Source organism: Herbaspirillum sp. VT-16-41 (assembly GCF_001994935.1).
GTDB lineage: Bacteria > Pseudomonadota > Gammaproteobacteria > Burkholderiales > Burkholderiaceae_D > Herbaspirillum > Herbaspirillum frisingense.
In genome coordinates, this window is sequence record NZ_MUXB01000101.1 from 170,516 (window position 1) to 227,175 (window position 56,660).

General features: G+C 64.0%; 53 protein-coding genes and 2 tRNA genes (2 of these 55 running past the window's edge). 40 read left to right on the forward strand and 15 right to left on the reverse strand.

Going from position 1 to position 56,660, the window contains the following annotated elements:
* The 9 genes from BTM36_RS11695 to BTM36_RS11735 form a co-directional block, all read left to right on the forward strand.
* Positions 1-791 carry the 3' end of a heavy metal translocating P-type ATPase gene (locus BTM36_RS11695; protein ID WP_077236402.1) on the forward strand. Its footprint begins 1,750 nt before the window's first position, so 791 of the gene's 2,541 nt are visible here — the last part of the coding sequence; the start codon falls outside the window, past its left edge; the stop codon is at positions 789-791.
* The gene (gene ccoS, locus BTM36_RS11700; protein WP_006464222.1) at positions 791-964 is read left to right on the forward strand and encodes a cbb3-type cytochrome oxidase assembly protein CcoS; all 174 of its coding nucleotides are present in this window, start codon (positions 791-793) and stop codon (positions 962-964) included. The genes BTM36_RS11695 and ccoS overlap by 1 nt, the downstream gene beginning before the upstream one ends.
* Positions 965-1,139: 175 nt before the next feature.
* A complete protein-coding gene (gene ccoN / locus BTM36_RS11705) occupies positions 1,140-2,567 on the forward strand; it encodes a cytochrome-c oxidase, cbb3-type subunit I (RefSeq protein WP_006464223.1) in 1,428 nt (475 codons plus the stop codon).
* Positions 2,568-2,579: 12 nt separating this feature from the next.
* Complete coding sequence (ccoO, locus tag BTM36_RS11710) at positions 2,580-3,194, forward strand: cytochrome-c oxidase, cbb3-type subunit II (protein ID WP_006464224.1); 615 nt, start codon at positions 2,580-2,582, stop codon at positions 3,192-3,194.
* A 4-nt stretch (positions 3,195-3,198) separates the two neighbouring features.
* Positions 3,199-3,393 (forward strand): cbb3-type cytochrome c oxidase subunit 3, encoded by a 195-nt coding sequence (locus BTM36_RS11715; RefSeq protein WP_006464225.1) that lies wholly within the window; start codon positions 3,199-3,201, stop codon positions 3,391-3,393.
* Complete coding sequence (gene ccoP, locus BTM36_RS11720; RefSeq protein WP_006464226.1) at positions 3,386-4,318, forward strand: cytochrome-c oxidase, cbb3-type subunit III; 933 nt, start codon at positions 3,386-3,388, stop codon at positions 4,316-4,318. Before BTM36_RS11715 ends, ccoP begins: the two co-directional genes overlap by 8 nt.
* A 138-nt stretch (positions 4,319-4,456) precedes the next feature.
* Complete coding sequence (gene ccoG, locus BTM36_RS11725) at positions 4,457-5,938, forward strand: cytochrome c oxidase accessory protein CcoG (RefSeq protein ID WP_077236403.1); 1,482 nt, start codon at positions 4,457-4,459, stop codon at positions 5,936-5,938.
* A 42-nt stretch (positions 5,939-5,980) separates the two neighbouring features.
* Positions 5,981-6,526 (forward strand): FixH family protein, encoded by a 546-nt coding sequence (locus BTM36_RS11730; RefSeq protein ID WP_077236404.1) that lies wholly within the window; start codon positions 5,981-5,983, stop codon positions 6,524-6,526.
* Positions 6,527-6,597: 71 nt separating this feature from the next.
* Positions 6,598-6,855 carry a hypothetical protein gene (locus tag BTM36_RS11735; protein WP_077236405.1) on the forward strand — a complete coding sequence of 86 codons (258 nt, stop codon included), beginning with the start codon at positions 6,598-6,600 and terminating at the stop codon, positions 6,853-6,855.
* A gap of 29 nt (positions 6,856-6,884) precedes the next feature.
* Here the strand turns inward: BTM36_RS11735 and fnr are convergent, their stop codons facing one another.
* The 4 genes from fnr to BTM36_RS11755 form a co-directional block, all read right to left on the reverse strand.
* Entirely contained in the window at positions 6,885-7,730 is an 846-nt protein-coding gene (gene fnr, locus BTM36_RS11740; protein ID WP_077236406.1) for a fumarate/nitrate reduction transcriptional regulator Fnr, read from the reverse strand.
* 638 nt (positions 7,731-8,368) lie between these two features.
* Positions 8,369-9,439, reverse strand: coding sequence for a fatty acid desaturase (locus tag BTM36_RS11745; RefSeq protein ID WP_077236407.1), 1,071 nt, complete (start codon positions 9,437-9,439; stop codon positions 8,369-8,371).
* Between the two features lie 260 nt (positions 9,440-9,699).
* Positions 9,700-10,323, reverse strand: a complete 624-nt coding sequence (locus BTM36_RS11750) for an OmpW family protein (RefSeq protein WP_006464232.1) — start codon at positions 10,321-10,323, stop codon at positions 9,700-9,702.
* Positions 10,324-10,579: 256 nt separating this feature from the next.
* Complete coding sequence (locus tag BTM36_RS11755; protein ID WP_217349579.1) at positions 10,580-11,644, reverse strand: 1-aminocyclopropane-1-carboxylate deaminase; 1,065 nt, start codon at positions 11,642-11,644, stop codon at positions 10,580-10,582.
* 192 nt (positions 11,645-11,836) lie between these two features.
* On the opposite strand from BTM36_RS11755, the gene BTM36_RS11760 reads away from it, so the two are divergent.
* Complete coding sequence (locus tag BTM36_RS11760; RefSeq protein WP_039875916.1) at positions 11,837-12,298, forward strand: Lrp/AsnC family transcriptional regulator; 462 nt, start codon at positions 11,837-11,839, stop codon at positions 12,296-12,298.
* A 97-nt stretch (positions 12,299-12,395) separates the two neighbouring features.
* Positions 12,396-13,373: a prolyl aminopeptidase gene (gene pip, locus BTM36_RS11765; RefSeq protein ID WP_077236409.1), complete on the forward strand. Its 978-nt coding sequence runs from the start codon at positions 12,396-12,398 to the stop codon at positions 13,371-13,373.
* Positions 13,374-13,447: 74 nt separating this feature from the next.
* Here pip and BTM36_RS11770 read toward each other — a convergent pair whose 3' ends face one another.
* On the reverse strand, positions 13,448-13,969 hold the full coding sequence (locus tag BTM36_RS11770; RefSeq protein ID WP_077236410.1) for a MarR family winged helix-turn-helix transcriptional regulator: 522 nt from the start codon (positions 13,967-13,969) through the stop codon (positions 13,448-13,450).
* Between the two features lie 166 nt (positions 13,970-14,135).
* Here BTM36_RS11770 and BTM36_RS11775 point away from each other — a divergent pair, with 166 nt between their 5' ends.
* From BTM36_RS11775 to BTM36_RS28990, 5 genes are all read left to right on the forward strand, one after another.
* Positions 14,136-15,371 (forward strand): HlyD family secretion protein, encoded by a 1,236-nt coding sequence (locus BTM36_RS11775; protein WP_077236411.1) that lies wholly within the window; start codon positions 14,136-14,138, stop codon positions 15,369-15,371.
* 23 nt (positions 15,372-15,394) lie between these two features.
* A complete protein-coding gene (locus tag BTM36_RS11780) occupies positions 15,395-16,948 on the forward strand; it encodes an MDR family MFS transporter (protein ID WP_139347137.1) in 1,554 nt (517 codons plus the stop codon).
* Positions 16,948-18,423 (forward strand): efflux transporter outer membrane subunit, encoded by a 1,476-nt coding sequence (locus BTM36_RS11785; RefSeq protein WP_077236413.1) that lies wholly within the window; start codon positions 16,948-16,950, stop codon positions 18,421-18,423. Before BTM36_RS11780 ends, BTM36_RS11785 begins: the two co-directional genes overlap by 1 nt.
* A 705-nt stretch (positions 18,424-19,128) precedes the next feature.
* On the forward strand, positions 19,129-21,198 hold the full coding sequence (locus BTM36_RS11790) for a S8 family serine peptidase (RefSeq protein ID WP_254426984.1): 2,070 nt from the start codon (positions 19,129-19,131) through the stop codon (positions 21,196-21,198).
* Between the two features lie 59 nt (positions 21,199-21,257).
* On the forward strand, positions 21,258-22,253 hold the full coding sequence (locus BTM36_RS28990) for an autotransporter domain-containing protein (RefSeq protein WP_254426985.1): 996 nt from the start codon (positions 21,258-21,260) through the stop codon (positions 22,251-22,253).
* A gap of 139 nt (positions 22,254-22,392) precedes the next feature.
* Here the strand turns inward: BTM36_RS28990 and BTM36_RS11800 are convergent, their stop codons facing one another.
* Complete coding sequence (locus BTM36_RS11800; protein ID WP_006464243.1) at positions 22,393-23,304, reverse strand: LysR family transcriptional regulator; 912 nt, start codon at positions 23,302-23,304, stop codon at positions 22,393-22,395.
* A gap of 361 nt (positions 23,305-23,665) precedes the next feature.
* Here BTM36_RS11800 and BTM36_RS11805 point away from each other — a divergent pair, with 361 nt between their 5' ends.
* From BTM36_RS11805 to BTM36_RS11845, 9 genes are all read left to right on the forward strand, one after another.
* Positions 23,666-25,204 carry an ABC transporter substrate-binding protein gene (locus BTM36_RS11805; protein ID WP_077236416.1) on the forward strand — a complete coding sequence of 513 codons (1,539 nt, stop codon included), beginning with the start codon at positions 23,666-23,668 and terminating at the stop codon, positions 25,202-25,204.
* Between the two features lie 123 nt (positions 25,205-25,327).
* Positions 25,328-26,245: an ABC transporter permease gene (locus BTM36_RS11810; protein ID WP_077236417.1), complete on the forward strand. Its 918-nt coding sequence runs from the start codon at positions 25,328-25,330 to the stop codon at positions 26,243-26,245.
* 16 nt (positions 26,246-26,261) lie between these two features.
* Entirely contained in the window at positions 26,262-27,215 is a 954-nt protein-coding gene (locus BTM36_RS11815) for an ABC transporter permease (RefSeq protein ID WP_077236469.1), read from the forward strand.
* A 19-nt stretch (positions 27,216-27,234) separates the two neighbouring features.
* Entirely contained in the window at positions 27,235-28,248 is a 1,014-nt protein-coding gene (locus BTM36_RS11820; RefSeq protein ID WP_077236418.1) for an ABC transporter ATP-binding protein, read from the forward strand.
* Positions 28,245-29,093, forward strand: a complete 849-nt coding sequence (locus tag BTM36_RS11825; RefSeq protein WP_077236419.1) for an ATP-binding cassette domain-containing protein — start codon at positions 28,245-28,247, stop codon at positions 29,091-29,093. The genes BTM36_RS11820 and BTM36_RS11825 overlap by 4 nt, the downstream gene beginning before the upstream one ends.
* A 64-nt stretch (positions 29,094-29,157) precedes the next feature.
* A complete protein-coding gene (locus BTM36_RS11830; protein ID WP_077236420.1) occupies positions 29,158-30,579 on the forward strand; it encodes a M20 family metallopeptidase in 1,422 nt (473 codons plus the stop codon).
* A complete protein-coding gene (locus tag BTM36_RS11835) occupies positions 30,576-31,775 on the forward strand; it encodes a M20 aminoacylase family protein (protein WP_077236421.1) in 1,200 nt (399 codons plus the stop codon). Before BTM36_RS11830 ends, BTM36_RS11835 begins: the two co-directional genes overlap by 4 nt.
* Before the next feature lie 505 nt (positions 31,776-32,280).
* Positions 32,281-32,589 (forward strand): hypothetical protein, encoded by a 309-nt coding sequence (locus BTM36_RS11840; protein ID WP_077236422.1) that lies wholly within the window; start codon positions 32,281-32,283, stop codon positions 32,587-32,589.
* A 471-nt stretch (positions 32,590-33,060) separates the two neighbouring features.
* Entirely contained in the window at positions 33,061-33,729 is a 669-nt protein-coding gene (locus BTM36_RS11845) for a DUF2026 family protein (protein WP_077236423.1), read from the forward strand.
* Between the two features lie 576 nt (positions 33,730-34,305).
* Here BTM36_RS11845 and BTM36_RS27775 read toward each other — a convergent pair.
* The 5 genes from BTM36_RS27775 to BTM36_RS11865 all read right to left on the reverse strand — a co-directional run bounded on the left by BTM36_RS27775 (position 34,306) and on the right by BTM36_RS11865 (position 38,735).
* Positions 34,306-34,569, reverse strand: a complete 264-nt coding sequence (locus BTM36_RS27775; RefSeq protein ID WP_139347132.1) for a hypothetical protein — start codon at positions 34,567-34,569, stop codon at positions 34,306-34,308.
* A 645-nt stretch (positions 34,570-35,214) separates the two neighbouring features.
* Positions 35,215-36,000, reverse strand: coding sequence for a DUF3299 domain-containing protein (locus tag BTM36_RS11850; RefSeq protein WP_077236424.1), 786 nt, complete (start codon positions 35,998-36,000; stop codon positions 35,215-35,217).
* Positions 36,001-36,015: 15 nt separating this feature from the next.
* Complete coding sequence (locus BTM36_RS11855; protein WP_077236425.1) at positions 36,016-37,293, reverse strand: FtsX-like permease family protein; 1,278 nt, start codon at positions 37,291-37,293, stop codon at positions 36,016-36,018.
* Complete coding sequence (locus BTM36_RS11860; RefSeq protein WP_077236426.1) at positions 37,290-38,024, reverse strand: ABC transporter ATP-binding protein; 735 nt, start codon at positions 38,022-38,024, stop codon at positions 37,290-37,292. Before BTM36_RS11860 ends, BTM36_RS11855 begins: the two co-directional genes overlap by 4 nt.
* 126 nt (positions 38,025-38,150) lie before the next feature.
* Entirely contained in the window at positions 38,151-38,735 is a 585-nt protein-coding gene (locus BTM36_RS11865; protein ID WP_077236427.1) for a DUF2796 domain-containing protein, read from the reverse strand.
* A gap of 272 nt (positions 38,736-39,007) precedes the next feature.
* Between BTM36_RS11865 and BTM36_RS29265 the strand changes: the two genes are divergently transcribed.
* The 5 genes from BTM36_RS29265 (at position 39,008) to BTM36_RS11890 (ending at position 42,282) form a co-directional block, all read left to right on the forward strand.
* Positions 39,008-39,139 carry a hypothetical protein gene (locus BTM36_RS29265; RefSeq protein WP_256385243.1) on the forward strand — a complete coding sequence of 44 codons (132 nt, stop codon included), beginning with the start codon at positions 39,008-39,010 and terminating at the stop codon, positions 39,137-39,139.
* A 1-nt stretch (position 39,140) separates the two neighbouring features.
* Positions 39,141-39,992, forward strand: coding sequence for a metal ABC transporter ATP-binding protein (locus BTM36_RS11875; RefSeq protein ID WP_077236429.1), 852 nt, complete (start codon positions 39,141-39,143; stop codon positions 39,990-39,992).
* On the forward strand, positions 39,989-40,873 hold the full coding sequence (locus tag BTM36_RS11880; RefSeq protein WP_077236430.1) for a metal ABC transporter permease: 885 nt from the start codon (positions 39,989-39,991) through the stop codon (positions 40,871-40,873). Before BTM36_RS11875 ends, BTM36_RS11880 begins: the two co-directional genes overlap by 4 nt.
* Positions 40,874-40,904: 31 nt before the next feature.
* Positions 40,905-41,837, forward strand: coding sequence for a metal ABC transporter substrate-binding protein (locus tag BTM36_RS11885; RefSeq protein ID WP_077236431.1), 933 nt, complete (start codon positions 40,905-40,907; stop codon positions 41,835-41,837).
* A 127-nt stretch (positions 41,838-41,964) separates the two neighbouring features.
* Positions 41,965-42,282 (forward strand): putative quinol monooxygenase, encoded by a 318-nt coding sequence (locus BTM36_RS11890; RefSeq protein ID WP_077236432.1) that lies wholly within the window; start codon positions 41,965-41,967, stop codon positions 42,280-42,282.
* 23 nt (positions 42,283-42,305) lie between these two features.
* Here the strand turns inward: BTM36_RS11890 and BTM36_RS11895 are convergent, their stop codons facing one another.
* A complete protein-coding gene (locus tag BTM36_RS11895; RefSeq protein WP_077236433.1) occupies positions 42,306-43,244 on the reverse strand; it encodes a LysR substrate-binding domain-containing protein in 939 nt (312 codons plus the stop codon).
* A gap of 103 nt (positions 43,245-43,347) precedes the next feature.
* Between BTM36_RS11895 and BTM36_RS11900 the strand changes: the two genes are divergently transcribed.
* Positions 43,348-43,602: a hypothetical protein gene (locus tag BTM36_RS11900; RefSeq protein WP_077236434.1), complete on the forward strand. Its 255-nt coding sequence runs from the start codon at positions 43,348-43,350 to the stop codon at positions 43,600-43,602.
* 287 nt (positions 43,603-43,889) lie between these two features.
* Here the strand turns inward: BTM36_RS11900 and BTM36_RS11905 are convergent, their stop codons facing one another.
* Positions 43,890-44,708: a uracil-DNA glycosylase gene (locus BTM36_RS11905; protein ID WP_077236470.1), complete on the reverse strand. Its 819-nt coding sequence runs from the start codon at positions 44,706-44,708 to the stop codon at positions 43,890-43,892.
* A gap of 100 nt (positions 44,709-44,808) precedes the next feature.
* Positions 44,809-46,890, reverse strand: a complete 2,082-nt coding sequence (gene uvrB, locus BTM36_RS11910) for an excinuclease ABC subunit UvrB (RefSeq protein WP_077236435.1) — start codon at positions 46,888-46,890, stop codon at positions 44,809-44,811.
* Between the two features lie 421 nt (positions 46,891-47,311).
* Between uvrB and BTM36_RS11915 the strand changes: the two genes are divergently transcribed.
* The 7 genes from BTM36_RS11915 (at position 47,312) to mnmH (ending at position 52,318) form a co-directional block, all read left to right on the forward strand.
* Positions 47,312-48,529: an amino acid aminotransferase gene (locus BTM36_RS11915; RefSeq protein ID WP_077236436.1), complete on the forward strand. Its 1,218-nt coding sequence runs from the start codon at positions 47,312-47,314 to the stop codon at positions 48,527-48,529.
* Between the two features lie 125 nt (positions 48,530-48,654).
* Positions 48,655-48,730, forward strand: a tRNA-Asn gene (locus BTM36_RS11920).
* 179 nt (positions 48,731-48,909) lie between these two features.
* Positions 48,910-48,985 (forward strand) — tRNA-Asn (locus BTM36_RS11925).
* 115 nt (positions 48,986-49,100) lie between these two features.
* The gene (locus BTM36_RS11930) at positions 49,101-49,682 is read left to right on the forward strand and encodes a nucleotidyltransferase domain-containing protein (RefSeq protein ID WP_139347133.1); all 582 of its coding nucleotides are present in this window, start codon (positions 49,101-49,103) and stop codon (positions 49,680-49,682) included.
* Positions 49,669-50,070, forward strand: a complete 402-nt coding sequence (locus BTM36_RS11935; RefSeq protein ID WP_077236437.1) for a hypothetical protein — start codon at positions 49,669-49,671, stop codon at positions 50,068-50,070. Before BTM36_RS11930 ends, BTM36_RS11935 begins: the two co-directional genes overlap by 14 nt.
* Before the next feature lie 92 nt (positions 50,071-50,162).
* Positions 50,163-51,197, forward strand: a complete 1,035-nt coding sequence (selD, locus tag BTM36_RS11940; RefSeq protein WP_006712847.1) for a selenide, water dikinase SelD — start codon at positions 50,163-50,165, stop codon at positions 51,195-51,197.
* Positions 51,197-52,318: a tRNA 2-selenouridine(34) synthase MnmH gene (gene mnmH / locus BTM36_RS11945; RefSeq protein WP_077236438.1), complete on the forward strand. Its 1,122-nt coding sequence runs from the start codon at positions 51,197-51,199 to the stop codon at positions 52,316-52,318. Before selD ends, mnmH begins: the two co-directional genes overlap by 1 nt.
* A gap of 7 nt (positions 52,319-52,325) precedes the next feature.
* On the opposite strand, the gene BTM36_RS11950 is transcribed toward mnmH, so the two are convergent.
* Positions 52,326-53,405 (reverse strand): permease, encoded by a 1,080-nt coding sequence (locus BTM36_RS11950; protein WP_039876384.1) that lies wholly within the window; start codon positions 53,403-53,405, stop codon positions 52,326-52,328.
* 399 nt (positions 53,406-53,804) lie between these two features.
* On the opposite strand from BTM36_RS11950, the gene BTM36_RS11955 reads away from it, so the two are divergent.
* A complete protein-coding gene (locus tag BTM36_RS11955) occupies positions 53,805-55,148 on the forward strand; it encodes an MFS transporter (protein WP_077236439.1) in 1,344 nt (447 codons plus the stop codon).
* A gap of 77 nt (positions 55,149-55,225) precedes the next feature.
* Positions 55,226-56,660: the 5' portion of a galactarate dehydratase gene (garD, locus tag BTM36_RS11960; RefSeq protein ID WP_077236440.1), read on the forward strand. It continues 134 nt past the right edge of the window; only the first 1,435 of its 1,569 coding nucleotides appear in the window; its start codon is at positions 55,226-55,228; its stop codon lies beyond the right edge, outside the window.

Consider the following 56,660-nt stretch of genomic DNA (forward strand, 5'->3'; position numbering starts at 1 on the left):
CGGTGACCGGGGCCGGCATGCAGTGTCAGATCGACGGCGTGATCCACCGCATCGGCGCGCGCCGCTTCGTCGCCGACATCGCGGGTGACGCCCTGCCCGTTGCCCTGAACCAGCCGGTGGCAGCCGGTGCCGGCGCGGTGTACCTGGGCAGCAGTGCCGGCTGGCTGGCGCGCTTCGACCTGGCCGATGCACTGCGGCCCGATGCGGTGGCCACCGTGGCCGCGTTCCGCAGGCTCGGGTTGCGCACCATTCTTCTCAGCGGCGACCAGCCCGAGGTGTGTGCCGACGTCGCTGCCGCAACAGGCATCAGCGACGTGGTCGCCGGATGTACGCCGCAAGGCAAGCTGGACTACGTGCGTCAGTTGCAGCAGGGCGGGGCGGTGGTGGCCATCGTCGGCGATGGCATCAACGATGCGGCCATGCTGCGTGCCGGCGATGTCTCCTTTGCCATGGGCAAGGGCGCGGCGCTGGCGCAGATCAGTGCCGATGCCGTGATCATGAGCGACCGCCTGCAGGCCGTGGCCGATTGCGCCGGCATGGCGCAGCGGACCATGCGCATCGTGCGGCAGAACCTGGTGTGGGCCACCCTCTACAATTTCCTGGCCATTCCGGCCGCTGCCTTCGGCCTGCTCGATCCGTGGATGTCGGCGGTGGGCATGTCGCTCAGTTCGCTGCTGGTGGTGGGCAATGCCCTGCGTCTGAGCCGCCGCGCACGCGGCCCCGGGCGCGTTGTCGACGAGGCCTCCAGTGATGTCGCAGCGCCCGCGCCGGCGCTGGCAGGAGGTGTCTGATGGAAGCGCTCTACCTGCTCATTCCCTTGAGCACCCTGCTGGTGTTCGTGGCGATCTGGATCTTCTTCCGCGCCTCCGATAGTGGTCAGTTCGATGACCTGGAAGGTCCGGCCATGCGCATCCTCCATGACGACGATGCCGTCCCCGGCAAGGATGCTCCAGGCGCGCCCTGAGTCCTTCCTTCAAGCCTGTACCTGGGGGCAGATATCGTCTTTTTCCTGCGTTTTTCCTGTTGTTTATCCGTCTTTGTTTTCATGCTTCTCCCCGCTTTGATACACGTCAATGCCCCAGGGGAACTCGCCCCGTAAGCTCGCGTTGATCAGTACTCAACATAGTGGGGAGAGTTTCGTGAGCAAAGAAAATAGCTACAACTACAAGGTTGTGCGCCAGTTCAGCGTGGCGACCATCCTGTGGGGCGTAGTCGGCATGCTGGTCGGCGTGTTCATCGCCGCCCAGCTGGCATGGCCCGAATTGAACATGGGGATTCCCTGGCTGAGCTTCGGCCGGCTACGTCCCTTGCATACCAACGCTGTCATCTTTGCCTTCGGCGGTAGTGCGCTCATGGCAACCTCGTACTACGTCGTGCAGCGTACCTGCCAGGTACGACTGTTCTCCGACTTCCTGGCCGCCTTCACCTTCTGGGGCTGGCAGGTGGTCATCGTCGGCGCGGCGGTCTCGCTGCCGCTGGGCTTCACCCGTGGCAAGGAATACGCCGAACTGGAATGGCCCCTGACCATCCTGATCGCCGTGGTCTGGGTCGCCTACGCCGTCGTGTTCTTCGGCACCATCGTCAAGCGCAAGGTGCAGCACATCTACGTGGCCAACTGGTTCTACGGTGCCTTCATCATCGCCGTGGCCATCCTGCACATCGTCAACGGCATGACCATGCCGGCGACCATGACCAAGTCCTACTCCATGTACAGCGGCGCGCAGGATGCCATGATCCAGTGGTGGTACGGGCACAATGCGGTGGGCTTCTTCCTGACCGCCGGCTTCCTGGGCATGATGTATTACTTCATCCCCAAGCAGGTCAACCGTCCGGTCTATTCCTACCGCCTGTCGATCGTGCACTTCTGGGCGCTGATCTTCACCTACATGTGGGCCGGTCCGCACCATCTGCACTACACCGCACTGCCTGACTGGACCCAGTCGCTGGGCATGGTGTTCTCGCTGATCCTGCTGGCACCGTCCTGGGGCGGCATGATCAACGGCATGATGACCATGTCGGGCGCCTGGAGCCAGCTGCGCACCGATCCCATCCTGAAGTTCCTGGTGGTGTCGCTGTCCTTCTACGGCATGTCGACCTTCGAAGGTCCGATGATGGCCATCAAGACCGTCAATGCCCTGTCCCACTACACCGACTGGACCATCGGCCACGTGCACTCCGGTGCCCTGGGCTGGGTCGGCTTCGTCACCATGGGTGCGATGTACTACCTGATTCCGCGTCTGTCGGGCAAGACCCAGATGTGGAGCAAGGACCTGATCGAGATCCACTTCTGGGTCGCCACCATCGGCATCGTCCTGTACATCGCCGCGATGTGGATCGCCGGTGTCATGCAAGGCCTGATGTGGCGCGCCGTCAACAGCGACGGCACCCTGACCTACACCTTCGTGGAAAGCGTCAAGGCGACCTATCCGTACTACGTCATCCGTCTGATGGGTGGACTGATGTACCTGTCCGGCATGCTGGTGATGGCCTACAACACCTGGCGCACGATGCGCGGCACCGAACTGGCCGTCGCACCGATTCCTGCCGTGACCAACGCTGCGCACTGATTTGGGGGAAATATGAAGTTTTCGCATGAATGGATCGAGAAGAACCCCTGGCTGCTGATCGGCCTGGTGCTGCTGGTGGTGAGCGTCGGCGGCCTGGCCGAGATCGTGCCGCTGTTCTTCCAGAAATCGACCACCGAGCCGATCGCCGGCCTGAAGCCCTACTCGGCGCTGCGCCTGGCGGGCCGCGACGTGTACATCCGCGAGGGTTGCTACAACTGCCACTCGCAGATGATCCGTCCGTTGCGTGCCGAGACCGAGCGCTATGGCCACTATTCCGTGGCGGGCGAATCGGTCTACGACCACCCCTTCCAGTGGGGTTCCAAGCGGACCGGTCCTGACCTGGCCCGCGTCGGCAGCCGCTACAGCGATGAATGGCATCGTGCCCACCTGCACAACCCGCGTGACGTGGTGCCGGAGTCCAACATGCCTGCCTACCCGTGGCTGGAACAGACCAAGCTGGACAACTACGACATCGTCTCGCGCATGAAGGCCTTGAAGCGCATCGGCGACCCGTACACCGAAGAAGACATCAAGAACGCCCCGGCCGAACTGGTCGGCAAGACCGAGCAGGATGCGCTGATCGCCTACCTGCAGGGCCTGGGCATCCTGATCAAGGCGGAGAGATAAGACCATGATTGAAATGATTACCGATCCACGCAGCCTGATCACGCTGATCAGTTTCATCACCTTTGCCGGCATCCTGTGGTGGACCTACGTCGGCCACAAGCCCGCCGATTTCAAGCAAGCCGAGATGATTCCCTTTGCCGATGGCGATATCGGCCAGCCGGCTGCGGAAGGCGTCGACAAGGAGGTGCGCCATGGCTGATTTCACCAATGGTTTCTGGAATATCTGGATCATCGTCCTGACCGTGCTGGGCATCGCCGGTTGTGCGCTGCTGCTCTGGCAGCAGTCCAACTGGAAGGTCAAGAAGGGCGACCAGCCGGTCGCCGGGTCCACCACCGGCCACGTCTGGGACGAAGACCTGAGCGAACTGAACAACCCCCTGCCGCGCTGGTGGATGTGGCTGTTCTACCTGACCATCTTCTTCTCGGTCGGTTACCTGGTCGCCTATCCGGGCCTGGGCAACCTGCCCGGTACCCTGGGCTGGCGCTCGACCGGCGAGCACGATGCCGACGTCAAGGCCGCCGAGGCCAAGTACGGTCCGCTGTTCGAGGGCTTCATGAAGCAGGACCTGAAGGAGGTCGCCGCCAATCCGCAAGCCCATGCCATCGGCGAGCGCCTGTTCCTGACCTACTGCGCGCAGTGCCACGGTTCGGATGCCCGCGGCAACAAGGGCTTCCCCAACCTGACCGACAACGACTGGCTGCATGGCGGCACCCCGGAGATCATCAAGGAAACCATCCTCAAGGGTCGCCATGGCGTGATGCCTCCGATGGGCGCCGCAGTGGGCAGCGACAAGGATGTCGACAACGTGGCCAACTACGTGCTGAGCCTGTCCGACTCGGCCCATGACCCGATCAAGGCTGAACTGGGCAAGTCCAAGTTCGCCGCCTGCATGGCCTGCCACGGTCCCGGCGGCAAGGGCAACCAGGCACTGGGCGCGCCCAACCTGTCGGACAAGATCTGGCTCTATGGCGGCAGCATCGACACCATCAAGGAAACCATCAACAAGGGCCGTGACAACACCATGCCGTCGTTTGGCGAGTTCCTCGGCGAACCCAAGGTGCATGTTCTGGCCGCCTATGTGTGGAGCTTGTCCAACAAGCCCAGCAATGCAGCCGCCAAGTAAGCCGTCTTGACGACGTGACGTCATCCGCCGCCGGGACTGACGCAGACAAAGATCTGCGCGCTCCCGGCGGTTTCGTGAAAGGCGCTTCTCACCACAGTCTGGAAGCGCACAGAGAGTGAAAGCAGATCAGGCAATACCATGGACAAGGCCGTAACGAAACCCGGGCAGGACAAGGAGGGGGACCTGCCACCCCAGAGCGCCGACAGCAAGGACGGCAAGGACGGCAAGGAGGAATACGCCGTCATACGTATGTATGCCGCGCGTGAACCGATCTACCCGCGCGAGATCCAGGGCCGGTTTGCCAGCCTGCGCTGGCTTTGCGTGTTCCTGACGCAGCTGGTGTTCTACGGGCTGCCGTGGATCAACTGGAACGAGCGCCAGGCCGTGCTGTTCGACCTGGCTTCCCGCAAGTTTTACCTGTTCGGGCTGGTGCTCTGGCCGCAGGACTTCATCTGGCTGGCCGCATTACTGATCATCTGTGCGTTCAGCCTGTTCCTGTTTACGGCCGTGGCCGGCCGTGTCTGGTGTGGCTATGCCTGCCCGCAGACGGTCTATACCGAAATCTTCCTGTGGATCGAGCGCCGCATCGAAGGCAATCGCAGCGCCCGCATGCGCCTGGACCGCCAGGGCTGGTCGTTCGACAAGCTGTGGCGCAAGTCGGCCAAGCATCTGGCCTGGGGCGCGCTGGCCCTGTGGACGGGCATCAGCTTTGTCGGCTATTTCTCGCCCATCCGCGACCTGCTGCCGGAGATCGGCAGCCTGGCCCTGGGACCGTGGGAGATGTTCTGGATCGGCTTCTATGGCTTCGCCACCTATGGCAATGCCGGCTGGATGCGCGAGCAGGTCTGCAAGTACATGTGCCCCTATGCACGCTTCCAGAGCGCCATGTTCGACCGCGATTCACTCATCATCACCTACGACGCCGCCCGCGGCGAGCCGCGCATGCCGGCAGCCAGGGCCGCCAAGCTGGAGACTGGCGGCAAGGCGGGCGACTGCATCGATTGCACGATGTGCGTGCAGGTCTGCCCCACCGGCATCGATATCCGGCAGGGCCTGCAGTACATGTGCATCGGTTGCGCCGCCTGCGTCGACGCCTGCGACAGCGTGATGGACAAGATCAAGCGCCCGCGTGGCCTGATCCGCTATTCCACCGAAAACGCCGTCGAGCAGGGCTTCTCGACCTCGGAAATCCGCCGTCGCCTGTTGCGTCCGCGCATCCTGATCTACACCGCCATCCTGGGCGTGGTGATTGCCTTGTTTGCCAGCTCGCTGTGGATACGCACGCCGCTGAAGCTGGATGTGATCCGTGATCGTGGCTCCATGGGGCGTGAGGTGGAAGACGGCATCATCGAGAACGTCTACCGCCTGCAGGTCATCAACACCGATGAGCGCGGCCATCGCTACCGCATCAGCGCCAGCGGCATCGATGGATTGACGGTCGATCCGGCCGAACCCATCGAGATGGCCGCCACCCAGACCTTGATGGTACCGATCCGTGTGCGCGCGCCGCATGGCGCGGGTGAAGTCGGCTCCAACAAGATTCGCATCGCCCTGCAGGCGGAAGACCAGCCGTCAGTGCAGGTCAGCGAGAAGGCCGTGTTCCTGGTGCCACGACGTTGAGCCAAGACCTGTCCCCATCCGTTCAGAGATAGAGAGGAAATCATGCAAACCTTATCCCCCAAGCTGGCCCCCGCCACACCCTGGTATCGTCATCGCTGGCCGTGGCTGTTGATGTCCGGCCCGGCCGTGGTCGTGGTCGCCGGCATCTTCACCGCCTGGCTGGCCATCTCGCGCGCCGATGCGCTGGTGGCCGACGACTATTACAAGCAGGGCAAGGCCATCAACAAGGACCTGCGTCGTGACCATGAGGCGCAGCGCCTGGGTGCGGCCATCGGCATCGGCTACGACCCGGCGGCTGCCGTGCTGCGGGGCCGGCTGCAGATGCGCGAAGTACCGGCGGTCGGCCAGGAAGGGCAGACCCTGATCATCAGCCTGGTGCATCCGACCCAGCCTTCCAAGGACCGGACCCTGATGGTCCGTCCTGCCGCCGACGGAACGTTCTCGGTTCCCCTGGCGGAGCTGGAGCAGGCGCGCTGGCGCCTGGTGGCCGAAGACGGCAGCCATGCCTGGCGGTTGCACGGCAACTGGGTGTGGCCGCAACAGCGCAGCATCGAAATGAATGCAGAGGCCTACGCACCGGCCGAATAATGCGCTAAGCTGCAATCAAACCGGCTGCAAGACCGGTCAGTCTACGGATGAAATAACTGAAGGAGACAGCCATGCGCAAACAGCAACGCAATATCGCCATCGTCCTCTGGGTGGCTTTTCTGATGGCCATCGCGGCCGAAGGCGTGTTCTTTTCCCTGTTCAACCCGGACGAGCTGGCCATGGTCTCAGGCCATGAATGGGAAGCGATGGGCGCCTACACCGTCGGTTTCTTCTGCTTCTGGGGGAGTTTTGCCGTGTGCGGCCTGCTGGCCGTACGGCTGACCCGGGCGCTGCCTCGCGAGCGCCTGCGTCAATTCGTCCAGGGCTGAACGCCCCGGACGAGGTCGGGCCTAGACCCCTAGACCGCTACGCGTGCGGTCGCGGCAGGTGCGGGGGTGGAAGACTCCACTCCGGCCGCCAGGCGCTTCAGGGCCGGCAGATCGATCACTTCCACGTCACGTTGCTCCACGGCCAGCAAGCCCAGCTTGCGGAACTTGGAGATCAGTCGGCTGATGCTTTCGATGGTCAGGCCGAGATAGTTGCCCACGTCCTGGCGTGTCATGCGCAGCTGGAAACGGGTGGATGAATATCCACGGGCTGCATAGCGCGAAGACAGGTTGACCAGGAAGGCGGCAAAGCGTTGTTCGGCACGCATATTACCGAGCAGCATGATGACGTTCTGTTCACTGGTGATCTCGTGGCTCATCATCCGGTGGAAGTGACGCAGCAGGTGCGGGATCTGGCCGAACAGCTGTTCCAGGCGGGCAAACGGGATCTCGCAGACTTCACTGTCCTGCAGCGCCACCGCATCGCATTGATGCGTCTCGGTGCTGATCGCATCCATGCCCAGCAGTTCGCCAGGCATCTGGAAGCCGGTGATCTGGCGATCGCCGTCGAGGTTTTCCTGATAGGTCTTGAAGTGGCCCACGCGTACTGCGTACAAGGCCGTGAACTGGTCGCCGATGCGGTAGAGGAAATCATCGCGGGCCACCTTGCGGCGACCGATGATCTTGTCCAGGCGTTTCATGTCGGATTCGTCCAGGCCCATGGGCAGGCACAGCTGGTGCATGCCGCATGCGGTGCAGCTACGCAGTGCGGAGCTGGCGGCCGCTTCACGTGCAGCCGTCAACGACGAACACTGGGACAGGGGAGCAGCGGCATTGGCCGATGCGGAAAGTGGAGCGGAGTGACAAGACTGGTTCATACGATGTTCCCGGCGGACATGTGGCAATCGAATGACTCGATTTTAAGTGCGCGGAACAAGATAAGCAGCACAGTATTCCCGAATCAGACGGCATTTCTTGTCCCAGATCAAACATGAACAAAGTAGAACTCATTTCATAAATAGGCGCGAGTGCGAGCGAGTCCCGTTTGGGATGAAGTGCAAGGCGCGAATTTGGGTCAAGACTGGGCGTCTTGACCCAGATTCGTAACGCAGCAATTCGCCCAAACGGGCCGCTCCCTCCGGGTTCTGCCCAGAAAGGGCGCTGGCAAGGCGCGCGACGCGTCGTGTGGTGGTGCCACACGCAAGGAGCGCAACGCGCCCAGCGCCCTTTCTGGGCAGAACGCATCTCGCGACTATTTATGAAATGAGTTCTAATCGCCGCATCGGGCTGCAAGGCGGGCATTCCGGGCTGGAACTCCGCTGAAAAGCGACAGTTGTCTGCTTTTGGCGTGAGAAGTGCAAGAAGGGAGGAGCGGCCTTGATGGGGGAAAGTGGGCGGTATCGCGGGGTTACCGGGGACCCGCGAATGCCCTTCCATGCGACCGTCTTGTTATTGAAGCTTCAGCTACATCGTGGCTACCTGAACGGATGGCACAGGCAGTGCCATTGATTGCCGATCACGCCTCTGCCGTGCTCTTGCTCATGTCCGGCAGCGGCAGCGGGGTGCTGGTGGGGCGACCGCGATAGTCGGTCCAGCACAGGCGCTTGAAGTCGTACAGCTTGCAGCGGCGAGCAGTATCGAAGTACCAACGCCACGAGAAGCGCTGGATCACGATCCGGCCCGGCAGCATGGTTTCCAGCTTCTTCTGGGCTTGCTTCAGGCGGTACAGCGGCACGCTCATGTCCACGTGGTGCGCGGTGTGTTCCATGATGTGATGCAGCAGCGCGCCCCAGTAGCGACCGAAGGTCAGGTGCACGGTGGTGGAGACGAAGGGCTGGGCAGCGGCCCAGGTGACCTTGTCTTCATACCAGGCCACCGAGGTATGCGTATGGTGGACATACACCACGAAGCCGATCATGGCCTTCCAGAACAGCAGGGGAATCGCAAAGCCGGTCACCAGCAGCGTCCAGAAGGATTGCTCGGTGGCTTGCGCGGCCCAGGCCAGGCCACCGACCCAGACGGCCGCCACGATGGTCACCAGCACGCCATCCCACATGAATTCGGCGCGACGGGTGGGCATCTGCTTCTTCGAGGGGAAGTACATGCGCTTCCACCACATGTCGATCATGTAGTACAGGCCGGGACCGAAGCCGCTGCGGTAGATGCGCTCCAGGCGCTGGCGCCAGCGCGGCAGGGCGCGGAACTCTTCCAGCGAACGCGGTTGCCAGACGAAATCGAAACCCTTCAGGTTGGTATAGCCGTGGTGCACCACGTTGTGACCGACGGCCCACAGGCTGTAGGGGGTCAGGGAGGGCATGAACAGCAGTCGGCCCAGCCAGGTATTGAGCTTGCGGTTGGGCGTGAAGGCCTGGTGGCAGGCATCGTGGCCGAGGATGAACAGGCGCCCGATGATGAAGCCATTGACCACGCCCAGCACGATCTTGGCCAGCAGCCAGGGGACCCAGATCACGGCCGCCAGGCTGGCGCCGAACAGGCCGAAATCCAGTACCGACAGCGCCAGCGCAATGGCGGTGCTGCGCTGGCTGATCGGGATCACCCACGATCGGATGATCTTGCGATGGGGCATCGGTGCGCCTGGCGCGACCGGTGTGTTGGGGTGCGAAGTCGTCGACATCGAATTTACCTCTTCCTACTTTCAAACGGTGGACGGGGGAGCATGCCGCATGAGACTGCTCCTGCTAACGCTGCAAATGGCGGATGGCGCTTGCAAAGGTGTGGGCGTTCGGCTCGGGACCGATGGCGGGGACGTTAGCGCTGATCCCAAAAAACAACGCGACCGGTCATCAGGGATGACGGATCGCGCCGTTTGGGTGCGGCAAGAATACCTTAGAAACGGTAACCCACGCCAACGCCGATCAGCCACGGGTCGATCTTGACGTTGCTGATCTTGGTGCCGGAGGCGGTCTTCACGTCGCTGGAGATCTGCACCTTCTTGACGTCGAAGTTGAGCACCCAGTTCTTGTCGATCTTGTAGTCCGCGCCCACCTGCAGGGCACCGCCCACGCTGCTGCTGTCCAGACGCAGGCCACCGTCGATATTGACGCTGGAGATGCGGGTGTAGTTGATACCGGCGCCGACGTAGGGGCTGAAGGCTGCTTCAGGCATGAAGTGGTATTGCAGGGTCAGGGTCGGCGGCAGATGCTTGAAGGTACCGATCTTGGTGCCGGACAGGCGCACGTCCTGCTTTTGCGGATAGGTCAGCACCAGCTCGGCGGCGATGTTCGGGGTGAAGAAGTAGCTGATGTCGAATTCGGGGATCACCTTGTTGTTGATGGTGATCAGGTCCGAGGCGCCTTGTCCAAGCACGGGGTCGGACTTGTTTTCCGGACTCAGGTTGACGGCGCGTACGCGCACCAGCCACGGGCTTTGGGCTTCCTGTGCGAAGACGGGGGCGGCAAACGAGGATGCCAGGGCTGCCACGGCGGCAGTGATTGTGACGATTTTTTTCACGGTTTTTACCTGTCGAGTGAGGATGTGCGAAAGGTACGCGTGAAGCGGCTGGCGGGCTTTGATGCCGATCAAGCGGGTCGGCACAAGGTGTGGAAACAGCAGATCTGCGGGCGCAAGAGTGACGAAAGAGTCACGAAAGAGAGACAGAAAGCATGACAGCAAGCATCACAGAAAGCGCAACAGCCCGGCCTGCATACACAGGTCGGGCTGTTGATGGCCATAGGCATAGCGTACGGCCCGCAGGCCGCGCCCGGGCTTACTCCTTGAAGCGGGCTTCGCGGGCCAGCTTGGTCAGGTTTTCCGGATCTTCGAAGGCCTTGTAATAGGCATTCAGTGCCGGTGCGCCACCCAGGTGGGCATACAGCACGCGCTGGCCCTTGAAATGACCCTTCTTGGCCATGTCGATCAGGCCGTCGATGGATTTACCTTCATAGACAGGATCGGTCAGCATTGCTTCCATCTCGGCAGCGGTGCGGATGGCGGCGATGGTCTGCTCGCTCGGCAGGCCATAGGCCGGGCCGCTGTAGTCGGGGATGATCTCGATGTCGGTATCGCGCACCACCACGCGCTGGCCACCCTTGGAGGCGATCAGCTCGCTGGTGTCGTTGGCGATCTTGGTGACGGCGCGGCGGGTCATGGCTTCATCGTCGGCGGTATCGATACCGATCACGCGGCGACGCTTTTCCTGTGCGGCGAAGCCCACCACCATGCCGGCCTGGGTGGAACCGGTGCAGGTGGCCACCACGATGTTGTCGAAGAAGATGCCCAGCTGCTGCTCCTGCATCGCCACTTCGTCGGCGAAGTTGGCATAGCCCAGGCCACCCAGCGGGTGGTCCGAGGCCCCGGCCGGAATTGCGTAGGGCTTGCCACCCTTGGCGCGCACTTCTTCCAGGGCGCGGGCCCAGGTGTCCTTCTCGGTGGTCGAATAGCCGTAACCGCCCATGATGGGGTTGCCGCCCATGATGCGGGTCAGCAGGATGTTGCCGACCTTGTCGTAGACCGGGTCATCCCATTCCAGCCAGGTTTCCTGCACCGTATAGGACTTCATGCCGACTGCGGCCGCTGCCGCACAGACCTGGCGCGTGTGGTTGGACTGGATGTTGCCGATCGAGACCAGGGTGTCGCAACCCTTGGCCAGGGCATCGGCCACCAGCCATTCCAGCTTGCGGATCTTGTTGCCGCCGAAGGCCAGGCCCGAGGACACGTCATCGCGCTTGGCCCAGACTTCCACGCCCAGCATGGCGGAGAGTCGTTCCAGCTTGTGAATGGGGGAGGGGAAGAAGCCCAGCGTCTTGCGCGGGAAGAGTTTGTCGAGTGCCAGCATGGGGTTGCTCCGGTTCAGGTGGATTCAGGAAAAGTGGTCCGATTCACATCGAATCGCCGGGATCAACTTTACGCCGCCTCATTTAAATGGTGTTTCCGAATTTATGGCATGATTCGGTTGAAAGAAGTGACGTAAATTATTTCGTGAAAATATCCATTCGACTTTGCAAGAATAATCGGAATAATCATCATGACGCTAGATCGCATGGACAAGCGCATCCTCAAGGCGCTGCAGAAGGATGGCCGCATCGGCAATGCCGAGCTGGCCAAGAAGCTGGGCATGAGTGCCACGGCCTGCTGGAACCACACCAAACGCCTGATGGACGAGGGTTATGTGAAGGAAGTGCGCGCCATCCTGGACCCCGAAAAACTGGGCCTGCCGGTGCTGGTGACGGTGGGCGTGGTGCTGGACCGCTCCACGCCGGAGAGTTTTGCCGAATTCGAAAAGGCCGTGCGCGACATCGCCGCCGTGCAGGAGTGCCTGCTGCTGGCCGGTGAATTCGATTACTGGATCAAATTGCGGGTCAAGGACCTGCAGGCCTTCAACCGGCTGCACGCCAATACGCTGCTGCGCCTGCCGGGTGTGCGGCAATTGCGTTCCTTCTTCGTCCTCAACGAGGTGAAGAACAATCCGGAACTCGTGGTCGAGTGAAGGATCTCGATTCCAGTCCTATACTTCACCTTTCTTCACCTTTGCGTTTCACGTCTGAACGTTGTTCCCGTCTTGCATTCACCTTCAAGGATTCCCGATGACCTCGACCACTTCCACCTCCAGCACCTCCTTGCGCGGCCTCTATCCCCCGATAGAGCCCCATGATCACGGCCTGCTGGATGTCGGCGACGGTCACCAGATCTATTGGGAAGTGTGCGGCAACCCGGCGGGCAAGCCGGTGGTGTTCCTGCATGGCGGCCCCGGCGGCGGTTGCGGCCCGTCGCACCGGCGTCTGTTCAATCCGGAGAAATACCGCATCGTCCTGTTCGACCAGCGCGGTTGCGGCCGCTCGCAGCCGCACGCCAACCTGGAGGCCAACACCACCTGGGACCTGGTGGCCGATATCGAACGCCTGCGCGAGATGCTGGGCATCGAGCGCTGGCAGGTCTTCGGCGGTTCCTGGGGCAGCACCCTGGCACTGGCCTATGCCCAGACCCATCCGCAGCGCGTGACCGAAATGGTCTTGCGCGGTATCTTCCTGCTGCGCCAGGCCGAGCTGGACTGGTACTACCAGGAGGGCGCATCGTGGATGGTGCCGGACCGCTGGGACGAGTTCCTCGCGCCGATCCCCGCCGCCGAGCGCGGCAATCTGGTGCATGCCTACCGCAAGCGCCTGACCGGCGACGATGAAGCCGCCAAGCTGCAGGCCGCACGTGCCTGGAGCCGCTGGGAAGCCAGCACCATCACGCTGGTGGCCGATGAACGCCTGATCGATTCCTTCAACGATGCCCAGTTCGCACTGGCCTTTGCCCGCATCGAGAACCACTACTTCTTCCACAAGGGCTTCATGGAAGAGGGCCAGTTGCTGGCCAATGTGTCGCGTCTGGAAGGTATCCCCGCCGTGATCGTGCAAGGGCGCTACGACCTCGCCACGCCGGCCAAGTCGGCCTGGGATCTGCACCAGGCCTGGCCCGGCTCGCAGCTGCACCTGATCGACAGCGCCGGCCACGCCTACAACGAACCCGGCATCCTGGACCAGTTGGTTGCCGCCACCGATCGCTTCGCCGGCGGCTGATCGGCGGACCGGCAGGCCCTCCAACCTGCCCGGCGCCAAGCGCTCCCTTTCACGGGGAGCGCTTTTTTTACGCCTCAGTCTTTCCTGCGGCCGCGCTTGCCGGCTGGCTCATCCGTGGCGCCGGCCGCGGTGGCGGCCTGTGCCGAATAACTTTCCTCCAGTTCCGCCAGCCGCCCGTTGAGCTTGCCCAGCACCCGCGTCAGCGTGGCGATTTCCTCTTCCTCCAGCGCCGCGAACAAGCCATCGATAAAGGTTTTCTTGACCGGCTCCGAGGCGCGCAGCACTTCTTTGCCGGCGGCTGTCAAAGCGATGTGCTTGACCCGCCGGTCACTGATGTCGCCGGTTCGTTGCACCAGCCCGTCGCGCTCCAGCGCATCGATGGCCTCGGTGATGGTGCGCGGCGCGAAGCCGAAGGCCGTGGCCAGGTCGGCCGCCCGCACCGGACTGTTGCGCTCGATGTGGCCGAGCATCTTGTTGCGCGCCAGCGAAGCCCCTTCGCCGGCCATGAGCTTGTCCAGCGTGCGGTGCGAGCGGATGTAGAAGTCGCGCAGCGCCTCGGCGGCCCCGCTGTAATCGTTTGAAAAGCCTGTAGACATGATTTTCCTGGATACCATATCATATGGTACCTCATTAATATTTCCGCTCACAAAAAGTGAAGCATAGTGTTGCTGATCAGAAATCTTGATGACGCCACATTGAAGTCCCCGGCAATTCCCCAACGTCACTCCACGCCATCATCGCCCCGATATTAGGATAAAAAAGATGACCGACGCCACATCCAGCAGTCAGCAGTCAAACCAGCAGCCCAGTCAGCAGCAAGCGGAGCCATCCACCTCCGCCCCCGGCGCCAATGCCAATACGAACACCAACGGCGACAAGAAGAACCCACCCAAGAAGCGCATGAGCCCGCGCGCCCGCTTCATCCTGCGCGCCCTCGGGCTGGTGGTGCTGGTCGTGGTCGTGGCCTGGGTGCTGTACTACCAGTTCCGCGGCAAGTACCTGGAAAGCACCAACGATGCCTTCATCCATGCCGATAGCGTGACCGTCTCCTCCAAGGTCACCGGCTACGTGGACCAGGTGCTGGTGGCCGACAACCAGATCGTCAAGGCCGGCCAGCCACTGGTACGCATCGACGCCCGCGACTATTCCGCCCAGGCGGCGCAAGCCAAGGCCCAGATCGACGCCGCCAGCGCCAGCCAGGAAGCCGCCAATGCGCAACTGGCCGAACAGCAGGCCGCCATCGCCCAGGCCAAGGCGCAACTGGCCGCCGCCGAAGAGGATGCGCGCTTTGCCGCCTCCGAAGTGGAGCGCTACACCCCCCTGGCCGCCTCCGGCGCCGAAACCCGCGAACGCCTGACCACCCTGCGCAACCAGCAGGCCCAGGCCCGCACCACGGTGGCGGCGCGTCGTGCCGCCCTGGATGCAGCCCAACTGCGGGTGCGTTCGCTGCAGGCCCAGGTGCGCCAGGCCCAGGCCCAGGGTGAAACCGCCAAGGCCCAGTACGACGCTGCCAGCGTCAACCTCGGCTATACCGAAATCCGCGCCAGCGTCGATGGCCGCATCGGTGACAAGCAGGTGCGCGTCGGCCAGTTCGTCTCGGCCGGCACGCGCATGATGACGGTGGTGCCGACCCGCTTCTACGTCTCCGCCAACTTCAAGGAAACCCAGATCGGCCTGATGCGCATCGGCCAGCCGGCCAGCATCAAGGTCGATGCCTTGCCCGGCGTGGAATTCCACGGTCATGTGGAAAGCCTCTCGCCCGGCACCGGCGCGCAATTCTCGCTGCTGCCGCCGCAAAACGCCACCGGCAACTTCACCAAGATCGTCCAGCGCGTCCCGGTGCGCGTGGCCATCGACGCCACCCCGGAAGAAACCCGCTCCTTCGTGGCCGGCCTGTCGGTGACGGTGGAGGTCAACACCATCGCCGCCAAGGATGAATTGCGCGCGCTGCGCGAGCGCACCAGCGAAGCCAACGCCACCCGCAAGGAGCCGCAGTGAGCAGCGCCGCCTCCACCCCTGCGGTGAAGGCCAATGCGGGCCATGGCGCCAACCCGGAGAAGGCCGACGCCGGCGCCTGGCTGGCCGTGGCCGCCGGCACCCTGGGCGCGCTCATGGCCACGCTGGACATCTCCATCGTCAACTCTTCGCTGCCCACCATCCAGGGCGAGATCGGCGCCTCCGGGACCGAAGGCACCTGGATCGCCACCGCCTACCTGGTGGCCGAGATCGTCATCATCCCCATGTCGGCCTGGCTGGAACGCCTGCTTGGCCTGCGCGTGCTGCTGTTGACGGCGGCCAGTCTCTTCACCCTGTTCTCGGTGCTGTGCGGCCTGTCCACGACGCTACCGATGATGATCGTCGGGCGGGTAGGGCAGGGCTTCACCGGCGGCGCGCTGATCCCCACCGCCATGACCATCATCGCCACCCGCCTGCCACGCTCCCAGCAGCCGGTGGGCAATGCCATGTTCGGCGCCACCGCCATCCTCGGCCCGGTGCTGGGGCCGGTGATGGGCGGCTGGCTGACCGAGAACGTCAGCTGGCACTACGCCTTCTTCATCAACCTGCCGGTGGGCGCGGCGCTGATCACGCTGCTGCTGGTGGCGATTCCCTATGAGCGTCCCCGCTTCGAGCAACTGGCTCAGGCCGACTGGTTCGGCATCGCCGGCCTGGCGTTGGGCCTGGGTGGCCTGACGGTGGTGCTGGAAGAGGGCGAGCGCGAGCAGTGGTTTTCCTCGCCCGACATCCGCTGGCTGGCGGCCACCTCGCTACTGGGCTTCCTCCTGCTGGCCATCGGCCAGATCCGCTCGCGTCACCCGGTGATCCAGTTGCGTCTGCTGCGGGACCGCCAGTTCGGCTCGGTGGTGATGATGGCCATGATCGTCGGCGTGGCGCTCTACGGCACGGCCTATGTGATCCCGCAGTTCCTCTCCGGGATTGCCGGCTACAACTCGCTGCAGTCGGGCTGGATCGTGCTGCTCTCGGGCGTGCCGATGATCCTGATGATGCCCTTCACGCCGCTGCTGATGCGGCTGGTCGATATCCGCATCGCCGTCGGTACCGGCTTCCTGCTGCTGGCGGCGTCGGCCTTCATCGAGACCGATCTCAGCCCGCTGTCCTATGGCGGTTCCTTCGTGGCCTCGCAACTGATGCGCGGTGTCGGTACCGTGCTGGCCATGCTGTTCCTGAACCAGGCGGCGATCCGCTCGGTACCGGCCTCGCAGGCCGGCGACGCTTCCGGTCTCTACAGCGCGGCGCGCAACCTGGGCGGCTCGCTGGCCCTGGCCGCCATCGCGGTGATCCAGGACCAGCGCCTGTGGCTGCACAGCCGCCGCCTGGAAGAAAGCCTTTCTGCCAACTCCGATCTCGTGCAGTCCGGCATCGGCGCGCAGGCCCAGCTGCTGGGCGGCCAGGATGCCGCCATCCAGTTGCTGGGCTCCACCATCCAGGCCCAGGCGCTGACCATGACCTATGCCGACCTGTTCTGGATGCTGGGCGTGGCCATCCTCTGCGTCACGCCGCTGGTGCTGTTCCTGCGCCCCTTGCCCACCCATGCCGCGCCGGTGGCTTCTCATTGATGATGAACATGGACAAGACTCTCCCTCTCTTTACTCCCGTACGCCTGGTCACCCTGGCCGCTGCCGCCCTCCTGGCCGGCTGCGCCCTCGGGCCGGAATACGCCGGCCCACCCGAGGCCGCGCCGCAGGCCCAGCGCAGCGGGCAGTTCGTGCGCGCCGGCGATCTCGCCAATGCCACCGTACCGCTGAACCGCTGGTGGGAAGCGCTCAACGACGCCCAGCTCAACCGGCTCGTGCAGCAAGCCCTGCAAGCCAATCCCAGCCTCGGTAGCGCTCGCGCCCGGCTGCAGCAATCGCGTGCCAATCTCGACCTGGAACAGGCCAACGCCGCCCCCAGCGTCGGCGCCTCCGCACTGGCGGCGCACGCGCGTCTGCCGCCGGCCAACCTGGGTGCGCTGACCGGCGGTTCCAGCTCCGGCGGTTCGTCCGCCTCCAGCGTGAATCTCTACAACCTGGGCGTGGACGCCAGCTGGGAGGCCGACCTCTTCGGCGCCCATCGTCGTGCCATCCAGGCTGCCGGTGCCAGCGCGCAGGCCGCCGAAGCCTCGCTGGCCGATGTCCAGGTCAGCCTCACCGCCGAAGTGGTCAACGCCTACATCAACCTGCGCGACCGCCAGCAGCGCTTGGCCCTGGGCGAACAATCGGTACAGGCCCAGCAGGACATGCTCGCCCTGACCGGCCAGCGCGTGCAGCGCGGCACCGCGTCCTCGCTGGACCAGATCCGCGTGCAGAACCAGCTCGACGCCACCCGCGCCGAGCTCTTGCCGCTGCAGGCCGAACGCGAGGCCTACCTCAACCAGCTGGCCACCTTGCTGGGGCAGGAACCCGGCACGCTGGATGCCGAACTGAACGCGGCCTCACCCTTGCCGCTGCCACCGCAGCAGGTCGCTGTCGGCGATCCGGTCGCGCTGCTGCGGCGGCGTCCCGACGTGCGCGCCGCCGAACGCACCCTGGCCGCGGACACCGCCAAGATCGGCCAGGCCGAGGCCGCGCGCTATCCCAGCCTGAAACTCTTCGGCGTGATCGGCCTGGGCGGTACCCATCCCTCCGATCTGACCCGGCTGGATGATTTCGTGGCCCTGGGCGCGCCGATGCTGAGCTGGAATTTCCTCGACTTCGGCCGTGCCAAGGCACGCGTCACGCAAGCCGAGCAGGTGCGTGACGAAGCCGAGATGAAGTATCGCCAGGCCGTGCTGGAAGCCCTGCGCGACGCCGAGGATTCGCTCTCGCGCTTCCGCTACGGCCGCATCACGGTAGCCACCCTGGCGCGCAGCAAGGCCTCCGCCGACCGCGCGCTGGAGTTGGCCAGGCAGCGCTACCAGGCCGGCACCGGCACCTTGATCGAGGTGCTCGATACCACGCGCCAGCAGATCAGCGCCCAGCAGAACCTGCTGCAGGCCGAGGCCAACCTGACGCGCAGTTTCGTCGGCATCCAGAAAGCCCTGGGACTGGGCTGGGGAGAGGCCGAAAGCTGATCCCGCGCACTGATCCTGCGCGGTAGGGGGACGGGGCGCGGTGGCCTCGTCCCCTTTCCCTCGCAGTCCCTCGCAGTCCCTCGCAGCCCCTCGCAGCCCCTCGCAGCCCCTCGCAGTCCCTCGCAGCCCCTGTCTCCGCTGCATTTCTCCCTCACCGCGCCGCCGTCCTTTCCATTTCTGCAGAACTTCTGCGCACTTCTTCACCTTCCTTCCTTGTGTGCCGGCGGGCATGTGCGTCCGCTGTTCTTCCTCTGCACAACACTTCACTTTTTATTGTTCTGAGCATCGACCCTGGAAATAGACGCGACGTCATGCATGACAGTCGCGGTGTCGCTCTTCGGCAGCTTTTCAGCGCTGGCGCAAGCCCGGCACATCGTCCGCCCTGCACCATCGGACAATATTAAGAATCGGATCACAACCGGACAATCCCCTCCCAAAAAACCATCGGGCCGCTGCATATCGCGTTCCCGGAAAACCAGAAATCAGGACGTCAGGGAGACTCCATGAGAGAGGGATGCGTCCTATCAAAGGCGCCGCGGCATGTCGCCTGGACCGACAGGCCCGATGCCGTCGGCTGCCGGTCGCCGCCGCCTGCTCGCCAGCCACCTGGCCACCTGGCCACCAGACCCATCACATAACAAGGACAGCCGTCGCGGCCTTCTGCGGCGAGTGAGTCTCGATCAAAAAAATACCTCAGGGCAGGGAATGAATATCAAGAAAAACGCGGGCAGAGCCCGTGCGCGTGCAGCCGCGCCCATCTTCCGCAGACATCAACTGTACTGCGCCGTGCTGATGACGCTGGCCCCGGCACTGGTGCTGCCGGCCAGCGCACAGAGCTTCGTCCACTACGACGCAACGCGCAGCAACGACCGCGACGCAGCTGCGGCCAGCTGGGCCGCCGCCGACGAGTTCAAGAGCGACTGGGGCCTGGGCGCCATGAATGCGCAGCAGGCCTATGCAGCGGGCTTGAGTGGCCGTGGCATCAAGCTGGGAGCCGTGGACTCCGGCCTCTCGCTGACCCACCAGGAGTTCGCCAAACGCAATGTCAAGGCCTTGATCGTGAGCGGCATCTACGCCAACGATGGCTTCCAGATGTCCGGTGGACGACAAGCCTGGAGAGCCGGCGATGCCTTCAACACGACCGGTGCCAAGTCGTCGCGCAACGACAATCATGGCAGCCATGTGTCGGGCAGCATTGCCGCCGCCAGGAACGGCGTGGGCATGATGGGCGTGGCCTTCGAGAGCGACTACCACATCACCAACAGCAACGGCACCGATGCCTCCGTGTATGGCATCAACATGGACTACAACTACTTCAGGGCGGCCTACGGCAACCTGGCCGACGCCGGTGTGCGGGTCATCAACAGTAGCTGGGGCAACCCGGATGCACGCGACGACGTCAACACCGTCGCCGGCGTCTATGCCGCCCATCTGCGCGTGATGGGCAGCGACAAGAAATCCTGGTTGCAAGCCGCCGCCGATGTGGCGCGCGAGACCAACGTGCTACATGTCTGGGCGGCCGGTAACAGCGGACGCGACAACGTCAACGTGCGTTCGGCGCTGCCGTACTTCCAGCCGGACCTGGAGCAGAACTGGCTGACGGTCACTGCCTTGACCAAGGAACTGGTGCAGCCCAGCTTCAGCAATCGCTGCGGACTGGCCAAGTACTGGTGCGTGTCGGCCCCGGGGGCGGCAATCAACAGTCTGGGGGCGAAATCCGACACTGCCTACGACAGCGAGAACGGCACCTCGATGGCCGCGCCCCATGTGACCGGCGCGCTCGGCCTGCTGATGGAACGCTATCCCACCCTGGACAACCAGGCCATCCGCACCATCCTGCTCACTACCGCCAAGCACCTGGGCAAGGGAGCAGCGGATGCGCCCAACGAGGTCTTCGGTTGGGGCATCCCCGACCTGGGCAAGGCCCTGAACGGTCCGGCGCAGTTGCTGGGCCGGTTCAATGCGCATCTTCCTGCCGGCGCCGAAGATACCTGGAGCAACAACATCTCAGAAGCGGCGCTGGTGCAACGCAAGAGCGAAGAACGACAGAAGCTGGCGGACTGGCGCGCCATCCCGGTGGCAACGTTGCAGGCAGCCGTGCAGGAGGCCTCGCGCGAACCCCTGAAGCGTATCGGCGAACAGGTGAAGTCATCCTATGACGTCTCCCTGAAGCGGGTGCAGACCTTGCGCCAGCTGGAGGTCAAGGTCAAGGCGGATTCGAGCGATGAGCTTCTGGACGCCTACACGGCCGCCGCCGAGGCCGTCAGTGGTGACACCCTCGCCTCGACCATCATGACCCTCATGAAGACCGGCGAAAACCCGACCACCGACAAGGTCATCGCCACGCTGCTGGCAGCCGAGCCGTCCGTGAAGCTGGCCAGGGGGCCGCTGGATGCCTACGAGGCACAGAGCGCCTATCTCAACCATGTCGCCAAGAAGACCGATGCCGACTATGTGGGTGTGCTGGTCAAGACCGGCGCAGGCAGCCTGACGCTGACGGGAGATAACCGCTATTCCGGCGGCACCCTGTTGCAGGGCGGCACGCTGGGCGTGGGGTCCAACACCGCGCTGGGCAGCGGATCGCTGTCCATGTCGGATGGCACCACGCTGCGCGCTGCTGCCGATGGGCTCGCGCTGGCCAATGCGCTCAGCCTCAGCGGCACAGGCAATATCGACACCCAGGCCTACAACATGACGCTCTCCGGTGCCATCAGCGATGGCGCCAGCGCCGGCAGCCGACGCACAATCTACCCCTCCGGAAACTATCATGCCTGAAACTAAGACGGATGAAGAAAAGGCGGCGGAGGCAAAGGCGGCTGCCGGATGCTGCCAGCGTGCAACGCGCCGCCAGCCAGACCTTGCCCAGCAATGTCGGCTCCGGTGCCATTCGTGGCTCCATGGCGTCGGTGAATCGCGTCATCGCAGCCCGCGCCGAGGTCGGCAGCGTCGGCGGCGCAGGTGTGGGCAGCGGGGTGTCGTCGGGTGAGACTGGCAGTGATCGCCAGGTCTGGCTCATGCCCTTCGAGTCGCGCACCAACCAGGGTGACCGCAACGGTGAATCCGGCTTCAGCGCCAGTACCTGGGGCATGGCGACCGGCGCCGAGATGGCCCTGGGCAACGGACGCATCGGCCTCTCTTACGCCTATGCCAGCACCAAGGCCAACGGCAATACCGCCCTCACCGGTACCGGCAGCCGCAGCCGTCTCGAGTCCAACGTGGTGGCCCTCTACGGTACTGCCCCGCTGGGCGAGCTATCGCTGACCTGGCAGGCGGATCTGGGTCGCAACGGCAACCGGCTGTCGCGCGAGATGCGGTTCGGTAGCCTGCACCGCACCGCCACCAGCCGCTTCCACAGCTGGGATGCGCATCTGGGGACCAGCGCTTCATTCACTCTGCCCTTGACTGAAGTGATGAGTCTGGTGCCTTCCCTGCAGATCGACTACACCCGTCTGCAGAGCCCGTCCTACACCGAGAGGGGAGCCGGGGACCTGAACCTGTCGGTACAGGGCAAGAGCAGCGAAGCGCTGTTGCTCGGCACCGGTGCGCGGCTGAACTACGTGCTGACGCCGTCGTCGCAGATCAGCGGCCACATGGGGGTCAGTTACGATGTCATCAACGGCCGTGACGAACTGGTGGCCACCTATGCGGGTGCACCGGGCCAGGCCTTCACCACGCCAGGACCGTCGCACTCGCCGTGGCTGTTGAAGGCGGGTGTGAGCTATGGCTTCAAGCTGCCGAAGATGACGGACATCGCTTTGCGCTACGATGCCGAAGGCCGCAGCGGCTTTATCAACCAGTCGGCGTCGGTCAAGGCGCGCTGGCGCTTCTGATCCGTCCGTGGATGCGCTGACACGCTGAAACCCTGAAGTCCCTATGCGGCCGCTCTCGTAGCGGCCGCATAGCGTTTACGGGTCTTTGAGCGGCGCCGGGGAGCGGGTCTTCGTTGGCCGGGCTGCAGAGGGCAGGCGCTCACAGATCCTTGCTCAGCTCGGCCACCAGGTAGTCCAGGAAGATTTCCACACTGCGCGGCAGGGTCCGGCCGGCGAGCGTCTGCACCTCGACGAAGCGCCCATCGGCAGGACAGTCGCGGATGGGGCGCATGGTCAGTTCCCCGCGCGCGATGCGGTAGCGCACGGTGACGTCGCCGGTGATGGAGAGCGCATCGTTGTCCAGCACGTAGTTGTGCAGGGCCTGGATGTAGTTGCTGGTCATCACCGGTTCGATGGCCACCTGTTGCCGGCTGCAGGCGATGTCGAAGAGCTGGCGCAGCGTCGTGGTGGGGTCGGGCAGGGCCATCGGGTAAGGCTTCAGCTGCCCCAGCGAGAGATGACGGAAACGCGCCAGTGGATGGTCGTTGCGCATCACCAGGCCGATCGGTCCCGGCTGCCGGTGCACCACCTTGATTTCCGGTTCGGGCAGGCGCGCAAAGGTCAGCCCGATGTCCGCATTGCCTTCGCGCACCTGGCGCGAGACCACGGCCGGCGCGCCCACGAACAACTGGAACACGAAGCCCGGATACTTCTTCTGGAAGGCGTTGATCACGCGCGGCAGGAAGTCGATGGCGAACCCCTCCGAGGCCGACAACCGGACCCGCCCGCTGCGCAAGCCCTTCAGGGCTTGCAGGTCGGCCACCACGCGGTCGGCCTCCAGCGCCATCTTGCGCGCATGCGCGGCCAGCATCTCACCGCCGGCCGAGAGCACCATGCCGCGTGGCCGCCGTTCGAACAGCACCGTGTCCAGGATTTCCTCCAGGCTGCTGATCTGGCGGCTGATGGCCGAGCTGGCCACGTTGAGCCGTTGCGACGCCTCGCTGATGGAGCCGCAGCGAACGACTTCCAGGAAGTAACGCAGGGCGGTGTCTTGCAGATGCTGCGATTTCATCATTGACCTCGTTGGATGCGGTCAGCTCGGATCAATCCCGATTCCTGACCAATGCTGACCTTCTTTTCGCGCCGGCTTGCAGCAAGGGAGACTGCTTTATTTGGTGCGCGCCTCACGCCTTTGGTGCAAGGCCTTCGTCCTTCGTCCGCACGCCGATGCTGCACCTGCGCCAAGGGCCCCGGCCCAGTAGCGATGCGGCTTTGGCAGGGGTGTGTACATTGTGGTGCACAAATTATGCGTTGCTGGTTTGCGAACGCAGGCATAGAAATTTGATGATTGTGGCATCGATAAATCCTAGCCTAGTATGCCCTTCGACGTCGCTGTTTTTTCACAATTCTCTTATTCGAATGAAGGGGCCGGAATGAACGCACTACAGAAATCCATGCTGGGCTGGTCACGATGTGCAGTGTTGGTGGCAGGCGCCATGACGGCCTTTGCGGCCCATGCCAACAAGGCCAACGACACCCTGGTCTATGCCTCCGACAGCGAAGTCGAAAACATCAGCCAGTATCACAACAACATGCGTGAAGGCGTGATCCTGGCCCACCTGATCTGGGACACGCTGGTCTATCGCGATCCCAAGACCAACGAATACAAGCCGCAACTGGCCACCGCCTGGAAGTGGGAGTCGCCCACGGCCCTGGTGCTGGACCTGCGCCAGGGCGTGCAATTCCAGAACGGTGACAAGTTCGGCGCCGATGATGTGGTGTTCACCTTCAACTATGCGGTCTCGCCCGAATCCAAGGCCGTCACGCGCCAGAACACCGACTGGATCAAGAGCGTCGACAAGCTGGGCGACTACAAGGTGCGCATCAACCTGAAGGGACCCTTCCCGGCAGCGCTGGAATACCTGGCCGGCCCGCTGCCGATCTATCCCGGCGCCTATTTCAAGAAGGTCGGCCTGGAAGGCTTTTCCAAGGCGCCCATCGGCACCGGCCCCTACAAGGTCACCAGTGTGACCCCGGGGCAGGGTGTGACCCTGGTCAAGAACACCAATTATTTCAAGGACAGTCCGCAGGGCCAGCCTTCGATCGGCAACATCAAGTTCGTGGTGATCCCCGATCCGGAAACCCGCGCCGCCCAACTGATGACCGGCGCCATCGACTGGATCTGGCGCGTGCCGCCGGACCAGGCCGATTCGCTCAAGACCAATCCCAAGCTGGCGGTGCAGAGCGGTGAGACCATGCGGGTCGGTTTCATCACCCTCGACACCACCGGTACCTCGGCCCCCAATTCGCCGTTCAAGGATGTGCGCGTGCGCCAGGCGGTCAACCATGCGATCAATCGCAAGGGCTATGCCGAGAACCTGATGCGCGGCGGCAGCCAGCCGGTCTATACGGCCTGCTTCCGCACCCAGTTCGGTTGCGACAGCAATGCCGCCATCAAGTTTGACTACAACCCCACCAAGGCCAAGGAACTGCTGGCCGCGGCCGGCTACCCGAACGGCTTCGATACCGACATCTATGCCTATCGCGAACGCGAAGTGGCCGAGGCCATCATCGGTGACCTGCGCAAGGTCGGCATCCGCGCCCGCCTGCACTACATGAAGTTTGCCGCCCTGCAGACCGAATACCGCAGCGGCAAGACGCCAATGAGCTTCTACTCCTGGGGCTCGTTCTCGATGAACGATACCTCGGCCTTCGCCGGTGTCTACTTCAAGGGAGGCGCCGATGACATCACCAAGGACCCGCAACTGCAGCAGTACCTGCAGACGGCCGATACCTCGATCGATCCGGCAGTGCGCAAGGCCAACTACACCAAGGCCCAGGAACTGATTTCCAAGCAGGCCTACGTGGCGCCGATGTTCTCCTATTCGACCTTCTACGCCTACGACGCGCAGCTCAATTTCCAGGGTTACCCGGACGAGCTGCCGCGCTTCTACGAGGCTTCCTGGAAGTAAGTCTGGCAGTCCGGGTTACCGTTCGTCCTGAGCGCCTTCTACGGCCCCTGGGGCCTGCTCAGTCCGAACGGTAGGTGATGGGTGTTGGATGAATCACGCAATATTCTTCAAGGAAGGGTCGCCATGTTGATCTACATCCTGCGCCGCCTGGCCATCGCCCTGTGCGTCGCGCTGACGGTGTCCGTCGTCAGTTTTTCCCTGCTGCACATGTCGGGTGACCTGGCGGTCTCCATCGCCGGGCCGGAGGCCACGGCCGCCCAGGTCGAATCGGTACGCACCCAGTTCGGTCTGGACCGTCCGCTCACCACGCAATATGCGGACTGGCTGGGTCGTGCGGTGCAGCTGGACTTCGGCAAGTCCTTCTACTTCCAGGGGCAGGTCATGGAGATGATCGCCGAACGCCTGCCGATCACCTTCAAGCTGGGTGGCAGTGCCTTGCTGCTGGCCATTCTCACCGCCATTCCGCTGGGCGTGCTGGCGGCCATCTATCGCGATACCTGGCTGGATCGCGTGGCGCTGATGATTGCCGTGGTCGGGCAGGCCATGCCCAGCTTCTGGTTCGGGCTGACACTGATCCTGATCTTTGCCGTCACGCTGCACTGGCTGCCGGTGGCCGGCAACGAGAGCTGGCAGCACTTCGTCCTGCCGGCGGTGGCGCTGGGTTACTACGCCATGCCGGCGATGATGCGCCTGACGCGCTCGGGCATGCTGGAATTGCTGGGTTCGGACTACATCCGCACCGCCCGCGCCAAGGGCCTGTCCAAGTCGCGGGTGGTGTTCAAGCATGCGCTGCGCAATGCGGTCATCCCGGTGGTGGCGCTGGCGGCGGTGGAACTGGGCTTCATGCTGGGTGGCTCGGTGGTGATCGAGTCGGTCTATTCCATGCAGGGCCTGGGTCAGCTGGCCTGGGACGCCATCTCCCGCAATGACTATCCAGTGGTGCAGGCGGTGGTGCTGATCATCGCCATGTTCTACATCGGCCTGACCTTCCTGGCCGATGTCATCAATGCGCTGCTCGATCCGCGCATCCGTACTCGTTGAGCCCATGGGAGCCGACATGACCGCCACTTCCAGTACCACCGTCACCATGCCTTCCACGCCATCCACGCCATCCACCTCGTCCACGCCCCTGCTGCAGGCGGCATTGCCGCCGCTGCCGGCCTGGCGCCGCAAGCTGCGTCGCCTGCTCGGCCATCGTGGCCTGATGCTGGGTACCGCCATCCTGGCCGTGATCGTGCTGGCGGCGATCTTCGCGCCCCTGCTGGCGCCGCACGATCCCTTCGACCAGGATGTGACGGCGCGCCTGATCCCGCCGGTATGGCAGGCCCAGGGCAGTTGGGAACACATCCTCGGCACCGACAAGCTGGGCCGCGACTATCTCTCGCGCCTGATCTACGGCGCCCGCGTGTCGCTGACCATCGGCATCGCCGCCGCCCTCATCTCGGGCCTGATCGGTACCACCCTGGGGGTGCTGGCCGGTTACTTCGGTGGTCGTACCGATGCCTTCATCAGCTACCTCATCACTACCCGTCTGGCCATGCCGGTGGTGTTGGTGGCGCTGGCGATGGCCTCGCTGGTGGGCGGTTCGCTGAAGGTGGTGATCCTGCTGCTGGGGCTGCTGCTGTGGGATCGTTTCGCCGTGGTCACGCGCTCGGCCACGCAGCAACTGCGGGACGCCGAATTCATCGCCGCCGCCAAGGCCATCGGCGCCTCCACGCCCTACATCCTGCTGCGCGAAATCCTGCCCAACATCATGGGCGCGCTGATCGTGGTGGTCACGCTGGAAATGGCCCACGCCATCCTGCTGGAGGCCACGCTGTCCTTCCTCGGCCTGGGCGTACAACCGCCGACGCCGTCCTGGGGCCTGATGGTGGCCGAGGGCAAGACCTACATGTTCTTCAAGCCGTGGGTGATCGTCATCCCGGGCGTGGCGCTGGCACTGCTGGTGCTGGCCATCAACCTGGTCGGCGATGGCATGCGCGATGTCAACGCGCCCGACGGCCGTAACTGAACCCCACCGGGAGCACACCATGAGCGTATTGCTGGACGTGAAGAATCTGAAGGTGGACTTGCCCACCGAGCGCGGTACGCTGCACGCCGTGCGCGGCATCGATTTCCAGGTGCGCCGGGGCGAGATGCTGTGCCTGGTCGGCGAATCGGGCTGTGGCAAGTCCATGACCTCGTTGGCCCTGATGGGGCTGCTGCCGCGCAAGGCGCAGTGCAGCGCCGACCACATCCGCTTCGATGGCATGGACCTCAACGGCATGAGCGAGAAACAGTTGCGGCAATTGCGCGGCAAGCGCATGTCCATGATCTTCCAGGAGCCGATGACCTCGCTGAACCCCGCCTACACGCTGGGCAACCAGCTCTGCGAGGCCATGCTGCAGCAGCCCGGCGTCACCCGCGCCGAGGCCCGCGAGCGCGCCCTGTACCTGTTGCATCGCACCGGCATCACCAATGCCGAGGATCGGCTGCGCCAGTATCCGCACCAGCTCTCCGGCGGCCTGCGGCAGCGGGTGATGATCGCCATGTCGCTGATGTGCAATCCCGATCTGATCATCGCCGACGAGCCGACCACGGCACTGGATGTGACCATCCAGGCGCAGATCCTGCGCATGATCCGCGAGCTGCAGCAGGAGTTCGGCACGGCCGTCATCTTCATCACTCACGACCTGGGCGTGGTCTCGCGCATCGCTGACCGGGTGGCGGTGATGTATGCCGGTCAGGTGGTGGAGACCACCGACGTCGGCTCGCTGTTTGCGCAGCCGCGTCATCCCTATACGCGCGGTCTGCTCAATTGCATCCCGGTACGCGGCAAGACGCCGCCGGGTAGCCGCCTGCAGGCCATTCCCGGCGTGGTGCCCAGCCTGGTCGGTCAGGTCAGTGGCTGCGCCTTCCGCAATCGCTGCGCGCTGGCCGACAGCGTCTGCGAGACCGATCCGCCCATGGTGCAGCAGGGCAGTGCGGCCGCACCGCACGCGGCGCGCTGTCACAAGCTTGATGTTCCCGTTTCAATCGCGTCCGCCATGGAGGTGGCAGCATGAATGACCATCGTCCCCTGCCGTCGGCCCCGTTGGGCGACATCGCTCTGGAGCTGTGCGCGCTGTCCAAGGTCTATCCCTTGAAGCGCGGTCTGTTCCAGCCGCCAGGCCAACTGAAAGCGGTCAACGATGTCTCGCTGCGGCTGTATCGCGGCGAGACCCTGGGCCTGGTCGGTGAGTCCGGCTGTGGCAAGAGCACTCTGGCCAAGATGCTGCTGGGCCTGCTGGCACCGACCTCGGGCAATGTGCTCATCAACGGCCAGGAAGTCGATCCGACCCAGCGCAAGGAACATGCGCGCCATATCCAGCCGATCTTCCAGGACCCGTATTCCTCGCTCAACCCGCGCAAGACCGTGGGCGAGATCGTCGGCCTGCCGCTCAAGCTGCACGGCATCGGCACGGCCGCCGACCGCGCCCGCCAGGTCAAGGACATCCTCGACCTGGTCGGCATGCCCGAGCGCACCCATGCCCAGTATCCGAACCAGCTCTCCGGTGGTCAGCGCCAGCGCGTGGCGATTGCCCGCGCCCTGATCCTGCGGCCGGACATCCTCATCTGCGACGAGCCGACCTCGGCCCTGGATGTGTCGGTGCAGGCGCAGATTCTGAACCTGTTGCTGGACCTGAAGGCCGAGTTCGGTCTCACCTATCTCTTCATCAGCCATGACCTGGGCGTGGTGGAGCATCTGGTGGACCGGGTGGCGGTGATGAACCAGGGCTGCATCGTCGAACTGCAGAGCCGCGAGCAGATCTTCAGCGATCCGCAACATCCCTACACCCGCATGCTGCTGGCCTCGGCGCTTACGCCCGAACCGGGACTCGGCATCCCGGCCCTGGCTGCGGCGGCGTGAGGACGTATCCCCCGAATCACAACGATCACAGCGATCACAACCACACCTACAGAGGAGCAGCAGCATGAGCAGAGCACAAGCCATCGCCGGCGTGGAAGCCTACTTCGACGACGGCCGTTTCATGGACACGCTCAAGCGCCGCGTGGCCATTCGCACCGAGAGCCAGGAACCGGCCAGCCGTCCCATCCTGTACGACTACCTGCAGCAGGAGATCACGCCCTATCTGCAGTCGCTGGGCTTTGGCTGCGAGATCATCGACAACCCGCTGCCCGGCGGCAGCCCCTTCCTGATCGCCGAGCGCACGGAGGAGGGCGCCGCCTTCACCCTGCTGACCTACGGCCATGGCGACGTGGTGCGCGGTTACGACAAGCAGTGGCGCAGCGGCCTGTCGCCGTGGGAGATCGTGGTCGAGGGTGAGCGCTGGTATGGGCGCGGCATCGCCGACAACAAGGCCCAGCACACCATCAACTTCGCCGCGCTGGAAGAGGTCATGAAGGTGCGTGGCGGCAAGCTGGGCTACAACGTCAAGCTGATCCTGGAAATGGGCGAGGAAACCGGCTCTCTCGGACTGAACGCGGTCTGCCAGCAATATGCCGAGCGCCTGAAGGCCGACCTCTTCATCGCCTCCGACGGGCCGCGCGTGAATGCACCCACGCCGACCATGTTCCTGGGTTCGCGCGGCGGCTGCAACTTCGACCTGAAGTGCCATTTGCGTGATGGTGGCCACCACTCCGGCAACTGGGGCGGATTGTTGCGCAACCCCGGCGTGCGGCTGGCCAATGCGATTGCCTGCCTGGTCGACGAGCACGGCTGCATCCGCGTGCCGGCGCTGTTGCCGGATTCGCTGCCGCCCAGCGTGCGCAAGGCCCTGGCTGATGTGAAGCTGGGTGGTGGACCGACCGACCCCGAGATCGACGAAGACTGGGGCGAGCCCGACCTGACCCCGGCCGAGCGCGTGTTCGGCTGGAATACGCTGGAAGTGCTGGCTTTCAAGACCGGCAATCCCGAGGCGCCGGTCAATGCCATTCCCGGTCAGGCCAGCGCGCATTGCCAGATCCGCTTCGTGGTCGGCAGCGACGATGCGCACTTCATCGAGCACATCCGCGCCCATCTGGACGAACATGGCTATGACGACATCGAGGTCACGCTCTCGGGCGTGCAGTTCGCCGCCACCCGGCTCGATCCGGACGACGAATGGGTGCGCTGGGGCCTGGCCTCGATGCAGGAAACCAGCGGCAAGCAGCCCACGCTCCTGCCCAACCTGGGCGGCTCGCTGCCCAATGACGTGTTCTCCGAAACCCTGGGCCTGCCGACCCTGTGGGTGCCGCACTCCTATCCGGCCTGCTCACAGCACGCGCCCAACGAGCATATACTGGCCAGCGTGTCGCGCGAGTCGCTGCAACTGATGGCGGGTCTCTTCTGGGACCTGGCCGAGCAGGGCCGGCAAGTGCTGGCGCGACGCGCCCCATCACCGGAGAAGACATGAATCACCCCCATCCGCACAAGCTGTGCGAGGTCGCCGACCTGCACGACCTCCACGACGAAATCACCGGCCTGCGCCGCCATATCCACCAGCATCCCGAGCTGTCTTTCCAGGAAGTCGATACCGCCGCACTGGTGGCCGAGCGCCTGCAGGAATGGGGCTATGCCGTGACCCGCCATATCGGTGGCAACGGCCTGGTGGCCACCCTGCGCGCAGGCAGCAGCACGCGCAGCATCGGCCTGCGGGCCGACATGGATGCCCTGCCGATCCAGGAAGAGACCGGTCTGGACTGGGCCAGCGTCAAGCCCGGCGCCATGCATGCCTGCGGTCATGACGGCCATACCGCCATGCTGCTGGGCGCGGCCAAGCACCTGGCGCGCACCCGTCATTTCGACGGCACCCTGAACCTGATCTTCCAGCCGGCGGAAGAAGCCGGCTTCGACAGCGGCGCGCAGAAGATGCTGGCTGATGGCCTGTTCGAACGCTTCCCCTGCGATGCCGTGTTCGGCATCCACAATCATCCGGGTGTGGAGGCTGGCACCTTCATGTTCCGCAGCGGCCCCTTCATGGCGGCCTGCGATACGGTCAAGATCCGCATCACCGGCCGGGGCAGCCACGCGGCCCGCCCGCATCTGTCGGTCGATCCGGTGGTGGCCGCGGCCAGCCTGGTGATGGCCTTGCAGACCGTCGTCTCGCGCAATGTCGATCCGATGGAAACTGCCGTGGTCACGGTAGGCAGCCTGCATGCGGGCAAGGCATCCAACGTGATTCCCGAATTTGCCACCATGGAACTGAGCGTGCGCTCCTTCAAGCCGGAAGTGCGCGAGCTGCTGGAGCAACGCATCCGCGCCCTGGTCAGCACCCACGCCGAAAGCTATGGCGCGCAGGCCAGCATCGAGTATCTGCGCGGCTATCCGGTGCTGGTCAACAGCGAGGCCGAGACCGACTTCGCCCGCAGCGTGGCCGAGGAACTGGTGGGGCCGGAGAAGGTGATCGCCCCCTTCGGACCGATTGCCGGCAGCGAAGACTTCGCCTACTTCCTGCAGCAGCGACCGGGTTGTTTCCTGCGCGTGGGCAATGGCCAGGGCAAGCCCATGCTGCACAATGCCGGCTACGATTTCAACGACGACAACATCCCCGTCGGCGCGGCCTACTGGACCCGGCTGGTGGAGCGCTGGATGCCGGTCAAGCCGGGCTGATGCCGCATTGATGGCACCTTGATGGCGGGCGCTGCCTTGCGGCGCATATTCCGGCAATGCATAAGCGCATGACGAATGCTTCGTTGTCGCCGCCACCGCGCGCCATTACAGTGGGTGCGTCTCCTCAGACGTCCTGGACTTGGACAATTCGAGCCTGAACCCGCCACGCGCAAGCCTGGCGGGTTTCTTTTTTTGCATGTTTCCCCGGTGCACCTATCGTTGTCGCGACGAGGATTCGCGCGGGAACGTAACTCCGTCGTGACTGCCACGTGATCGCCGCTGCCCCTGCGAGATCCCTCTCGCGCCCCGCCAGCCCAGCGCCCGCCTACTGTTGAGCTGGATCAGGCGGTGTGGCGGGGGCAGGAATTCCCCGATGTTCGACGCCCGGCCGGATGACTACCATGGGAACCAATGAAACGCGGTCTGTGCTTTTGACTCCCGGCATCACAGTGGAGTCGCGATTGGCACGCAAGACCTCGCCGAAGTATCTTGCCAGGAGCCAGTCATGCACTTCATCACCGAATCCGTACCGGGTGAAATCACCCTGATGTTCATCAGTTACCTGGTGTTCTGCACTGTGTTGATGTACCTCTTCGTGAGGACCGACCGCGAGTGGGGCAGCCTGGAAGTATCGCTCGATGAACTGGCCGAGAACCGTCTGCCGCTGGCCAACGCCACGCGCTACGCGGCCGTGGAACGGGATGAACGCTCGATGTTCAACAATGGTCTGACCCGGCCTTCGTTGCTGCATTGCGCCCAGTATCACGATGTGGATTGCACCTGCTTCATGCCGGAGCAGAAGAAGCCTGACTGAATACCTGAGGGGAATCTGGAGGGGAGCGGTAAAGAGGGGAAGTAGCAGGTGGGGATGTTGCAGGTGGGGGAGTAGTGGAGCAGTAAAGCAGTGAAGCAGTCGCGTTGCAGGTTCTAGGGGTAGTGCCTGCAACAAGGTAATACGGCAATACGGCAGTTTCCGCAGTAGCAGTGAGCAGCAGGCAGCAGCGAGCATGAGCCAAGCTTGTAGCGCGGTTGCAGTTGTCGTAGCAGTTGCAGTGGTCGGTGTCGTCGCAGTCGCAGTTGTTGTAGCAGTGGCAGTAGTAGCAGTGGCAGTAGTAGCAGTACGGCAGTACAGCAGTAGCAGCAAATATCTCTTGAGGGTGGAACGGCAAGTCGTGCAGCCGCTTTTGTTCCAAAGCGCGCGTCACGCGACGCAGACGTGCAGTGCGGCGTTTGCGTGAAGCGGCCTAGCGGCTTGCCCGTTCTTTTCCATGAGAAAATAGCGCCCATGCAAAGCTCATCCTCCTCCGCGCAGTCCCTGCGCCCATTGATTCCCCTGGCCGATTACCAACGCATCTTCCGCGTCATCCATTCCGTGCTGCACAGCGTGGAAGCCGATATCCCGGCCGCCAGTTTCTTCTTCAGCGTCACCGCCGCGCAGATCCTCAAGAAGTTCTACAAGCGCAATGCCTTTCCGGTCGCCGGTGCCGCCTTCTATCTGATCCGCGAGGACGGTGGCGGCGCCTTGTCCTTCGGCACGCTGGCCGACGACGGCCAGAGCGTGGCCAGCACCCATGATGCGTTCCACGCCTGGGTGCAGTGCGACGGCTATGCCATCGACTTCATGGCGCCGCTGTTCCAGGAACTGCTGGCGTCGGCCGGCCATCCGCTGCCGGTGCCGCGCCAGATGTTCCAGAAGGACCTCGGGCGCATGCGCGAGAGTGTGCAAGGGCTGGCGCAAGCCGGTGACTTCCACCTGGCCCCCAATCTGGAACTCACGCGCGAACTGCTGCAGCAGTTCATGGCCAAGAAAGCCCTGACCAATCTCTCGCAACTCTGTCTGGAATGGTTCCGCAAGCCGCCCAAGGCGATGCCGGACGATCTGGCCCTGCAGGGTGCCGATGGCGAAGTCTCGCGCATCAAGCTGCAAGCCACGCGTATCGACGGCGTCTGGTAAGACGCAGGGTTGTTTTTTACAGGGACGGGATGAGGCGAATGCCTCCGAGGGGAGGGTGTGCTGGACAGGCGTCCAACACACCGTACGATCATGCATATCGGTTGCATGTACCGCACTAGGGTTCCTATATTAGGTCGCTGATGTGACGGCTTGATGACAGTGCTCCCTTCCCATCACCTTGTTCTGGCCGCGCGCGTTCCGCCTTTTCCTTCACATTTCTTCCACTGTCATTGCACGGTCATACGGGCTGGCTAGACTGCCGCCTGTCTCCTCTGTACCTGTGCAGATGTTTTGCCTGCGATGCGAGCGCATCGCAGGCTTTTTTCTGCCGGGTAGCCGGATTCCCTTGCTTCAAGCTTCACGCCCATGCCGGACAGTGGCGTCGTAACCCGGCAGTACGCACACGTGTTGGAAGCCGCGGTCCTCCCTTCCCGCCGGGCGCTAGCCTGACGGTGCGCGGCGCGGGGTGCGTCGACCCCTCTTTGGCCGGTTTTGCTGGCGCCCCTGGCCCGTGGCCTCCCTGCCTGATCCTTCCCGCTGCCCACCGCTTGCACTCCCGCTGTTTTCCCTTTGCTTTCAATCACTTGCCTCGCTTGCTAAGCGCTTGTCCACAGGCTTGCTACCAAAAGATGTGGATATCCGTCCGGCGCCGGCCGGGTGGTCGATACTGATTTTATTGTGGTCGAAACAAGAAAATCCTTTTGAATCAATGTGTTGAGTCGCTTGTCCAGCCCTTGTCCACAGGCTTGCCACCAAAATGCGGGGATATCTCGCCAAAACCCAGGCCCCATCTGGCCTGGCGCTCGATGCCTGTTCGCTGCCACGGACTGCGTCGAACATGAAAAATCCTTGTAAATCAGGGACTTGATCGTGTTGCCAAGGCATTGTCCACAGGCTTGCTCCCAAAAAATGTGGATATCCGCCAAAGACCGGTGAAAAGCATCTTCCCGATCCCGGGAATGGGCCTCCGGAAGAGGATTCTGGTCGGTTTCCAGGCCTTTGCCGAGCTTTGTTGCATCAACGAAAAGTTGTTTGAAATCAATCGCTTGAATAGCTTGTCAAGACCTTCTCCACAGGCTTGCCACCAGAAAATGTGGACAGCTGCGTGCCACGCGCCAGGCAAGTGGCCGGCAGGCAGCTGCTCATTTTTTGCCACTGCTTGCGCCGCTGGACAAAAGCGCTTTGGAATCAATGGCTTGTCTGGCTTGCCCAGCGTTTCTCCACAGGCTTGCTCCCAAAAAATGTGGATATCCGTCACGGTGGGGCAGCAGCGGTGCGTTGGGAAATCCGAGCAGGGTGTTTGCGCATTGCTTGCGCGGTGCGAAGGCGTGGAAAGAAAAGGCTTTGTAATCAAGGATTTGGGAGGCTTGTCAAAGCCTTGTCCACAAGCTTGCCCCCGGAAAGTGTGGATAAGGGCCTGCCTGGCGCAGGCCCTGCCGGGAAGAGGAGAAGCTGGGGATAAACCCCATCGGGGGAGAAAATTGATCAGCCCTTGTCCGGAGCCGTATAGGGTTCGACGCTGACCGCCTTCATGCTGTAGCTGGAGGCGCCCATGGAGGAGTCGGAGCGCTCCACCTTGATCACCCCGCTGATCCAGACGGCATCCATGGTGCGCACGTTCTTGACGGCCTTGGCGCTGCGCACGTGGATGATCTGGTTGGCAGGCGGCGGCGGGACGTGGATGCAGGCGCCGAAGTAGGGCACCAGCAGGAATTCCTTGAGGGCCTCGCCTTCGCGGTCCAGCGAGACCACGAAGCCGGGCAGCCGCACCGGCTTGCCTTCCATGGAGGCATCCACCGGGGCGTCCTTCCAGTATTTCTTGGCCTTCCACAAGGCCGCATCGGCGCGTGGATCGTCATCGGTCAACTGGTCCAGCTTCAGGCCCTTGAACGGCGCCATCGGGTCCCAGTCCTTGGGGATCAGCGCTTCCCAGGCGATTTCCTGGTAACCGTTGACCAGCTTGCCCGAGGCCTGGTAAGGCTGGTCGGTGACGGCGGGGCTCTGCTTGAGCTGTTCGCCGACCTGGTATTGGCCACTGCTGGCATCCGCCACGCCGCTGACGGTGCTGCCGGCGGCGGCACGGGCCGTGACCGCCGGCACTGCGCCGGCCAGCGGGCCGCCTGCGCTGCCGTGGCTGTTGGTGTTGGCGTTGGCGGCAGGCGCCGTTGTCGGCGCGGCTGCCTGGGCGTCGGCATGGCCCAGCAGGCGCACGCCGGTACCGACCAGGAGGCCGGCGGTGACGATGCCGCCTATCCAGTAAAGAGTCTTCATCTTGATGCGTCCAGATCAGATTTTCGGGGTCAGGCCGTCGGACAGGCTCAGGCGGTACGCCCGCAAGCCCGGCAGCAGGCTGGCCACGAGGCCGGCCAGCACGGTCCAGAGCAGCAATTGTAATTCGCCCGGCCCCGGCCATGAGGGCTGCAGCAGGATGCCGAAGTGGTCCGCCAGCAGCGGCCCCAATCCCCACACCAGGGCGCTCAGCAGCACCAGCCCGGCCAGCACGCCGGCCAGCATCACGCCCAGGCCCTCCACGCACAGCAGCAGGAACACATCCAGCGGGCGCGCCCCGACCGAGCGCAGGATCGCCAGCTCGCGCCGTCGCTCGCCCAGGCTGGCCAGGATCGCCGCCACCAGGCCGGCCAGTCCCACCACCATCACCATGCCGGAGACCACCAGCAAGGCGTTTTCGCCAATGCCCACGACATCCCACAACTGGTCCAGTGCCACGCCCGGGAGGACTGCCATCAAGGGCTCCCTGAAGCCATCACCATCGGCGATGTCACGCTGCAGGGCGAACACCCGGGCGCGGCTCTTCAGGCCCACCAGCACGGCGGTGATGCTGGTGGGGGTGAGGTCGAATTTCTTGACGAATTCGGCCGGGATGTGCAGCCCCGGCATGGGCGCGCCGCCTTCCCAGTCGAGGTGGATGGCCTGCATGCCGTCCAGCCCGATATGCACCGTGCGGTCCACCGGCGTGCCGGTGCGCGCCAGGATGCCGACCACCTTGAACGGCTTGTCCGCATGCTGGGTCAGGCTGCGGCCGCCGACACTGCCCATGCCATGCGACAGGATGATCACATCGCCCAGCTGGTAGTGAAGCTTCTCGGCGACCTCTGCGCCCAGTACGGCATCGAAGACGCCGCTGAAAGGCTGGCCCTGGGCCAGCTTCAGGGGCAAGCCGCTGCCGTAGCGGAAATGCCTGAAGTAGTCGCCATTGGTGGCCAGCACCGGGAAGCCGCGATGCGAGTCCCCCAGCGAGATCGGAATGGTCCAGGCCACGGCCGGATTGCGCGCCAGCGTGAGCGCGCTGTCCCAGCCCATGTTGTTGGTGGCCCCGCCGATGCGGAAGATGGCATACAGCATCAACTGGATGGGGCTGGTGCGGGCACCCACCACTAGGTCGGTGCCGGATACCGATTGCGAGAACCCGGCCCGCACTTCGTGGCGCACCCGTTCGATGCCCAGCAGCATGGTGGTGGACAGGGCGATGGCCAAGAGCATCAGGCCCAGCGTGAACCGACGGTTCCAGGCGCTGTGGGCGGCCAGGCGCAGCAGCAGCTTCATGCGGCCTCCTCGGGACGGGCGGCGTGATTGATCTGTTCCAGCGCGATGCGGCGGTCGAAGCGCTCGGCCAGGCGCTGGTCGTGGCTGACGAACACCAGTGCCGCACCGCTCTGCGCGCATTCGCGCTGCAGCAGGTCGAGGAAGGCTTGCTGGCGATCGCTGTCCAGGGCCGAGGTGGGCTCATCGGCGACGATGATCTCGGGCCGTCCGATCAACGAGCGCGCTGCCGCCACCCGCTGCTGCTGGCCGATGGAGAGTTGGGTCACCGGGCGCTTCCAGAGCGCCGGCGCCAGGTCCAGGGCCGCCAGCAGCCCCTGCGCCACCGTGGCCAGGTCGGCCCCCTGCTGGCGAGCACGCTCCTTGCGGTAGGCCGAGAACTGGCAGGGCAACAGCACATTGTCGATGATGGAGAGATATGGCAGCAGGTTGAACTGCTGGAAGATGAAACCGATGTGGTCCACCCGGAAACGGTCGCGGCGCGCCGCCGAGAGTGTGTGCAGGGGCTGTCCCAGCACATCGATCTGCCCGGCCTGGGGCACGATGATGCCGCCGATGGCGGCCAATAGGGTGCTCTTGCCGCTGCCGCTGGGACCGCTGACGAAGACATGTTCGCCCGCCGCCACCTGCAGCGATTCCAGCGCCAGGGCCGGGTGATCCTGGCCGGGCCAGGTGAAGCGGAGCGCCCGTATGGCGATGGCGGCGGCCGGGGAAGGGGGAGCGGAAAAATTCATGACCAACCGGAAGGACAGGAAAGGCGACCCGCGCGGGACGGATCGCCAAGGATAGCCGCTGCGGCTGTCAGGGGCCTGACGGCGGCGGGCGGCCCGGATCGCTGCAGTGGACTCAGTTCAGCGGACTCAGTTCAGCGGGATCAATGCAGCGCCCGGCACCAGTTGCGCGGCCCCTTGCTTCTTGGGGGTGGCCAGCTGCACGTCGATGCGCTGGAAACCGGGGAAGGCGGCAAACAGGCCGCTGGCGTCCACCGTGGTCAGCGCGCCGGGGGTGGCGCAGACCAGGGTGAAATCGGCATCCAGGTCGGCATGGCCGTCAGCAGGGGCGGTCGGCGCGCTGGCGGGGGTCTTTTCTCCCAGCAGGGCTGGCGGCAGCACGGCCGATTCCAGCTGGATTTCGGCCGGCTTGCACTGGGCCGCGGCATCGGTGACGAACAGGCGGCCGACGTCGCGCAGGGTCTTGGCGGCGGCGCGTACGGTGTCCTTGTCGCGTGCGCTGTTGGCAGCGTGTTCGAAGCCGACCACGTTGATCAGCGGGGTATCCAGGTGCAGGGTCAGGGTGTTGCCCTCCAGCGCCAGGTCCAGCTTGCCCACGCCATGCACGTGCGCCGGATGGTTGCCATGATGGTCGTGCGCATCGTCGGCCGCCAGCGCAGGCAGGCTGGCCAGGGACAGGAGGAGCAAGGGCAGCAGGGGACGGGAACGGAACATGGGTGGCTTTCGTGTACGTATCTTGGGTGGATGGGATGACGGTAGACCGTCTATGGCTCTCGGAGCACAGCATTGGAGCACCGCAGCTAGCCCGCATTGTGACCCGGCCGGGACCGAAAATTCAGGCTTGTTACATTCTGCAACAGGGTTGCATTATAATGCTTCCTTTACCTGTTTCTGCAACTCGGTTGCGCAAGGGGCTTCCGCAGGCGCGGCCGCTGGCCGCCGCTGCGATCTGCCCGGGTACCCTTCATTCTTCTCAGGTCTCTGCCGTGTCGGTTTTCTCTCGTTTTCTCTTGAAGCAAGGCGTGCTCGCCAGCCCGTGGTGGCAGCGTGTGCTCGCAGTCCTGCCGGTGCTGCTGCTGTTGTGGCTGGGCGTGCACTGGGCGCTGGGGGAGGGTTGACATGGATGCCGCCATCTCGCTGGACAACCTGACCGTCAGCTATCGCCGCCATCCGGCCTTGCACCACGTCAACGGCAGTTTCGCACGCGGTTCGCTGACCGCCATCGTCGGCCCCAATGGCGCCGGCAAGAGCACCTTGCTCAAGAGCATGCTGGGCCTGGTGCCCTGCAACGACGGCCGGGTCCATACCCATGTCGATGCGCGCCGCATCGCCTACCTGCCGCAGCAGGCCGAGATCGACCGCAGCTTCCCCATCAATGTGCTGGATTGCGTGCTGCTGGGTTACTGGCAGGCCAAGGGCAACTGGGGCGGTATCGATGCCGCCATGCGCGCCCGCGCCATCCAGGCACTGGCCGCGGTCGGGCTGGAGGGTTTTGCCGGGCGGGCGGTGTCGAGCCTGTCGGTGGGGCAGTTCCAGCGCGTGCTGTTTGCCCGCATCCTGCTGCAGGATGCCGAGGTGATCCTGCTGGACGAACCCTTCAATGCCATCGATGCCCGTACTACCGGCGACCTGTTGCGCATCATCTCGGCCTGGCATGCGGAACGTCGTACCGTGATCGCGGTGCTGCACGACCACGACCAGGTGCGTCGTGCCTTCCCGCAGACCCTGCTGCTGGCGCGCAATGTGGTGGCCTGGGGTGATACGGCCGAGGTGATGTGCGAAGACAACCTGCAGCGTGCCCGCGCCATGGCCGAAGCGGTCGACGAGCATGCCGGCGTGTGTGCAGTCAGCGAGGCCGAGGTGCTGGCGTTGTCCGGCGCATTGCGGCCGGCGCATGAACATAGCCATTCCCATCCGCACGGGCAGGCGCAGCATCCGCGTCCCGCCGTCGCCAAGGGAGGCCTGCAATGAGCGTGCTGACGACCGTCCAGCAACTGGCGATTGCGCCGTTCCAGGAATTTTCCTTCATGCGCCGTGCGCTGGTGGCCGCTTTCGCGCTGGCCCTGGGCAGCGCCCCGCTGGGCGTGCTGCTGACCCTGCGCCGCATGAGCCTGTTCGGCGAGGCCCTGAGCCATGCCGTGCTGCCGGGGGTGGCGGTGGGTTTCATCTTCTTCGGCCTGTCGCTGCCGGCCCTGTCGATCGGCGGGTTTGCCGCCGGCGTGCTGGTGGTGGCGGTGGCCGGCTGGATCAGCCGGCACACCGAGCTCAAGGAAGATGCCAGCCTGGCCGCCATCTATGTGGTGGCACTGGCGCTGGGCGTGATCCTGATCTCGCGCCACGGCACCCAGCTCGATCTGCTGCATATCCTCTTCGGCAATGTGCTGGGCGTGGACAGTGAAGGTCTGGTCCTCATCGCCGGCGTGGCCAGCGCCAGCGTGCTGGGCATTGCCGCCCTGTATCGCGGCCTGTTGCTGGAGAGTTTCGATCCCTCCTACATGGCCGTGGGCAGCCGCAGTGGCGGGGCGATCTACCAGCAGGTGTTCCTGATGCTGGTGGTGATGAACCTGGTGGCGTCGTTCCAGACCCTGGGGACCCTGATGGCCGTGGGGCTGATGATGCTGCCGGCGGTGTCGGCCCGGCTGTGGCACGACACGCTGCCGGCACAGCTGTGCAACAGCGTGCTGCAGGCGGCGCTGGCGGGGTATGCCGGGCTGCTCATTTCCTACTACGCCTCGGTGCCGTCCGGGCCGGTCATCATCGTCTGCGCCGGCGTGCTGTACGCCGCCTCGCTGCTGTTTGCGCCCCGTGGCTGGCTGCCGCGCCTGCTGCGCCGGCCCCACCTGCAGGCTTGAATACCTTCGTTTTTCCTTCCCCGGAGCTACCATGAAACTGTTTCGCCCCCTCTCTGCGCTGCTGGCCGTGCTGGCCCTGGCGCTAACCCTGCCGGCCGTTGCCGCCGAGCGCATTCCGGTGCTGGCCAGCTTCAGCATCCTGGGCGACATCGTCGCCAACGTCGGCGGGGATCGCATCAGCGTTTCCACCCTGGTGGGACCGGATGAAGACGCCCACGTCTTCCAGCCGGCGCCGGACGACATCAAGGCGGTCGCACGTGCCCGACTGATCGTGGTCAACGGCCTGGGTTTCGAAGGCTGGATGGAGCGCCTGGCGCAATCGGCCAACTATCGCGGCCCCATCGTGGTGGCCTCGGCCGGGATCAAGGCCCGCGAACGCGTGGGGGAGGACGAGGACGAGCATGATCACGGCGGCGCGCATGCGCACCATGGCAAGGACGATCCGCACGCCTGGCAGGACCCGCAGAACGTGATCGTCTATACACGCAACATCGTCGCCGCGCTGGCCAAGCTGGACCCGGCCGGCGCCGAGGTCTATCGCAAGAACGGCGAGGCCTACGTCGCCAAGCTGCAGGACCTGGATGCCTGGGCGGCCCGCCAGTTCGGCCAGATTCCCGACGCCAAGCGCAAGGTGATCACCTCGCACGATGCCTTCGAATACTTCGGCGCCCGCTACAAGGTGCGCTTCCTGGCGGCCCAGGGTGTCTCCACGGATAGCGAGCCCAGCGCCCGCGATGTCGCCGCCCTGATCCGCCAGATCCGCAGCGAAAAGATCAAGGCCCTGTTCTTCGAGAACATGAGCAATCCCAAGCTGCTGCAGCAGATCGCCCGCGAATCCGGCACCGCCCCGGGCGGCAAGCTCTACGCCGATGCGCTCTCGCCGGCTGCCGGCCCGGCGCCGGATTATCTGACGCTCATGCGCTACAACATCACGCAGTTGCTGGAAAAGATTCGTCTGAACTGAGGCCTGAAGCGGGTGCCGGGCACCGTCTCCCTCCCGAAAGGGCAGGTGGCGTCCAAATCGCGTATGCTGATGGCCCGCGCCGCCAGGCTGGCGGCATGTCCATCAACAACATCAGGAGAATCCCCGCATGAGCACCGTTACCGTCGTCGCCATCATCACTGCCAAGCCCGGCAAGCGTGAAGACCTGCTGGCCCTGGCCCGCGCCAACCTGGCCGCCGTGCGCGCCGAAGCCGGCTGTATCGAATACGGTCTGGTGGTGGATGTCGATGGTTTTGGCCCGAACCAGGCGCCGATGGGGCCGGACACCTTCGCCTTCGTCGAGAAGTGGAAGGACGAGGATGCCCTGCGCCTGCACTTCACCCTGCCGCACATGCTGGATTACCGCGACAAGTCCAAGGACCTGATCACCGACCGCAAGGTGCACGTGCTCAAGTCGGCCGACTGAAGCGATCCTGCTCCGGTGCAGCCTCAGTGCTCGCCGGGGAAGTCCGCCGGCCAGGTGCGTTGGGCATCGAAGGCGGACGCCTGTCCCATCTGCTTCAACCACATGATGAAGGTCTTGAGCGCCGGGTTGGTCTCGGCGCTGCTGCGATACATCATGTGGAAGCCCTCTCCATGCAGCACCACCTCCGGGAACAGCTGGATCAGCCGGCCGTGGGCGAGGTCGTCGTCCACCAGCGCCAAGGTCCCCATGGCCACGCCCAGGTCGGTGGCCGCGGCCTGCAAGCTCAGGAAGAAGTGTTCATAGACGGTGCCCGGCATCTTGCGCCGCACCGCTACTCCGGCCTTGCCCAGCCACTGCGACCAGGCCGCCGAGCGACTGGAGAGGTGGATCAGCGGCACCTCCACCAGGTCCCGTGGCACCGTGATCTTGTGCGTCTCTAGAAAGTGCGGTGAAGCCAGCGGCACCGAGACGTCATCCAGGAAGCGCACACATTCATAGCCGCTGCGTTCCAGCGGGCTGCGCCAGAGGATCACATCGAACGGGTCCTTCACATCCTCGAAATACTCCGACATGGTCGTGGTCACCCTTACCTCGATGCGCGGGTTGTCGATCTGGAACTGCGACAGGCGCGGGATCAGCCAGCGCATGGCCACCGAGGGCGCGGCGATCAGCCGCACCACGCGGCTCTTGCCGGCCAGTGATAGTTGCTCTGCCGCAAGTGCGATGCGGTCCAGACTGGCCTTGACCTCGGCATAGAAGGCCAGGGCCGCTTCTGTGGGCTCCACGCCACGCGACTGGCGTAAAAACAACGGTTGTTCGAAATACTCTTCCAGTGACTTGATCTGCTGGCTGACCGCGCTATGGGTGATGAAAAGTTCATGTGCCGCCAGCGTCAGACTCCGCGTCCGGACTGCCGCTTCGAACACTTTGAGGGCTTTCAACGGGGGCAGGGAAGACGACATGATGTAAGAAAAACTTATAGTGGTGTCGGAAAATGTTGCTTTGCAAACGCCAGGGGCGACCTTATTCTTCAATCACCCAAACGTTAAACAGAAGGAAGTTGCAATGAACTCCGTGAGTATATTGGCAAAAGATGCCGGTTTTTCTAACAATTTGCGCTCGCTGGTCGAGCTGGTGAAGTTTGCCGTTCAGCAAGTCATCGCCGCCCACGCCCTCAAGCCTGTGCGCAACGATGCTGCCGAGATGCAGGATGCCGCCTATTTCGACGGCGTGACCGATCACTTCGAGATGGAAGTCCGTCTGCGTCAACTGGATCACAGCCACCTGCACGCCGTGTGGAAGCTGCAATCGCAGATCTGAACCGACTTCGACTATCGACGGTAGGTCGGCCGCATTCCGGCGCGACGCGCAAGTTGAAATACCGGTAGATGTCAGCAGTACCTGCAGCACCAGGCCCGATGCGCCTGAAGAAAAAAGAAGAGACCGGTTCCGTATGGTCGGAACCGAAGGCGGCACCAGCCGCAGCCCAGTAGCATCGCACCCCCAGCAGCATCGCAGCCGCGATGCAGGCAGCCCAGCGCCGCAGAACCTGTCCCCGCCATTAGCGGGGATTTGTCGTTTACGGCACCCGGATTGACGTCTGCCTTTTACGGGCGCTTCTCCAGCAGCCGCATGGCACCGAACAGCTGCTGCATGCCGCTGTGTTCGATGAAGCTCAGGTTATAGGGATGCTCGGCCACGGCACGCGGGAAGGACTGCACCAGCGGCAGGCTGTCCAGCTGTTCGGCGATCTTGCCCCACAGGACGAGGGTGGGCAGGGGCGCAGCATGTTCTTCACCGTGCTCGGCCAGGGCGCGCAGCACGGTATCGAAGAAGGGCTTCCAGGCCCGGGCGTCCTTGACCGGCGCCACGTGGGCGCGGAAGACCAGGCTGGCATTGAGCAGCAGGAAGCCGTGCGCCGTCAGGTTGTCCTGCAGGTCGGCCAGGGTCTGGATGGTGCCGGCGGTATCGGCCTGGGCCTGGGCGGCAATGCCGGCGAGGGCGTCGCCACTGGTCTGGCCGGCTGGCACGCGGCCATCGGCCACCAGCAGCATCTTCATGAAATTGCGCAGCGAGGTGGCGCGATTGACCTGCTTGGACAAGCCCTTGTCCGACCACAGCGACCCCACCGCCCCATCCATGAAGCACACCCCGGTGGCGCTGGCCGCGCGCGGGTAGGGGCCTTCGCCCACCAGCACGTAACGCACCTGGTCCATAGGCTGGCGGAAGGCGGCGAAGAGCCGGCCTTCGGTGGGCAGGTAGTCATCCTGGGCGAGTACGCCCAGGTAGGCCGGATCGGCCTGCTGGATCGCTTCCAGCCCGGCGCGCAAGGTCGGGTGCCAGGAAGGGTGGGCGCTGCGGATCAGGTCCAGCAGTGTGGCGGGCAGGGCGGGGAAGGGCGTGGCGGCGGGAGTGGCGGGAGACATGGGCGGGAAAGGCAGACGGCCGTAGCGATAAAGTGGCGGCATTGTATACCGCCTGATCGCCAGGCCGGCCTTCCCATGGCGCCTACCCTGGCGCCTGCGTTCAGGCGACGGCCGTATCGCTGCCGGGCGCGCCGAAGAGTTGCTGCTTCAGCACGTGCAACTGGTCGCGGGCGGCGGCCGCCTTTTCGAACTCCAGGTTCTTGGCGTGTTCCTGCATCTGCTTTTCCAGGCGCTTGATTTCCTTGCTGATCTGCTTCTCGCTCATGGACTCGTAGTTCTTCTTCTCTTCGGCCACCATCAGCTCGCTGCGCGCCTGGGCCGGGTTGAAGACGCCGTCGATCAGTTCGCGGATTTCCTTCTTGATGCCGGTGGGGACGATGCCGTTGGCTTCGTTGAAGGCCATCTGCTTGGCGCGGCGGCGCTCGGTCTCGCCGATGGCCTTGTGCATGGAGTCGGTCACCACGTCGCCATAAAGGATGGCCATGCCGTTGAGGTTACGCGCCGCGCGTCCGATGGTCTGGATCAGGCTGCGCTCGGAACGCAGGAAGCCTTCCTTGTCCGCATCCAGGATCGCCACCAGCGAGACTTCGGGAATGTCCAGGCCTTCGCGCAGCAGGTTGATGCCGACCACCACATCGAAGGTGCCCAGGCGCAGGTCGCGGATGATCTCCACGCGCTCCACGGTGTCGATGTCGCTGTGCAGGTAGCGCACCTTGATACCGTTGTCGGAGAGGAATTCAGTCAGCTGCTCGGCCATGCGCTTGGTCAGTGTGGTCACCAGGACCCGTTCGTCGCGGGCGACGCGGTCGTTGATTTCCTGCATGAGGTCATCCACCTGGGTGGTGGCGGGACGCACCGAAATGATCGGGTCCACCAGGCCCGTGGGGCGCACCACCTGTTCCACCACCTGGTCGGCGCGCTTGTTTTCGTAGTCCGCCGGGGTGGCCGAGACGAAGATGGTCTGGCGCATCTTCTTCTCGAACTCGTCGAACTTGAGGGGCCGGTTGTCCAGCGCCGAGGGCAGGCGGAAGCCGTAGTCCACCAGGTTCACCTTGCGCGCACGGTCACCGTTGTACATGCCGTTCAACTGGCCGATCAGCACGTGCGATTCATCCAGGAACATCACCGCATCCGGCGGCAGGTAGTCCACCAGGGTGGGCGGCGGATCGCCCGGCTTGGCGCCGGAGAGGTGGCGCGAGTAGTTCTCGATACCCTTGGTGAAACCGATCTCGGTCATCATCTCGATGTCGAAGCGGGTGCGCTGTTCCAGCCGCTGTTCTTCGATGAGCTTGTTTTCCTTGCGGAAGAATTCCAGGCGCTCGGCCAGTTCCTGCTTGATGGTCTCGATGGCGCGCAGCACCGTGGAGCGCGGCGTGACGTAGTGCGAGCCGGGGTAGATGGTGAAGCGTGGAATCTTCTGGCGCACGCGGCCGGTCAGCGGGTCGAACAATTGCAGGCTGTCGATCTCGTCGTCGAAGGTCTCGATGCGCACCGCCAGTTCGGCGTGCTCGGCGGGGAACACGTCGATGGTGTCGCCGCGTACGCGGAAGGTGCCACGGCCGAAGTCCACTTCGTTGCGGGTGTACTGCATCTGGATCAGGCGGGCGATGACGTCGCGCTGCGAAACCTTGTCCTTGGCGCGCAGGGTCAGGATCATCTGGTGATATTCATTGGGATTACCGATACCGTAGATGGCCGAGACGGTGGCCACGATCACCACGTCGCGCCGCTCCATCAGCGACTTGGTGCAGGACAGGCGCATCTGCTCGATGTGTTCGTTGATCGAGGAATCCTTCTCGATGAACAGGTCGCGCTGGGGGACGTAGGCTTCGGGCTGGTAGTAGTCGTAGTAGCTGACGAAGTATTCCACCGCATTGTGCGGAAAGAATTCGCGGAACTCGCTGTAGAGCTGTGCCGCCAGCGTCTTGTTGGGCGCGAACACGATGGCCGGGCGCCCCAGGCGGGCGATGGTATTGGCCATGGTGTAGGTCTTGCCCGAGCCGGTCACCCCCAGCAGGGTCTGGTAGAACAGACCGTCGTGGACGCCTTCGACCAGCTTGTCGATGGCCGCCGGCTGGTCGCCGGCCGGCGGGAAGACCTGGTAGAGCTTGAAGGGCGAGTCGGGGAAGGTGATGAACTTGCTCTCGTCCAGCTCGGTGCTAATGGGGGTCAGTTCTGCCATGGTGTCGCTCGCCTCTGTCGCTCGTTTGCTCGGTGGGCCGCCGCAGTGCGCAGGATGGCAACAATGCCCGGATTCGGGGCATTGCGCGCAGGCAATGTGGTGGCGTGAATATTCATCAAATGCTGCCGGGATGTGGAAGTTCAAGACGCAAACGGCATGCCGGGATCAGCGCGACCGGACGCAAAGTGGCGTCAGGCGGCAGCTCATCGGTGCCAGACCGCGACACTGCGCGGCGCGGGTTATGTCGGCTCTGCATGGGCTCATGCAGATTCGGCAGGCAATTCACCCCGGCTGTATCTGTGATTGGGCATCCACTTTTGTTAGAATGCAGTGTTGCAAAAAGGTGCATGTCCGGCCGCTTGGACCTGCATCCATTTCCTTCTGCTGCGCTTTGTTGCAGCTAACTTTTCATGTTATCACGATGAACGCACCTGTCTCCGCCTCCCTGTTTTCCGCCATCGAAATGGCGCCGCGCGACCCTATCCTGGGCGTGACCGAAGCCTATAACGCCGACCAGAACCCGGCCAAGACCAATCTGGGCGTGGGTGTCTACTACGACGACAACGGCAAGGTCCCCCTGCTGGAATGCGTGAAGAAAGCCGAGGCGGAACTGGCGGCCAAGCTGGCCCCGCGTACCTACCTGCCCATCGACGGCCTGGCCACCTACGACCGCGCCGTGCAGGAGCTGGTCTTCGGCGCCGGCAGCGCCGTGGTGACCGAAAAGCGTGCGATCACCGTGCAGGCCCTGGGCGGCACCGGTGCCCTGAAGCTGGGCGCCGACTTCCTGAAGCACTTCTCGCCGGCCGGCACCGAAGTCTGGATCAGCGACCCGAGCTGGGAAAACCACCGCGCCCTGTTCGAGATGGCCGGCTTCAAGGTCAACGCCTATCCCTACTATGACCCGTCCACCCGCGGCGTGAACTTCGCCGGCATGCTGGACGCCTTGAAGACCATGAAGGCCGGTTCGGTCGTGCTGCTGCACGCCTGCTGCCACAACCCCACCGGCGCTGATCTGACCGACGACCAGTGGACCCAGGTCATCGAAGTGGTGACCTCGCGCGGCCTGGTGCCCTTCCTGGATATGGCCTACCAGGGCTTTGGCGACGGTATCGCCGAAGACGGTCAGGTGGTGCGCCGCTTCGCCGAAGCCGGCGGCCCGCTGTTCGTGTCGAACTCCTTCTCCAAGTCCTTCTCGCTGTATGGCGAACGTGTGGGCGCACTGTCCATCGCCGCCGCCAGCGCCGAGGAAGCCGCCCGCGTGCTGTCGCAACTGAAGCGCGTGGTCCGCACCAACTACTCCAACCCGCCGATCCACGGTGGCCAGGTGGTCGCTACCGCCCTGGCATCGCCCGAACTGCGCAAGCTGTGGGAAGACGAGCTGGCCGAGATGCGCGTGCGCATCCGCGAAATGCGTCAGCTGCTGGTCGCCAAGCTGAAGGAAAAGGCGCCCAGCCATGACTTCGATTTCGTTACCCGCCAACGCGGCATGTTCTCCTACTCGGGCCTGACCAAGGCCCAGGTGGATCGCCTGCGCAACGAGTTCTCGATCTACGCCGTCGACACCGGCCGCATCTGCGTGGCCGCATTGAACAGCAAGAACATCGACGCCGTCGTCAACGCCATCGCCAAGGTGCTGTAATGCGTTTTCCCGCCTTGTCTGCGGATGGGGCGGGAGCGGCATTTCTCCTATGAAGAAATGGCAATTTCCCTGAAAAAAGTTTTGACATGAAGTAAAAATCGGGTCATAATCTTTTTCTCAGCTGTTCCCTGATAGCTCAGTCGGTAGAGCGACGGACTGTTAATCCGCAGGTCCCTGGTTCGAGTCCAGGTCGGGGAGCCAAAGAATGCGAAGGCCTCGCAAGCAATTGCGGGGCCTTTCAATGTGTGTGTGACCTGTGATGCAGGTCGTGCGCAAGGGCGGCAGGGCTATGCCGCCACGATGCAGAACGGTGTAAAAAATTTTCGTTTTCCTCTCTGGTCATTCGGAAAAAAATCGTTCATAATCGCGCCCTCAATTGATCCCTGATAGCTCAGTCGGTAGAGCGACGGACTGTTAATCCGCAGGTCCCTGGTTCGAGTCCAGGTCGGGGAGCCAGAATACGAAAGCCTCGCAAGTTTCTTGCGGGGCTTTTTTGTTTTTGTCCTGCGGTCATGGCAGCGGTGTTGGGTGCTGCGCCAGATTTTGGCTCAATTGAGCTAGAATATGGCGCATGACGACGCTCGCCGATGCTCTCTTCTCCAAATCCACGCAAGCCATTCTGGGGCAGCTTTTCCTGCATCCGGAAGGGATGCATCTGCGTGCCTTGATGAGCAGTACCGGCCTGGGGTCAGCCTCGGCCCAGCGTGAACTGGGCAAGCTGACCGGCGCCGGATTGCTGCTCAAGGAAGAGATGGGCCGGGTGCAGTTGTACAAGCCCAATCCGGCCTCTCCGATTTTTTCGGAATTGAGCGCCATCGTGCGCAAGACCTTTGGCGTGGCTGACGCCATCAGAGCTATGCTCCTGCCTTTCGCAGCGCGCATCGACCGGGCTTTCATCTATGGGTCGGTCGCCAAGGGGCAGGACACCGCCGCCAGCGATATCGACCTGTTGATGGTGGCGGACGACCTGGGTAGTGCTGATCTCTACCCGGAACTGGTCGCGCTGGAATCCCGCCTGGGCAGGAAGATTTCGTTGAAGGTCTATCGTCCTGCCGAATTCCAGAAGAAGCTGGCTTCCCGGCATCACTTTCTCATGGCGGTGATGGCGGGGCCGGTCATCGACCTGATCGGAGTGCAGGATGGGCATCAATGAGCTGGAAAACCTTCTACGGCTTGGTCAACTGAAGGCGGAGCCTCCCACGAGCGCAGAAATCGAGATCCATCTGCAAAGCGGTCGTGATCGCCTGCGCGATGCCCTGGTGCCCGGCTTATCGCTGTCAAGCCGGTTTCTGCTGGGTTACAGCGCGGCTTACGCCTTTGCTCTGGCGGCGCTACGACGCCAGGGATTTCGTCCGGCGAACCGCTACGTCGTATTCCAGTGCCTGCCGCATACGCTGGACGTGGGACCGGAGATCTGGCGACTCCTGGCCCAGGCCCACGACGTGCGCAACGGCTTTGAATATGAGGGCAGTGACGAGGTGACGGAGGACCTCGGGCTCCAGGTCATCCGTTGCGCCGAAGTGTTGGACAGATTGCTGTAGCCCTGGCCACCCGCAGGGTGCTGCCGCGCTTCAATCCTGCCCCTCAAACGCTGCTAGAATCGGCATCCCCTCCGAACAGCCAGGACATTCCCATGAGCGAACCCATTCGTCTGACCCAGTACAGCCATGGTGCCGGTTGCGGCTGCAAGATTTCACCGCAGGTGCTGGAAGTGATTCTCGCCGGTAGTGGCGCCCAGCATCTGGACCCCAAGCTGTGGGTGGGCAACGCCTCCCGCGATGACGCTGCCGTCTATGCCATCGACGAAGAGCGTGGCGTGGTCTCGACCACCGATTTCTTCATGCCCATCGTCGACGATCCCTTCGACTTCGGACGCATCGCCGCGACCAATGCCATCAGCGACATCTACGCCATGGGCGGCGACCCGCTGATGGCCATCGCCATCCTCGGCTGGCCGGTCAATGTGCTGCCGCCTGAGGTGGCGCGTGAAGTGGTGCGCGGCGGCCGCGCGGCCTGCGATGCGGCCGGCATCCCGCTGGCCGGTGGCCATTCCATCGATGCGCCGGAGCCCATCTTCGGCCTGGCCGTGACGGGCGTGGTCGACAAGCGCAACATGAAGCGCAATGACACCGCCACCGCCGGTTGCCTGCTCTATCTCACCAAGCCGCTGGGCATCGGCATCCTCACCACCGCCGAGAAAAAGGGCAAGCTGCGCGCCGAAGACGTGGGCAGCGCGCGTGACTGGATGTGCAAGCTCAACCAGCCCGGCAGCCGCTTCGGCAAGCTGGCCGGGGTGACCGCCATGACCGATGTGACCGGCTTCGGCCTGCTGGGTCACCTGGTCGAGATGTGCGACGGCAGTGGCCTGACGGCGCGCATCGAATCGGGTCGCGTACCCAGCCTGCCGGGCGTGCCATATTACCTCGCTGAAGGCTGCGTGCCGGGTGGTACCTTGCGCAATTTCGAGAGCTATGGCGCCAGGATCAGCCCGCTGAGCGATAGCCAGAAGCACCTGCTGTGCGACCCGCAAACCAGCGGCGGCTTGCTGGTGGCGGTACGCCCCGAGGCCAATCCCGAATTCCTCGCCACGGCGGCTGCGCTGGGCCTGGAGCTGGCCCCCATCGGCGAACTGGTGGAACGACAGCGATACGCCGTCGAGGTCCTCTGATGGCCGATATCCAGCCCAGTCAGGCGCTGTTTCTGGCCGATACGCCCATGCTGGATGCGCGGGCGCCGGTGGAATTCGGCAAGGGGGCGTTTCCGACGGCAGTGAACCTGCCGCTGATGAACGATAGCGAGCGCCATCAGGTCGGCCTGCGCTACAAGGAAGAGGGGCAGCAATCGGCCATCGAACTGGGGCACCAACTGGTCAGCGGCCCGGTCAAGGAAGCGCGCATTGCCGCCTGGGCGCGATTTGCGCAGGCGCATCCTGACGGCTGCCTGTACTGTTTTCGTGGTGGTCTGCGCTCGCAGATCACCCAGCAATGGTTGAAAAGTGAAGCCGGCATCGCCTATCCCCGCGTGGCTGGCGGCTACAAGGCGCTGCGGCATTTCCTGATGCAGTCCATCGAAGAGGCGCTGGCGCAGTGCCAGTTTGTGGTGGTGGGCGGCATGACCGGCAGCGGCAAGACCGACGTGCTGCAGCAGCTGGACAATGCGCTGGATCTGGAAGCCTATGCCAACCACCGTGGCTCCAGCTTTGGCAAGCGCGCTTCGGCGCAGCCGGCACCCATCGATTTCGAGCACCGGCTGGCGATTGCCATGATCAAGCTGCGTGCGCAGGGCCATCACTGGTTCGCGCTGGAAGACGAGAGCCGCCTGATCGGTGCCTGCGCCTTGCCACTGGCGCTGCACCAGCGCATGCAGAGTCTGCCCATGGTATGGCTGGAAGACAGCCGGGCAGGGCGCGTGGAGCGCATCCTGCGCGACTATGTCAGTGGCTTGAGCGAGGAGTATCTGGCGCTGGACCCGCGCCACGGTTTCGAACGCTATCGGGCCCATTTGCTGGCCGCGCTGGGCAAGCTGGTCAAGCGCCTGGGCGACCAGCGCTACCGGCAGTTGCTGCAGCTGATGGAAACCGCCCTGGCGCGCCAGGAGAAAGATGGCGTGGTCGACCTGCATCGGGCCTGGATCGAGTCCCTGCTGACGGACTACTACGACCCGGTCTATGCCTTCCAGCGCGAAGCCAAACTCTCGCGCCTGCTGTTCGCAGGCAACCAGGCCGAGGTGGTCGACTTCCTGCGCCAGCATCGGCCGCAGCCCAGGTCGATGGCGCAAGCCCAGGCCTGAGCAGGCCCTAGAACAGGGCCACGGCGGCCAGACCGCTGGCCGCACCGATCAGGATTGTCATGACGGTCACCGTCACCAGCACGCGCGGCGTGAAGGAGCTGCGCAGCATCAGCAGCGAGGGCAGGCTGATGCTGGGCAGTGTCATCAGCAGCGCCACAGCCGGACCGACGCCCATGCCCAGGGACAGCATGGATTGCACGATGGGGATTTCGGCTGCCGTCGGGATCACGAACAGCGTGCCCACCACGGCCAGCGCCACGATCCACAGCAGGCTGTTGCCCATGCTGGCATCCACCTGGGGGAACAGCCATACACGGGCCGCGCCCAGGGCCAGGACCACCACGATGTAGATCGGGATCGTGCTCCAGAACAATTGCCAGAGTTGACGACCCCAGCGAAGCAGGAAGGGGCGGGCGCTGTCTGCCTGTTCGCCTTGATCTGCCTGGGCTACGGCATCCAGTGCGGCTTGCGGCAGAGCTGCTGGCTGCGCCTGGGCCTGCGAGACGCGCTGCGCCACCAGCGCCACGCCCACCACCAGCAAGATACCCGCCACCAGCCGCAGCGCAGCCATCTGCCAGCCCAGCACGAAGCCCATGAATACCAGCGTGGCCGGATTGAGTACCGGATTGGCCATCCAGAAGGCCAGCGCCGCCCCGACCGATACCTGCTGGCGGCGCATGCCGGCCACCACGGGCGCGGCGCAGCAACTGCACATCATGCCGGGCAGTGCAAACAGGCCGCCACGCAGCGTGGAGCCCAGACCGGCGCGGCCGAACACGCGCAACAGCCAGTCGCGCGGAACCAGGACCTGTACCAGCGACCCCAGCAATACGCCCAGTACGGCGGCCTTCCAGATCGCTGCGAAGTAGACGCCGGCATATTCCAGTGCCGCCGACCACGGCGCCGTCGGTGCGTTGGACAGGATGGACGCGCCGATGCTGTGTTTGTCGGCGGCCACAAAAGACTTCAGGTAATACGGGGACCATTTGACGTAATACAAGCCGATGGCTGCCACCAGCACGAACAGCAGGGGTTTGAGCCAAGGGACTGCCGGGCGCGATGGTGGCAGGGAGGGAGTGGTATTCATGGTTGAAGCATGGGAATGGACGAATGCGCGCATGATACGCGTGCCGGCGCGCTACGTCAGGTGCGGCCAGCATGTCGTACAACTTCATCTGGTGCGAAGGCGCTTCTAACCCGTTTGCATGGTCCACACGAGCGGCTGCCGGGGTGTGTGGATGTTTCGGGAAATGGCCGCGCGGCCCGCGCCGATGGTGGGATTCAGGCCTTTGCCCGGGGGCAGTCGGCGGCCCGGCCCGGAAAAGCATTCATCGCTTGCGGTTGGCTTTCTTCCTGTTATACTGCGCGTGCTGTTGTATGACGTCTTATAACAATTCAATCGATACCCATCAACAACAATACGTCATAGGATGTCTGAGCCCACCGGGCCGGTCCTGCAAGGCGAGTCGAGACCTGGAGAAAGCAATTGGCGCAAAGCAATGACACCGGCCTGGCCGGCGGGGCGGGCAAGCCCACCCATATCCGTTACCTGATCCTGTTCCTGCTGTTCGTGGTGACCACGGTCAATTATGCCGACCGCGCCAACCTGTCCATCGCCGGCTCGGCGATGAAGACCGAGTTGTCGCTGGACCCGGTGATGATGGGCTACATCTTCTCGGCCTTCAGCTGGGCCTATGTGCTGGCGCAATTGCCGGGCGGCTGGCTCCTGGACCGTTTCGGTTCCAAGAAGATCTACATGTGGAGCATCGGCCTGTGGTCGGTCTTCACTTTCCTGCAGGCCGGCGTGACCTGGATGAGCACCGGGGCGGCCGTGATGTCGCTGTTCCTGCTGCGCTTCATGGTGGGCCTGGCCGAGGCGCCGTCCTTCCCGGCCAACGGCCGTATCGTGGCCGCCTGGTTCCCGACCAAGGAACGTGGTACGGCCTCGGCCATCTTCAACTCGGCGCAGTATTTCGCGGCCGTGCTGTTCACGCCGCTGATGGCCTGGATCGTCCATACCTATAGCTGGCACCACGTATTCACGGTGATGGGCGTGGTCGGCATCGCGCTGGCCCTGATCTGGGGCAAGATCATCTACAGCCCCAAGGACCATCCGCGCATCAACCAGGCCGAGCTGCAGCATATCGAATCCGGCGGTGGCCTGGTGGACATGGACAACCGCAAGGTGGCTGCACCCTCCACCAAGGGCAAGGGCTACATCCGCCAGCTGCTGTCCAACCGCATGCTGCTGGGCGTGTATATCGGTCAGTACTGCATCAACGTGATCACCTATTTCTTCCTGACCTGGTTCCCGGTGTATCTGGTGCAGGAGCGCGGCATGTCCATCCTCAAGGCCGGTTTCGTGGCCTCGATCCCGGCGGTCTGCGGCTTCATCGGCGGCGTGGTCGGCGGGCTGATCTCGGACCGCCTGATCAAGAGCGGCATGTCGGTGACCTGGTCGCGCAAGATCCCCATCGTGGGCGGCATGCTGCTGTCCATGACCATGATCCTGTGCAACTATGTCGAGGCGCAGTGGATGGTGGTGGGCATCATGGCGCTGGCCTTCTTCGGCAAGGGCGTGGGCGCACTGGGCTGGGCCGTGGTGGCCGATACCGCACCCAAGCAGATCGTGGGCTTGTCGGGTGGATTGTTCAACATGTTCGGTAACGTGGCCGGCATTACCACTCCGATCGTCATCGGTTACATCGTCAAGGAAACCGGTTCCTTCTCGGGCGCGCTGGTGTTCGTGGGTGTCAATGCACTGATTACCGTGATCAGCTATCTTGTCATCGTCAAGGAAATCAAGCGCGTCGAATTGAAGGACGCCTGAGGACCTTGCCGGCGGCCGTCGTCCTGACGCGCCGCCGTTTCATTTGATTCGCAGCATTCTGTCGTATGGGACTTAGCATGAGCAACGATATCGCCGCCAGCCAGGCAACCACCCCGCGCTACATCATGATGAACGACACCGACAATGTCGCCATCGTCGTCAACGACGGCGGCCTGCCGGCCGGCACCGTCTTCCCGGATGGCCTGACCCTGGTCGACCGCGTTCCCCAGGGCCACAAGATCGCCTTGCGCGACCTCAAGCAGGGCGAGGCCATCACGCGCTATGACGTGGCCATCGGCTATGCGGTGCGCGATATTCCCAAGGGCAGCTGGATCGAGGAATCGCTGGTGCAGATGCCGCCGGCCCGCGAACTGGACAACCTGCCCATCGCCACCAAGAAGCCGGCGCCGCAGCCGCCGCTGGAAGGCTATACCTTCGAGGGCTATCGCAATGCCGATGGTTCGGTCGGTACCCGCAACCTGCTGGCCATCACCACCACCGTGCAATGCGTGGCGGGCGTGGTGGAGCACGCGGTCAAGCGCATCCGCGCCGAACTGTTGCCCAAGTATCCGAATGTGGAAGATGTGGTGGCGCTGGAGCATACCTATGGCTGCGGCGTGGCCATCGATGCGCCCAATGCCGGCATCCCCATCCGCACGCTGCGCAACATCAGCCTGAACCCCAACTTCGGCGGCCAGGCCATGGTGGTCAGCCTGGGGTGCGAAAAGCTTCAGCCCAATCGCCTGCTGCCTGAAAACATGATCCCCATCCACAAGGCCGGCGAGCCCTATGTGGTCTGCCTGCAGGATGCGGAGCACGTGGGCTTCAACTCCATGATCGACTCCATCATGAAGATGGCCGAGGCGCGCCTGACCGAGCTCGACAAGCGTCGTCGCGAGACCTGCCCGGCCTCCGACCTGGTGGTGGGTGTGCAGTGCGGTGGCAGCGATGCCTTCTCCGGCGTGACCGCCAACCCCGCCGTGGGCTTCGCCACCGACCTGCTGGTGCGGGCCGGGGCGGCGGTGATGTTCTCGGAGGTGACCGAGGTGCGCGATGGCATCGACCAGCTGACCTCGCGCGCGGTCAACGAGGAAGTGGCGCAGGCCATGATCCGCGAGATGGACTGGTACGACAATTACCTCAAGCAGGGCGGCGTGGACCGCAGCGCCAATACCACCCCCGGCAACAAGAAGGGCGGTCTGGCCAATATCGTCGAGAAGGCCATGGGCTCCATCGTCAAGTCCGGCTCCAGCCCGATCTCGGGCGTGCTTGCGCCAGGCGACAAGCTGCAGCAGAAGGGCTTGATCTACGCCGCCACGCCGGCCTCCGACTTCATCTGCGGCACGCTGCAGCTGGCCGCCGGCATGAACTTGCATATCTTCACCACCGGCCGTGGCACCCCCTATGGCCTGGCAGCGGTGCCGGTGATCAAGGTCGCCACCCGCAACGACCTGGCGCGGCGCTGGCACGACCTGATGGACGTCAATGCCGGCCGCATCGCCAGCGGCGAGG

What these genes read in the sequence shown, in the direction of transcription:
- BTM36_RS11865 (WP_077236427.1), bottom strand. Translation starts at nt 38,735, where the DNA reads ATGTTCCGTTCCCGTCCCCTGCTGCCCTTGCTCCTCCTGTCCCTGGCC.
- BTM36_RS11790 (WP_254426984.1), top strand. Translation starts at nt 19,129, where the DNA reads ATGAATATCAAGAAAAACGCGGGCAGAGCCCGTGCGCGTGCAGCCGCG.
- BTM36_RS11875 (WP_077236429.1), top strand. Translation starts at nt 39,141, where the DNA reads ATGGATGCCGCCATCTCGCTGGACAACCTGACCGTCAGCTATCGCCGC.
- BTM36_RS11825 (WP_077236419.1), top strand. Translation starts at nt 28,245, where the DNA reads ATGAATGACCATCGTCCCCTGCCGTCGGCCCCGTTGGGCGACATCGCT.
- BTM36_RS11830 (WP_077236420.1), top strand. Translation starts at nt 29,158, where the DNA reads ATGAGCAGAGCACAAGCCATCGCCGGCGTGGAAGCCTACTTCGACGAC.
- BTM36_RS11810 (WP_077236417.1), top strand. Translation starts at nt 25,328, where the DNA reads ATGTTGATCTACATCCTGCGCCGCCTGGCCATCGCCCTGTGCGTCGCG.
- BTM36_RS11860 (WP_077236426.1), bottom strand. Translation starts at nt 38,024, where the DNA reads ATGAATTTTTCCGCTCCCCCTTCCCCGGCCGCCGCCATCGCCATACGG.
- BTM36_RS11890 (WP_077236432.1), top strand. Translation starts at nt 41,965, where the DNA reads ATGAGCACCGTTACCGTCGTCGCCATCATCACTGCCAAGCCCGGCAAG.
- BTM36_RS11800 (WP_006464243.1), bottom strand. Translation starts at nt 23,304, where the DNA reads ATGAAATCGCAGCATCTGCAAGACACCGCCCTGCGTTACTTCCTGGAA.
- BTM36_RS11900 (WP_077236434.1), top strand. Translation starts at nt 43,348, where the DNA reads ATGAACTCCGTGAGTATATTGGCAAAAGATGCCGGTTTTTCTAACAAT.
- BTM36_RS11815 (WP_077236469.1), top strand. Translation starts at nt 26,262, where the DNA reads ATGACCGCCACTTCCAGTACCACCGTCACCATGCCTTCCACGCCATCC.
- BTM36_RS11835 (WP_077236421.1), top strand. Translation starts at nt 30,576, where the DNA reads ATGAATCACCCCCATCCGCACAAGCTGTGCGAGGTCGCCGACCTGCAC.
- BTM36_RS27775 (WP_139347132.1), bottom strand. Translation starts at nt 34,569, where the DNA reads ATGTTCGACGCAGTCCGTGGCAGCGAACAGGCATCGAGCGCCAGGCCA.
- BTM36_RS11930 (WP_139347133.1), top strand. Translation starts at nt 49,101, where the DNA reads ATGACGACGCTCGCCGATGCTCTCTTCTCCAAATCCACGCAAGCCATT.
- uvrB (WP_077236435.1), bottom strand. Translation starts at nt 46,890, where the DNA reads ATGGCAGAACTGACCCCCATTAGCACCGAGCTGGACGAGAGCAAGTTC.
- ccoP (WP_006464226.1), top strand. Translation starts at nt 3,386, where the DNA reads ATGGCTGATTTCACCAATGGTTTCTGGAATATCTGGATCATCGTCCTG.
- BTM36_RS11785 (WP_077236413.1), top strand. Translation starts at nt 16,948, where the DNA reads ATGATGAACATGGACAAGACTCTCCCTCTCTTTACTCCCGTACGCCTG.
- BTM36_RS11760 (WP_039875916.1), top strand. Translation starts at nt 11,837, where the DNA reads ATGACGCTAGATCGCATGGACAAGCGCATCCTCAAGGCGCTGCAGAAG.
- BTM36_RS11915 (WP_077236436.1), top strand. Translation starts at nt 47,312, where the DNA reads ATGAACGCACCTGTCTCCGCCTCCCTGTTTTCCGCCATCGAAATGGCG.
- BTM36_RS11840 (WP_077236422.1), top strand. Translation starts at nt 32,281, where the DNA reads ATGCACTTCATCACCGAATCCGTACCGGGTGAAATCACCCTGATGTTC.
- BTM36_RS11745 (WP_077236407.1), bottom strand. Translation starts at nt 9,439, where the DNA reads ATGCCCCATCGCAAGATCATCCGATCGTGGGTGATCCCGATCAGCCAG.
- BTM36_RS11730 (WP_077236404.1), top strand. Translation starts at nt 5,981, where the DNA reads ATGCAAACCTTATCCCCCAAGCTGGCCCCCGCCACACCCTGGTATCGT.
- BTM36_RS11770 (WP_077236410.1), bottom strand. Translation starts at nt 13,969, where the DNA reads ATGTCTACAGGCTTTTCAAACGATTACAGCGGGGCCGCCGAGGCGCTG.
- BTM36_RS11820 (WP_077236418.1), top strand. Translation starts at nt 27,235, where the DNA reads ATGAGCGTATTGCTGGACGTGAAGAATCTGAAGGTGGACTTGCCCACC.
- mnmH (WP_077236438.1), top strand. Translation starts at nt 51,197, where the DNA reads ATGGCCGATATCCAGCCCAGTCAGGCGCTGTTTCTGGCCGATACGCCC.
- fnr (WP_077236406.1), bottom strand. Translation starts at nt 7,730, where the DNA reads ATGAACCAGTCTTGTCACTCCGCTCCACTTTCCGCATCGGCCAATGCC.
- selD (WP_006712847.1), top strand. Translation starts at nt 50,163, where the DNA reads ATGAGCGAACCCATTCGTCTGACCCAGTACAGCCATGGTGCCGGTTGC.
- BTM36_RS11895 (WP_077236433.1), bottom strand. Translation starts at nt 43,244, where the DNA reads ATGTCGTCTTCCCTGCCCCCGTTGAAAGCCCTCAAAGTGTTCGAAGCG.
- BTM36_RS11850 (WP_077236424.1), bottom strand. Translation starts at nt 36,000, where the DNA reads ATGAAGACTCTTTACTGGATAGGCGGCATCGTCACCGCCGGCCTCCTG.
- BTM36_RS11885 (WP_077236431.1), top strand. Translation starts at nt 40,905, where the DNA reads ATGAAACTGTTTCGCCCCCTCTCTGCGCTGCTGGCCGTGCTGGCCCTG.
- BTM36_RS11905 (WP_077236470.1), bottom strand. Translation starts at nt 44,708, where the DNA reads ATGTCTCCCGCCACTCCCGCCGCCACGCCCTTCCCCGCCCTGCCCGCC.
- BTM36_RS11935 (WP_077236437.1), top strand. Translation starts at nt 49,669, where the DNA reads ATGGGCATCAATGAGCTGGAAAACCTTCTACGGCTTGGTCAACTGAAG.
- BTM36_RS11950 (WP_039876384.1), bottom strand. Translation starts at nt 53,405, where the DNA reads ATGAATACCACTCCCTCCCTGCCACCATCGCGCCCGGCAGTCCCTTGG.
- ccoG (WP_077236403.1), top strand. Translation starts at nt 4,457, where the DNA reads ATGGACAAGGCCGTAACGAAACCCGGGCAGGACAAGGAGGGGGACCTG.
- pip (WP_077236409.1), top strand. Translation starts at nt 12,396, where the DNA reads ATGACCTCGACCACTTCCACCTCCAGCACCTCCTTGCGCGGCCTCTAT.
- ccoS (WP_006464222.1), top strand. Translation starts at nt 791, where the DNA reads ATGGAAGCGCTCTACCTGCTCATTCCCTTGAGCACCCTGCTGGTGTTC.
- BTM36_RS11805 (WP_077236416.1), top strand. Translation starts at nt 23,666, where the DNA reads ATGAACGCACTACAGAAATCCATGCTGGGCTGGTCACGATGTGCAGTG.
- ccoO (WP_006464224.1), top strand. Translation starts at nt 2,580, where the DNA reads ATGAAGTTTTCGCATGAATGGATCGAGAAGAACCCCTGGCTGCTGATC.
- BTM36_RS11775 (WP_077236411.1), top strand. Translation starts at nt 14,136, where the DNA reads ATGACCGACGCCACATCCAGCAGTCAGCAGTCAAACCAGCAGCCCAGT.
- BTM36_RS11880 (WP_077236430.1), top strand. Translation starts at nt 39,989, where the DNA reads ATGAGCGTGCTGACGACCGTCCAGCAACTGGCGATTGCGCCGTTCCAG.
- BTM36_RS11855 (WP_077236425.1), bottom strand. Translation starts at nt 37,293, where the DNA reads ATGAAGCTGCTGCTGCGCCTGGCCGCCCACAGCGCCTGGAACCGTCGG.
- BTM36_RS11735 (WP_077236405.1), top strand. Translation starts at nt 6,598, where the DNA reads ATGCGCAAACAGCAACGCAATATCGCCATCGTCCTCTGGGTGGCTTTT.
- BTM36_RS11715 (WP_006464225.1), top strand. Translation starts at nt 3,199, where the DNA reads ATGATTGAAATGATTACCGATCCACGCAGCCTGATCACGCTGATCAGT.
- BTM36_RS11845 (WP_077236423.1), top strand. Translation starts at nt 33,061, where the DNA reads ATGCAAAGCTCATCCTCCTCCGCGCAGTCCCTGCGCCCATTGATTCCC.